The 56384-nt window shown below is 65.3% G+C and carries 54 protein-coding genes and 1 pseudogene (2 of these 55 running past the window's edge); 33 read left to right on the forward strand and 22 right to left on the reverse strand.

All coding sequences use genetic code 11. The features are described 5' to 3' along the window. The 13 genes and pseudogenes from nuoG to OU995_RS15960 all read left to right on the forward strand — a co-directional run. Positions 1–2307: the 3' portion of an NADH-quinone oxidoreductase subunit NuoG gene (gene nuoG, locus OU995_RS15900; protein WP_267830990.1), read on the forward strand. Its footprint begins 30 nt before the window's first position; 2307 of the gene's 2337 nt are visible here — the last part of the coding sequence; its start codon lies beyond the left edge, outside the window; the stop codon is at positions 2305–2307. A 13-nt stretch (positions 2308–2320) separates the two neighbouring features. Further along, positions 2321–3430, forward strand: coding sequence for an NADH-quinone oxidoreductase subunit NuoH (gene nuoH / locus OU995_RS15905; protein WP_267830991.1), 1110 nt, complete (start codon positions 2321–2323; stop codon positions 3428–3430). A gap of 48 nt (positions 3431–3478) precedes the next feature. Beyond that, positions 3479–3935 (forward strand): annotated as a pseudogene (gene nuoI, locus OU995_RS15910) (NADH-quinone oxidoreductase subunit NuoI). A 72-nt stretch (positions 3936–4007) separates the two neighbouring features. Then, positions 4008–4646: an NADH-quinone oxidoreductase subunit J gene (locus OU995_RS15915; protein ID WP_267830992.1), complete on the forward strand. Its 639-nt coding sequence runs from the start codon at positions 4008–4010 to the stop codon at positions 4644–4646. After that, positions 4646–4957 (forward strand): NADH-quinone oxidoreductase subunit NuoK, encoded by a 312-nt coding sequence (gene nuoK, locus OU995_RS15920; protein WP_058935569.1) that lies wholly within the window; start codon positions 4646–4648, stop codon positions 4955–4957. The genes OU995_RS15915 and nuoK overlap by 1 nt, the downstream gene beginning before the upstream one ends. Positions 4958–4982: 25 nt before the next feature. Next, positions 4983–7022, forward strand: a complete 2040-nt coding sequence (nuoL, locus tag OU995_RS15925) for an NADH-quinone oxidoreductase subunit L (RefSeq protein WP_267830993.1) — start codon at positions 4983–4985, stop codon at positions 7020–7022. Positions 7023–7038: 16 nt separating this feature from the next. After that, positions 7039–8508 (forward strand): NADH-quinone oxidoreductase subunit M, encoded by a 1470-nt coding sequence (locus tag OU995_RS15930; RefSeq protein ID WP_267830994.1) that lies wholly within the window; start codon positions 7039–7041, stop codon positions 8506–8508. Between the two features lie 12 nt (positions 8509–8520). Continuing rightward, on the forward strand, positions 8521–9999 hold the full coding sequence (gene nuoN / locus OU995_RS15935) for an NADH-quinone oxidoreductase subunit NuoN (protein ID WP_267830995.1): 1479 nt from the start codon (positions 8521–8523) through the stop codon (positions 9997–9999). A gap of 45 nt (positions 10000–10044) precedes the next feature. Then, entirely contained in the window at positions 10045–10377 is a 333-nt protein-coding gene (locus OU995_RS15940; protein ID WP_267830996.1) for a DUF2818 family protein, read from the forward strand. Next, a complete protein-coding gene (locus tag OU995_RS15945) occupies positions 10361–10984 on the forward strand; it encodes an NUDIX domain-containing protein (RefSeq protein WP_267830997.1) in 624 nt (207 codons plus the stop codon). Before OU995_RS15940 ends, OU995_RS15945 begins: the two co-directional genes overlap by 17 nt. 25 nt (positions 10985–11009) lie before the next feature. Continuing rightward, positions 11010–11555, forward strand: a complete 546-nt coding sequence (locus tag OU995_RS15950; RefSeq protein ID WP_267830998.1) for a DUF1178 family protein — start codon at positions 11010–11012, stop codon at positions 11553–11555. Positions 11556–11798: 243 nt separating this feature from the next. Beyond that, positions 11799–13097: an efflux RND transporter periplasmic adaptor subunit gene (locus OU995_RS15955; RefSeq protein ID WP_267830999.1), complete on the forward strand. Its 1299-nt coding sequence runs from the start codon at positions 11799–11801 to the stop codon at positions 13095–13097. A gap of 17 nt (positions 13098–13114) precedes the next feature. Continuing rightward, entirely contained in the window at positions 13115–16390 is a 3276-nt protein-coding gene (locus OU995_RS15960) for an efflux RND transporter permease subunit (protein ID WP_267831000.1), read from the forward strand. 97 nt (positions 16391–16487) lie between these two features. Here the strand turns inward: OU995_RS15960 and OU995_RS15965 are convergent, their stop codons facing one another. Then, a complete protein-coding gene (locus OU995_RS15965; protein ID WP_267831001.1) occupies positions 16488–17909 on the reverse strand; it encodes an FAD-binding oxidoreductase in 1422 nt (473 codons plus the stop codon). A 56-nt stretch (positions 17910–17965) separates the two neighbouring features. Next, on the reverse strand, positions 17966–18382 hold the full coding sequence (locus OU995_RS15970; protein ID WP_267831002.1) for a DUF2069 domain-containing protein: 417 nt from the start codon (positions 18380–18382) through the stop codon (positions 17966–17968). A gap of 19 nt (positions 18383–18401) precedes the next feature. Between OU995_RS15970 and OU995_RS15975 the strand changes: the two genes are divergently transcribed. Then, positions 18402–19640, forward strand: coding sequence for a YihY family inner membrane protein (locus OU995_RS15975; RefSeq protein WP_267831003.1), 1239 nt, complete (start codon positions 18402–18404; stop codon positions 19638–19640). A gap of 82 nt (positions 19641–19722) precedes the next feature. Here OU995_RS15975 and OU995_RS15980 read toward each other — a convergent pair whose 3' ends face one another. The 3 genes from OU995_RS15980 to OU995_RS15990 form a co-directional block, all read right to left on the reverse strand. Further along, on the reverse strand, positions 19723–20721 hold the full coding sequence (locus OU995_RS15980; protein WP_267831004.1) for a hypothetical protein: 999 nt from the start codon (positions 20719–20721) through the stop codon (positions 19723–19725). Between the two features lie 376 nt (positions 20722–21097). Then, complete coding sequence (locus OU995_RS15985; protein WP_267831005.1) at positions 21098–21406, reverse strand: hypothetical protein; 309 nt, start codon at positions 21404–21406, stop codon at positions 21098–21100. Positions 21407–21698: 292 nt separating this feature from the next. Further along, on the reverse strand, positions 21699–22277 hold the full coding sequence (locus OU995_RS15990; RefSeq protein WP_267831006.1) for a helix-turn-helix domain-containing protein: 579 nt from the start codon (positions 22275–22277) through the stop codon (positions 21699–21701). Between the two features lie 132 nt (positions 22278–22409). Here OU995_RS15990 and kbl point away from each other — a divergent pair, with 132 nt between their 5' ends. After that, positions 22410–23660 (forward strand): glycine C-acetyltransferase, encoded by a 1251-nt coding sequence (gene kbl, locus OU995_RS15995; protein WP_267831007.1) that lies wholly within the window; start codon positions 22410–22412, stop codon positions 23658–23660. Between the two features lie 75 nt (positions 23661–23735). Then, the gene (locus OU995_RS16000) at positions 23736–24677 is read left to right on the forward strand and encodes an NAD-dependent epimerase/dehydratase family protein (RefSeq protein WP_267831008.1); all 942 of its coding nucleotides are present in this window, start codon (positions 23736–23738) and stop codon (positions 24675–24677) included. A 163-nt stretch (positions 24678–24840) separates the two neighbouring features. Here OU995_RS16000 and OU995_RS16005 read toward each other — a convergent pair whose 3' ends face one another. Together OU995_RS16005 and OU995_RS16010 are read right to left on the reverse strand one after the other, a co-directional pair. Continuing rightward, a complete protein-coding gene (locus OU995_RS16005; protein ID WP_267831009.1) occupies positions 24841–25644 on the reverse strand; it encodes an alpha/beta fold hydrolase in 804 nt (267 codons plus the stop codon). Continuing rightward, positions 25641–26954: an O-acetylhomoserine aminocarboxypropyltransferase gene (locus OU995_RS16010; protein ID WP_267831010.1), complete on the reverse strand. Its 1314-nt coding sequence runs from the start codon at positions 26952–26954 to the stop codon at positions 25641–25643. The genes OU995_RS16005 and OU995_RS16010 overlap by 4 nt, the downstream gene beginning before the upstream one ends. A gap of 72 nt (positions 26955–27026) precedes the next feature. On the opposite strand from OU995_RS16010, the gene OU995_RS16015 reads away from it, so the two are divergent. The 4 genes from OU995_RS16015 (at position 27027) to OU995_RS16030 (ending at position 33437) form a co-directional block, all read left to right on the forward strand. Further along, a complete protein-coding gene (locus OU995_RS16015) occupies positions 27027–27488 on the forward strand; it encodes a CBS domain-containing protein (RefSeq protein WP_058935553.1) in 462 nt (153 codons plus the stop codon). 170 nt (positions 27489–27658) lie between these two features. After that, entirely contained in the window at positions 27659–28768 is a 1110-nt protein-coding gene (gene aroC / locus OU995_RS16020; protein ID WP_267831011.1) for a chorismate synthase, read from the forward strand. 180 nt (positions 28769–28948) lie between these two features. Next, entirely contained in the window at positions 28949–30100 is a 1152-nt protein-coding gene (locus tag OU995_RS16025; RefSeq protein WP_267831012.1) for an efflux RND transporter periplasmic adaptor subunit, read from the forward strand. Between the two features lie 55 nt (positions 30101–30155). Next, positions 30156–33437, forward strand: coding sequence for an efflux RND transporter permease subunit (locus OU995_RS16030; RefSeq protein WP_267831013.1), 3282 nt, complete (start codon positions 30156–30158; stop codon positions 33435–33437). A gap of 326 nt (positions 33438–33763) precedes the next feature. On the opposite strand, the gene OU995_RS16035 is transcribed toward OU995_RS16030, so the two are convergent. The 12 genes from OU995_RS16035 to OU995_RS16090 form a co-directional block, all read right to left on the reverse strand. Then, on the reverse strand, positions 33764–34582 hold the full coding sequence (locus OU995_RS16035) for a nucleotidyl transferase AbiEii/AbiGii toxin family protein (protein ID WP_267831014.1): 819 nt from the start codon (positions 34580–34582) through the stop codon (positions 33764–33766). Next, positions 34545–34970, reverse strand: coding sequence for a DUF6088 family protein (locus OU995_RS16040; protein ID WP_267831015.1), 426 nt, complete (start codon positions 34968–34970; stop codon positions 34545–34547). Before OU995_RS16040 ends, OU995_RS16035 begins: the two co-directional genes overlap by 38 nt. Before the next feature lie 265 nt (positions 34971–35235). Beyond that, the gene (locus OU995_RS16045; protein ID WP_267831016.1) at positions 35236–37236 is read right to left on the reverse strand and encodes a hypothetical protein; all 2001 of its coding nucleotides are present in this window, start codon (positions 37234–37236) and stop codon (positions 35236–35238) included. Positions 37237–37239: 3 nt separating this feature from the next. Continuing rightward, positions 37240–37806: a putative phage tail protein gene (locus tag OU995_RS16050; protein WP_267831017.1), complete on the reverse strand. Its 567-nt coding sequence runs from the start codon at positions 37804–37806 to the stop codon at positions 37240–37242. Positions 37807–37823: 17 nt separating this feature from the next. Beyond that, positions 37824–38879, reverse strand: a complete 1056-nt coding sequence (locus OU995_RS16055) for a baseplate J/gp47 family protein (RefSeq protein WP_267831018.1) — start codon at positions 38877–38879, stop codon at positions 37824–37826. After that, positions 38880–39251, reverse strand: coding sequence for a phage GP46 family protein (locus OU995_RS16060; protein WP_267831019.1), 372 nt, complete (start codon positions 39249–39251; stop codon positions 38880–38882). Positions 39252–39259: 8 nt separating this feature from the next. Then, positions 39260–39925, reverse strand: a complete 666-nt coding sequence (locus tag OU995_RS16065) for a phage baseplate assembly protein V (RefSeq protein ID WP_267831020.1) — start codon at positions 39923–39925, stop codon at positions 39260–39262. Then, positions 39922–41028, reverse strand: coding sequence for a phage baseplate assembly protein (locus OU995_RS16070; protein ID WP_267831021.1), 1107 nt, complete (start codon positions 41026–41028; stop codon positions 39922–39924). The genes OU995_RS16065 and OU995_RS16070 overlap by 4 nt, the downstream gene beginning before the upstream one ends. After that, entirely contained in the window at positions 41018–42310 is a 1293-nt protein-coding gene (locus OU995_RS16075) for a DNA circularization N-terminal domain-containing protein (protein ID WP_267831022.1), read from the reverse strand. Before OU995_RS16075 ends, OU995_RS16070 begins: the two co-directional genes overlap by 11 nt. A gap of 11 nt (positions 42311–42321) precedes the next feature. Beyond that, entirely contained in the window at positions 42322–44331 is a 2010-nt protein-coding gene (locus OU995_RS16080) for a phage tail tape measure protein (protein WP_267831023.1), read from the reverse strand. 17 nt (positions 44332–44348) lie between these two features. After that, on the reverse strand, positions 44349–44573 hold the full coding sequence (locus OU995_RS16085) for a DUF7681 family protein (protein WP_267831024.1): 225 nt from the start codon (positions 44571–44573) through the stop codon (positions 44349–44351). A 121-nt stretch (positions 44574–44694) separates the two neighbouring features. Continuing rightward, positions 44695–45075, reverse strand: a complete 381-nt coding sequence (locus tag OU995_RS16090; RefSeq protein WP_267831025.1) for a hypothetical protein — start codon at positions 45073–45075, stop codon at positions 44695–44697. 32 nt (positions 45076–45107) lie between these two features. Here OU995_RS16090 and OU995_RS16095 point away from each other — a divergent pair, with 32 nt between their 5' ends. The 6 genes from OU995_RS16095 (at position 45108) to OU995_RS16120 (ending at position 47815) form a co-directional block, all read left to right on the forward strand. Then, positions 45108–45794, forward strand: a complete 687-nt coding sequence (locus tag OU995_RS16095) for a winged helix-turn-helix domain-containing protein (protein ID WP_267831026.1) — start codon at positions 45108–45110, stop codon at positions 45792–45794. Further along, a complete protein-coding gene (locus OU995_RS16100) occupies positions 45794–46246 on the forward strand; it encodes a gp16 family protein (protein WP_267831027.1) in 453 nt (150 codons plus the stop codon). The genes OU995_RS16095 and OU995_RS16100 overlap by 1 nt, the downstream gene beginning before the upstream one ends. 1 nt (position 46247) lies before the next feature. Then, positions 46248–46676: a Mor transcription activator family protein gene (locus OU995_RS16105; protein WP_267831028.1), complete on the forward strand. Its 429-nt coding sequence runs from the start codon at positions 46248–46250 to the stop codon at positions 46674–46676. Continuing rightward, positions 46676–46999 (forward strand): hypothetical protein, encoded by a 324-nt coding sequence (locus tag OU995_RS16110; protein WP_267831029.1) that lies wholly within the window; start codon positions 46676–46678, stop codon positions 46997–46999. The genes OU995_RS16105 and OU995_RS16110 overlap by 1 nt, the downstream gene beginning before the upstream one ends. 53 nt (positions 47000–47052) lie before the next feature. Continuing rightward, on the forward strand, positions 47053–47226 hold the full coding sequence (locus OU995_RS16115) for a hypothetical protein (RefSeq protein ID WP_267831030.1): 174 nt from the start codon (positions 47053–47055) through the stop codon (positions 47224–47226). 235 nt (positions 47227–47461) lie between these two features. Continuing rightward, complete coding sequence (locus OU995_RS16120) at positions 47462–47815, forward strand: hypothetical protein (RefSeq protein WP_267831031.1); 354 nt, start codon at positions 47462–47464, stop codon at positions 47813–47815. On the opposite strand, the gene OU995_RS16125 is transcribed toward OU995_RS16120, so the two are convergent. Beyond that, entirely contained in the window at positions 47809–48006 is a 198-nt protein-coding gene (locus tag OU995_RS16125; RefSeq protein WP_267831032.1) for a hypothetical protein, read from the reverse strand. The genes OU995_RS16120 and OU995_RS16125 overlap by 7 nt on opposite strands. Positions 48007–48113: 107 nt before the next feature. Here OU995_RS16125 and OU995_RS16130 point away from each other — a divergent pair, with 107 nt between their 5' ends. Beyond that, positions 48114–48368: a Lar family restriction alleviation protein gene (locus tag OU995_RS16130; protein WP_267831033.1), complete on the forward strand. Its 255-nt coding sequence runs from the start codon at positions 48114–48116 to the stop codon at positions 48366–48368. A gap of 7 nt (positions 48369–48375) precedes the next feature. Continuing rightward, positions 48376–48681 (forward strand): hypothetical protein, encoded by a 306-nt coding sequence (locus OU995_RS16135; protein ID WP_267831034.1) that lies wholly within the window; start codon positions 48376–48378, stop codon positions 48679–48681. A 702-nt stretch (positions 48682–49383) separates the two neighbouring features. On the opposite strand, the gene OU995_RS16140 is transcribed toward OU995_RS16135, so the two are convergent. After that, entirely contained in the window at positions 49384–50409 is a 1026-nt protein-coding gene (locus OU995_RS16140) for a LacI family DNA-binding transcriptional regulator (RefSeq protein WP_267831035.1), read from the reverse strand. A gap of 230 nt (positions 50410–50639) precedes the next feature. Here OU995_RS16140 and OU995_RS16145 point away from each other — a divergent pair, with 230 nt between their 5' ends. The 5 genes from OU995_RS16145 (at position 50640) to OU995_RS16165 (ending at position 55405) form a co-directional block, all read left to right on the forward strand. Continuing rightward, on the forward strand, positions 50640–51269 hold the full coding sequence (locus OU995_RS16145; RefSeq protein ID WP_324288569.1) for a gluconokinase: 630 nt from the start codon (positions 50640–50642) through the stop codon (positions 51267–51269). Next, positions 51266–51826 carry a TRAP transporter small permease gene (locus tag OU995_RS16150; protein WP_420714734.1) on the forward strand — a complete coding sequence of 187 codons (561 nt, stop codon included), beginning with the start codon at positions 51266–51268 and terminating at the stop codon, positions 51824–51826. The genes OU995_RS16145 and OU995_RS16150 overlap by 4 nt, the downstream gene beginning before the upstream one ends. 8 nt (positions 51827–51834) lie before the next feature. Further along, positions 51835–53127 carry a TRAP transporter large permease gene (locus OU995_RS16155; RefSeq protein ID WP_267831036.1) on the forward strand — a complete coding sequence of 431 codons (1293 nt, stop codon included), beginning with the start codon at positions 51835–51837 and terminating at the stop codon, positions 53125–53127. A gap of 92 nt (positions 53128–53219) precedes the next feature. Further along, positions 53220–54245, forward strand: coding sequence for a TRAP transporter substrate-binding protein (locus OU995_RS16160; RefSeq protein ID WP_267831037.1), 1026 nt, complete (start codon positions 53220–53222; stop codon positions 54243–54245). A gap of 68 nt (positions 54246–54313) precedes the next feature. Then, positions 54314–55405, forward strand: coding sequence for a patatin-like phospholipase family protein (locus tag OU995_RS16165; RefSeq protein WP_267831038.1), 1092 nt, complete (start codon positions 54314–54316; stop codon positions 55403–55405). 76 nt (positions 55406–55481) lie between these two features. On the opposite strand, the gene OU995_RS16170 is transcribed toward OU995_RS16165, so the two are convergent. Beyond that, positions 55482–56384: the 3' portion of an L-serine ammonia-lyase gene (locus OU995_RS16170; protein ID WP_267831039.1), read on the reverse strand. It continues 564 nt past the right edge of the window; 903 of the gene's 1467 nt are visible here — the last part of the coding sequence; its start codon lies beyond the right edge, outside the window; it ends in the stop codon at positions 55482–55484.

Genomic DNA, 56384 nt, shown 5'->3' on the forward strand with positions numbered 1-56384 from the left:
GTCGAAGTGCCTGAAGGCAGCATGGTGATGCATGCCGCCGAAAAGGCCGGCACCTACATCCCGCACTTCTGCTATCACAAGAAGCTGTCCATCGCCGCCAACTGCCGCATGTGCCTGGTGGAGGTGGAGAAGGCACCCAAGCCGCTGCCCGCCTGCGCCACGCCGGTCACGCAGGGCATGATCGTGCGCACCAAGAGCGACAAAGCCATCAAGGCCCAGCAGGGCGTGATGGAGTTTCTGCTGATCAATCACCCGCTGGATTGCCCCATCTGCGACCAGGGCGGCGAATGCCAGCTGCAGGATCTGGCCGTCGGTTATGGCGCCGGCAAGTCGCGCTACTCCGAAGAGAAGCGGGTGGTGTTCCACAAGAACGTGGGCCCGCTGATCTCCATGGAGGAGATGAGCCGTTGCATCCACTGCACCCGCTGCGTGCGCTTCGGCCAGGAAATCGCTGGCCAGATGGAGCTGGGCATGGCCCACCGCGGCGAGCACAGCGAGATCCAGACCTTTGTCGGACGCACGGTGGATTCCGAGCTGTCGGGCAACATGATCGACATCTGCCCGGTCGGTGCGCTGACCAGCAAGCCCTTCCGCTACAGCGCCCGCACCTGGGAACTGTCGCGCCGCAAGAGCGTCAGCCCGCATGACTCCACCGGCGCCAACCTGGTCGTCCAGGTCAAGGGCAATGAAGTCCTGCGTGTTGTGCCGCTGGAAAACGAAGCCGTCAACGAATGCTGGATCGCCGACCGCGACCGCTTCTCGTATGAAGCGCTGAACAGCGACGAACGCCTGACCACCCCCATGCTCAAGCAGGGCGGTGAGTGGAAGTCGGTCGACTGGACCACTGCGCTGGAATACGTGGCCAACGGCCTCAAGCAGATCAAGTCGGAGAAGGGCGCTTCGTCCATCGCCGGACTCGGTTCCGAGCACAGCACCGTGGAAGAACTGCACCTGCTGGCGCAACTCGTCCGGGGCCTGGGCAGCGAAAACATCGACACCGCGCTGCGCGCCGCCGATCCGGCCTTCCGCGCCGAAGACGGCAAGGCCTTCTGGCTGGGCACCTCGATCGCATCGCTGTCGCAGCTGGACCGTGCCCTGGTGGTCGGCTCCTTCCTGCGCAAGGACCATCCGCTGTTTGCCCAGCGTCTGCGCCAGGCGGCCCGTCAGGGTGCCCAGGTGCTGGCCCTCGGCGCCGCTGAAGACAACTGGCTGATGCCGGTGGCTGCCCGCATCACCGCCGCGCCGAGCGCCTGGGTGCAGGAGCTGGCTGGCGTGGCTGCGGCCATCGCGAGCGTCAAGGGTGGGACCGCCCCGGTGGCCGGCGAATCGACCGAAGCCTCGCGCCGTCTGGCCGATGCACTGCTGTCGGGTGAACGCAAGGCCATCCTGCTGGGCAATGCCGCTGTGCAGCATCCCCAGGCCACGACCCTGCTGGCCCTGGCCAACTGGATCGGTGCCCAGACCGGCGCCAGCGTCGGTGTGATGGGTGCAGCCGCCAACACGGTGGGTGCCCAATTGGTGAAGGCCCGTCCGGGGCAGGGCGGACGTTCTGCCGCCCAGCTGCTGAACGACCAGCCGGCCAAGGCCCTGGTGCTGCTGAACACCGACCCGGTGCTGGACGGCGCCAACGCGGCTGCCGCCGCCAAGGCCGTGGCCGCTGCCGAGATGGTGGTGGTGCTGAGCCCGTTCAAGACCGGTCTGGCGTACGCCGACGTGCTGCTGCCCGCCGCCCCGTTCACCGAAACCTCGGGCAGCTTTGTGAACGCCGAAGGTCGTCTGCAGAGCTTCGTCGGGGTGGTCAAGGCCCGTGGCGAGACCCGTCCGGCCTGGAAGATCCTGCGCGTGCTGGGCAACCTGCTGGGCCTGTCGGGCTTCGACTTCGACAGCTCCGAGCAGGTTCGTAATGCCGCCCTGGGCGTGAGCACCGAACTGGGTGAGCGCCTGAGCAACGTGGTGTCCGCCGCCCCCGCAGCCTCCGCTTCGGTGGCCGCTGGCGGCCTGGAGCGTCTGACCGCCGTGCCGATCTACGCCACCGACGCCCTGGTGCGTCGTGCCAGCTCGCTGCAACTGACCCGTGACGGCCGTGACGCCGCCGTGGCCGGCCTGCCGCAAGCCCTCTGGACGCAACTGGGCCTGGAAGGCAAGGGCGCCCAGGTGCGCGTGGCCCAGGCCGGTGCCGGTGAGGCCGTGCTGGCTGCTCAACTGGACACCAGCCTGCCCGCCACCGTGGTGCGTGTGCCGGCCGGTGTGCCGGAAACCGCCGCGCTGGGTGCTCTGTTCGGCGCCATCAGCGTGACCAAGGCCTGAGGACGAGACGACGATGGACAATCTATACAACGCCGGCGCCTCGCTGTGGGATGGCGCTTTCTGGGCAGGCGCCTGGCTGGTGATCTGGAGCCTGCTCAAGATCATCGTGGTGGTGGCGCCGCTGATGATCTGCGTGGCCTACCTGACCCTGTGGGAACGCAAGGCCATTGGCTGGTCGCAGATCCGCCCGGGCCCCAACCGCGTGGGCCCGATGGGTCTGCTGACCCCGATCGCCGATGCGGTGAAGCTGATCTTCAAGGAGATCATCATCCCGTCGGCGGCCAACAAGAGCCTGTTCTTCCTCGGCCCGATCATGACCATCATGCCGGCGCTGGCCGCCTGGGCGGTGGTGCCGTTCGGCCCGGGTGTGGCCGTGGCCGACGTCAATGCGGGCCTGCTGTTCGTGATGGCCATCACCTCGCTGGAGGTCTACGGCGTGATCATCGCCGGCTGGGCTTCCAACTCGAAGTACGCCTTCCTCGGCGCGCTGCGCGCCTCGGCGCAGATGGTGTCGTATGAAATCGCCATGGGCTTCGCGCTGGTCATCGTGCTGATGGTCACCGGCTCGATGAACATGACCGACATCGTGGTGAGCCAGGACACCGGCAAGTTCGCCTCCATGGGCCTGAGCTTCCTGTCGTGGAACTGGCTGCCGCTGCTGCCTGTGTTTGTGGTGTATTTCATCTCCGGCCTGGCAGAAACCAACCGTCACCCGTTCGACGTGGTGGAAGGTGAATCGGAAATCGTGGCCGGCCACATGATCGAGTACTCGGGCATGTCGTTCGCGATGTTCTTCCTGGCCGAATACGCCAACATGATCCTCGTCTCGGCCCTGGCCGTGGTGATGTTCCTGGGCGGCTGGGCGGCACCGATCTCCTTCAGCGTGCTCGGTATGGACACGCCGTCCATCATCGAGAAGACCATGCCCTTCTGGAACTGGTTCTGGCTGTTCTTCAAGACCTTCGTGGTCGTGACCGGTTTCCTGTGGGTGCGTGCCACGTTCCCCCGGTTCCGCTATGACCAGATCATGCGTCTGGGCTGGAAGATCTTCATTCCGGTCACCCTGGTGTGGCTGGTGCTGGTGGGTCTGTGGATCCAGTCCCCATTCAATATCTGGAAGTAATCCGAGGTGTCCGCTGTGAGCTCCATCAAGGACCTACTCAAGAGCTTCATGCTCACCGAGCTGTTCAAGGGCATTGGCCCTGACCGGCCGGCATTTCCTCTCGCGCAACATCACGGTGCAGTTCCCGGAAGAAAAGACGCCGCTGTCGCCGCGTTTCCGCGGTCTGCATGCGCTGCGTCGTTACGAGAACGGTGAAGAGCGCTGCATCGCCTGCAAGCTGTGCGAGGCGGTGTGCCCGGCCATGGCCATCACCATCGAGTCCGACGTGCGTGCGGACGGCTCGCGCCGTACCACCCGCTACGACATCGACCTGACCAAGTGCATCTTCTGCGGCTTCTGCGAAGAAAGCTGCCCGGTGGACTCGATCGTCGAGACCGATATCTTCGAATACCACGGCGAAAAGCGTGGCGACCTCTACTTCACCAAGGAAATGCTCCTGGCTGTCGGGGACCGCTACGAGCCGCAAATCGCAGCCAGCAAGGAGGCCGACGCCAAGTACCGCTGACAGCGGCGCGGCGGCGCCCTTCGAGAGAAGGGCGGTGCGGCTGCGCGCTCCAGCCTGCTTGCAGGAAATCCCATGAACATCACCACCCTGCTGTTCTATTTCTTCTCGGTTGTCCTGTTGGGGTCGTCGGTCCTGGTGATCACGGCCCGCAGCACGGTCTATTCGGCCCTGTTCCTGATCCTGGCGTTCTTTAATGCCGCCTGCATCTGGATGATGCTGAAGGCTGAATTCCTGGCCATCACGCTGGTGCTGGTGTACATCGGCGCCGTCATGGTGCTGTTCCTGTTCGTCGTGATGATGCTGGATTTCGATTCAGACACGGTGCGCAAGGGCTTTTGGAAGCATGTACCCGCCGCCGGCCTGATCGGTGCCTTCATCGCGCTGGAAATGGCGCTGATCCTGATGCCGGGCTTCCGCGTCAGCGAAGCCCAGCCGGTGCCGGCTGACCTGGCCAAGCTGGGCAATACCAAGCTGCTGGGCATCAACATCTACACGCACTATCTGGCACCGCTGCAGATCGCTGCCGTGCTGCTGCTGGTGGCCATCATTGCGGCGATTGCACTGACCCTGCGCGGCCGCAAGGATTCGCGTCACCAAAACCCGGCCGAACAGGTCCGTGTCAAGAAGGGCGACCGTCTGCGCATCATCAAGGTCGCGGCCACGGTGGAACAGCCGGCCGCGCCGGTCGAGAAGAACGAAGGAGCCGCATGATGGGCGTTCTGACACTGGGACATTTCCTGACCCTGGGGGCGATTTTGTTTGCCCTGTCGGTGATCGGCATCTTCCTGAACCGCAAGAACCTGATCGTGCTGCTGATGGCCATCGAGCTGATGCTGCTGGCGGTCAACCTGAACTTCGTGGCCTTCTCCCACTATCTGGGCGACATGGCGGGCCAGGTGTTCGTGTTCTTCATCCTCACGGTCGCGGCGGCGGAATCCGCCATCGGCCTGGCCATCCTGGTGGTGCTGTTCCGCAATCGCAGCAGCATCAACGTGGAAGAGCTGGATGCCCTGAAGGGCTGACGGGCGGCAGGAAGCGAGAAAAACAATGTCTGCAACACTTTCACAGAACATGCTGCTGGCGGTGCCGCTGGCGCCGCTGGTCGGCGCCATCGTGGCCGGCCTGTTCGGCAAGCAGGTGGGCCGCCGTGGCGCCCACACCGTCACCATCCTGGGCGTGCTGATCTCCCTGATCATCTCGGCCCTGACCCTGCAGTCCGTCATCCAGGACGGCGCCCGCTTCAACCAGACCGTCTACGAATGGATGACGCTGGGCGGGCTGAAGATGGAAATCGGCTTCATGATCGACGGCCTGTCCGCGATGATGATGTGCGTGGTGACCTTCGTCTCGCTGATGGTGCACATCTACACCATCGGCTACATGGAGGAAGACCCCGGCTACCAGCGCTTCTTCAGCTACATCTCGCTGTTCACCTTCAGCATGCTGATGCTGGTGATGAGCAACAACATGCTGCAGCTGTTCTTCGGTTGGGAAGCCGTGGGTCTGGTGTCCTACCTGCTGATCGGCTTCTGGTACACCAAGCCGACGGCCATCTTCGCCAACATGAAGGCCTTCCTGGTCAACCGGGTGGGGGACTTCGGCTTCATCCTGGGCATCGGCCTGCTGGTGGCTTATGGTGGTTCGCTGAACTACACCGAGACCTTCGCCAAGGCCAACGACCTGGCCGCGATCAAGTTCCCGGGCCAGGACTGGATGATGCTGACCGTGGCCTGCATCTGCCTGTTCATCGGTGCGATGGGCAAGAGCGCGCAGTTCCCGCTGCATGTGTGGCTGCCTGATTCGATGGAAGGCCCGACCCCCATCTCCGCGCTGATTCACGCGGCCACGATGGTGACGGCCGGCATCTTCATGGTGTCGCGCTTCAGCCCGCTGTTCGAGCTGAGCGACACCGCGCTGAACTTCATCATGGTGATCGGTGCCATCACGGCGCTGTTCATGGGTTTCCTGGGCATCATCCAGAACGACATCAAGCGTGTGGTGGCCTATTCCACGCTGTCGCAGCTGGGGTATATGACGGTGGCCCTGGGCGCCTCGGCCTACTCGGTCGCGGTGTTCCACCTGATGACCCACGCCTTCTTCAAGGCCCTGCTGTTCCTGGGTGCGGGCTCGGTGATCATCGGCATGCACCATGACCAGGACATCCGCAACATGGGCGGCCTGCGCAAGTACATGCCCATCACCTGGATCACCTCGCTGCTGGGGTCGCTGGCGCTGATCGGCACGCCGCTGTTCTCGGGCTTCTACTCGAAGGACAGCATCATCGAAGCGGTGCATGCCAGCCACCTGCCGGCGGCTGGATTCGCTTCGTTCGCCGTGCTGGCCGGGGTGTTTGTCACCGCCTTCTACAGCTTCCGGATGTACTTCCTGGTCTTCCACGGCAAGGAACACTTCCATCACAAGCCGTTCCCGGGTGAGCACGACCATCACGACGACCATGGCCACGGCCACGATCACACGCCGCATGAATCCCCCTGGGTGGTCACGGCGCCGCTGATCCTGCTGGCGATTCCGTCGGTGGTCATCGGCTACCTGACGATCCAGCCGATGCTCTATGGCGAATTCTTCAAGGACGCCATCTTCGTGAACCACGACCTGCACCACGCCATGGGCGAGCTGGCCGAGGAATTCCACGGGGCCTTCGCCATGGCACAGCATTCGGTGAAGACGCTGCCCCTGTGGCTGGCCTTCGCCGGTGTGGTGACCGCCTATGTGTTCTACATGAAGGCGCCGCAGATCCCGGCCACGATCGCTCGTGTGTTCCGTCCGATCGTGACCCTCCTGGAGAACAAGTACTACATGGACTGGTTCAATGAGAACGTGCTGGCCCGTGGCGCACGCCTCCTCGGTACCGGCCTGTGGAAGGTGGGGGACCAGGGTCTGATCGACGGTGTGGTCATCAATGGCGGTGCGCGTACCGTCGGCGGCATCGCCGGCCTGGTGCGGCTGGTGCAAACCGGCCACCTCTACTGGTATGCGCTGGTCATGATCCTGGGCGTGGTGGGCCTGATGACCTGGCAGCTGTGGCCGCATATGGTCAGCCAGCTCATGAACCTGTTCGGGCGTTGATCGGCGGAGAATAAGAATGTTGCTAAGTCTTGCCATTTGGCTGCCGGTCGTTTTCGGCGGTCTGCTGCTGGTGCTGGGTCGCGACGACAAGGCGGGCGCAGTGCGCTGGCTCGCGTTGGCCGCCGCCGTCATCAGCTTCCTCGTCACGCTGCCCGTCATCTCGGGTTTTAATGACGCCACCGCGGCCATGCAGTTCGTCGAGAAGGCGAACTGGATCGAACGCTTCAACATCCACTACCACCTGGGCGTGGATGGCATCTCGATGTGGTTCGTGCCACTGACCGCCTTCATCACCATCATCGTGGTGCTGTCGGCCTGGGAAGTGATCGAAACCCGCGTCCACCAGTACTACGGTGCCTTCCTGATCCTGTCGGGTCTGATGGTCGGTGTGTTCACCGCCCTGGATGGCATGCTGTTCTACGTGTTCTTCGAGGCCACGCTGATCCCGATGTACATCATCATCGGGGTGTGGGGCGGTCCGCGCCGGGTCTATGCCGCGTTCAAGTTCTTCTTGTACACGCTGGCCGGCTCGCTGCTGATGCTGATCGCGCTGCTGTATCTGTACAACAAGTCGGGCAGCTTCGACATCCTGGCCTGGCATCAACTGCCGCTGCCGCTGTCGGCGCAGACCCTGCTGTTCTTCGCCTTCTTCGCCGCGTTTGCCGTGAAGGTGCCGATGTGGCCGGTGCACACCTGGCTGCCCGACGCCCACGTGGAAGCCCCGACCGCCGGTTCCGTGGTGCTGGCGGCGATCATGCTGAAGCTGGGGGCGTATGGATTCTTGCGCTTCTCGATGCCGATCGCTCCGGATGCGGCCCGTGAATACGCCTGGGTGATCGTGGCGCTGTCTCTGATCGCGGTGATCTACATCGGCCTGGTGGCGATGGTCCAGCGCGACATGAAGAAGCTGGTGGCCTATTCGTCGGTCGCCCACATGGGCTTCGTCACCCTCGGCTTCTTCCTGTTCAATGAGCTGGGCGTGTCCGGCGCCATCGTGCAGATGATTGCCCACGGCTTTGTGTCGGCGGCGATGTTCCTGTGCATCGGTGTGCTGTACGACCGCGTCCATTCGCGTGAAATCGCCGACTACGGCGGCGTGGTGAACACCATGCCCAAGTTCGCCGCCTTCGCGGTGCTGTTCGGCATGGCCAACTGCGGCCTGCCCGCCACTGCCGGTTTTGTCGGTGAGTGGATGGTGATCCTGGGTGCCGTCCAGTTCAACTTCTGGATCGGCCTGCTGGCCGCCACCGCGCTGATCTTCGGTGCCGCCTACACGCTGTGGATGATCAAGCGCGTCTATCTCGGACCGGTGGCCAACGACCACGTGAAGGCCCTGACCGACATCAACGCGCGTGAATTCCTGATGCTGGCCATCCTGGCGGTCGCCGTGCTGTGGATGGGCGTGTATCCCAAGCCTTTCACCGACGTGATGCACCAATCGGTCACCGAGCTGCTCAAGCACGTCGCGGTGTCCAAGATTCAATAAAGGCCCACCACAATGACTGAAATGAACTGGGTCGCTGCCTACCCTGAAATTGCGCTGCTGGTGATGGCCTGCGTGGTCGCGCTGGTGGACCTGTTCGTGACCGATCCGCGTCGCACCCCCACCTACTGGCTGACGCAGCTCAGCCTGGCGGTGGTGGCGGCCATGCATTTCGCGGCCATGGGCGATGCCCCGGCCGTGGCCATGCAGGGCATGATGATCGTGGACCCGATGAGCCATCTGCTCTCCGGGGTCTCGGCCATCGCGCTGATCGTCACGCTGGTCTATGCCCGTCCGTATGCGGAATCGCGCGACATGCTCAAGGGTGAGCTGTTCACGCTGAGCATGCTCTCGCTGCTGGGCGTGGGTGTGATGGTGGCCGCCAACAACTTCCTGATGATCTATCTGGGTCTGGAGTTGATGAGCCTGTCGCTGTATGCGCTGACCGCGCTGCGTCGCGACCACACCGTCTCCACCGAAGCCGCCATGAAGTACTTCGTGCTGGGCGCGCTGGCCTCGGGCTTCCTGCTCTACGGCCTGTCGATGATGTATGGGGCCACCGGCTCGCTGTCCATCCCGCGCGTGTTTGAAGTCGTTGCTTCCGGTGCGCCCAACAAGGCAGTGCTGGTGCTGGGCGTGGTGTTTGTGGTGGCCGGCCTGGGCTTCAAGCTGGGGGCGGCTCCCTTCCACATGTGGGTGCCGGACGTCTACCAAGGTGCGCCGACCGCTGCCACGCTGCTGATCGGTGGCGCCCCCAAGCTGGCCGCCTTTGGCATCACCCTGCGTCTGCTGGTGGATGGCATGCTGCCGCTGGCGGTGGACTGGCAGCAGATGCTGCTGGTGATGGCCGTTGCATCGCTGGTGGTGGGCAACCTCGCCGCCATTGCGCAGACCAACCTCAAGCGCATGCTGGCGTACTCCACCATTGCCCAGATGGGCTTTGTGGTGCTGGGTCTGGCGTCAGGGGTGGTCAACGGCTCCAGCGACTACGCGCTGAATGCCTACAGCTCGGCCATGTTCTATGCCATCACCTATGTGCTGACCACGCTGGGCAGCTTCGGCCTGGTGATGCTGCTGTCGCGCCAGGGCTTCGAGTCCGAGCAGATCAGCGATCTGGCGGGCCTGTACAAGCGCAGCCCCTGGTTCGCACTGGTCATGGCCATCTACATGTTCTCGCTGGCCGGCATTCCGCCGACGGCAGGCTTCTACGGCAAGCTGGCCGTGCTGCAGGCCATGGTCACCACCGGCTCCGAGCTCTACATCTGGCTGGCGGTGATTGCGGTGATGCTGTCGTTGATCGGCGCGTTCTACTACCTGCGTGTGGTGAAGGTCATGTTCTTTGATGAACCGACCGACCGCTCCAGCCTGACCGCGCCGACCGACGCCCGTCTGGTCATGTCGATCAACGGCATCGCCGTGCTGGTGCTGGGCATTGTGCCCGGCGGCCTGCTGACGCTGTGCAGCCAGGCGCTGACCCGCGCGCTGACGCACTGATATCGGCATCGGGTCTGCACAGGAAAAGGGCAGGGTCGCTTCCGCATGGAACAAAGCGCGTCGGTCTGGACCGTTCTGGTGGTGGCGCTGATTGCCGCCAATCTGCCCTACCTCAGCTCCCGGGTGCTGCTGGTCGGCCCCCGGCGAGAGCCCAAGGCCGCCGGCTGGCGCCTGCTGGAACTGTTCTTGCTGGCCCTTCTGACGCTGGCCATCGGCGTCGGGCTTGAGGCCCGGCTGGGTCAGCGTTACCCCCAGGGCTGGGAGTTTTATGCCGCCGCCCTGGCGCTCTTCATCACCCTGGGGTTCCCGGGCTTCGTGTGGCGTTACCTGCGCCGCTCCCGCACCCTCGTTCGAGAGTTCGATGACGACGACCGCTGACGATCCGTCCCCCGGCATCCCGCCCGCCGCAGATGCCGACCCCCATCTCGTTGAATTGCCGCTCGACTCCCAATGGGTGTTGCGCGGCAATTTTCTTCAGGTCAGCCGTGACCACGTCCGTTTGCCGAACGGGCGGCAAGCCACCCGCGAATACATCCGACACCCGGGCGCGGCGGTCATCGTCCCCATCCTGGAGGATGGCCGATTGCTGCTGGAGCGTCAGTATCGGTACCCGATGGGTCGGGTGATGCTGGAGTTTCCGGCCGGCAAGCTGGACCCGGACGAGCCGCCGCTGACCTGCGCCCAGCGGGAACTGCTGGAGGAAACCGGTTACCGGGCCACGGAATGGGCCTATGCCGGGGTGATGCACAACGCCATTGCCTATTCCACCGAGCGGATCGAGATCTTCTTTGCGCGCGGGCTGGTGGCGGGTGAACGCAAGCTGGACGACGGTGAATTCCTGGATGTGGTCGCCCATGACCAGGAGGAACTGGAGCAAATGGTGATCAAGGGCGAACTGACCGATGCGAAGTCGCTGACCTGCCTGCTCTGGCTGGCCCGCTGGCGCGCCGGCGCCTGGCCATTGACCTGGACTTCCGCAGGCTGAAGCCGGAACGGCTAGCATTCCAACCATGTTGGTATTGAACCTGGCATGTGAGGCGGGCCACGGCTTTGAGGGCTGGTTTGGTTCCGCCGCCGATTTTGAATCGCAGCAGCAGCGCGGCCTGCTGAGCTGCCCCATGTGCAACAGTTCGGATGTTCGCCGGATGCCGAGTGCCCCACGGCTCAATCTGTCGGCCGCTTCGGCGCCGTCGGCGTCGGCGTCCCAAACTGAGCGATCCGAGCGGTCCGAGCGGTCCGAACGCTCATCGCGTCCAGAACCGTCCGCCGCGCTGGTGAACACCTCGTCGTCGCCCGTGGAGGCCCCCGCCGACGGGCCCGTCACCCCCATCGCCTTGCAGCGGCAGGTGATGCAGGCGGTGCGCCAACTGATCGCCAACACCGAAGACGTGGGTGAACGGTTCGCCGAAGAGGCCCGCCGCATCCATTATGGAGAAACCGAAGCCCGCGGGATCCGCGGCCAGGCGACTCCCGACGAAGCCCAGGCGCTGGCCGAAGAGGGCATCGACGTCGTGGCGCTTGCCGTGCCGGACGCGCTCAAGGACCCCCTTCAGTAATCGCCGCCCCGGCACAGCGGCCCATTCACTCCCCACTGGGTCGGAGCACAAGCCCCTTCAAGTTTGGGAGTGCAGCCTCCGCGCGACTGTGACGATCATCACGGGCGCCTCCAGGCGTTAAGCTAGCGCGCCTTTCGCACGAATCCGGCAAAAAAGACCGAGAAGCGCACGCCGTGCTTGCAGGTGTGTCGTGGTGCGCAAAGCCCCACTGTGTTCTCGCCTGCTTATGTCGGAGCCTCCTTCATGCCGCCCCTGTTGCGTCTGTCCCTGATTGCCCTTGCGTCCCTGGCCAGCCTGGCCGTTCTGTCTGCCTGCACCCCCTCCGATCCCCAGGCTGCTCGCGAGAAGGGCTCCGACACGGCGGCAGTGGCCAAAAGCGCCGCGCCCAGTCTCATCCTGGCCCCGGAAGATCTCCAGACGCTGGGCGTCAGCGAATATGCCAGCGGGCCGGTCATCACCGGCTCCATCCAGCCGGAACGCCGGGCCGATCTGCGGGCAGAACTGCAAGCGGTGGTGCTGGCGGTCTACAAGGAAAATGGCGAGACGGTGAAGCGCGGCGACCTGCTGGCCCGGCTGGACGACACCGCCATCCGCGACAGCGTGCAATCGGCAGATGAAGCCGTCCGTGCGTCCGCCCAGAGCTTTGAGCAGGCCGAACGCCAATACCAGCGTCTGAAGACCTTGCAGGCCCAGGGCATGAGCTCCATCCAGGCCATGGAAGATGCCGAGGTCCGCCGCAACAATGCGCAGAGTGACCTGGTGGCCGCCAAGGCCCGGCAGGCCACCGCCCGCCAGCAGCAGCAACGCACCGAAATCCGTGCCCCCTTCGATGGCGTGGTGAGCGACCGCAAGGTGTCGGCGGGCGACTCGGCCCAGGTGGGCAAAGAGCTGATCAAGGTGATGGACCCCGGCAGCATGCGCTTTGAAGGGCTGGTGTCCGCCGATCGCATGTCCGAACTCAAGCTGGGCCAGACCGTCTACTTCAAGGTCAACGGTTATCCGCAGGTGGACTTCCAGGGCAAGGTCCGCCGGATTGCCCAGGCGGCCAATGCCAACACCCGGCAGGTGGAAGTGCTGGTCGATTTCATCGGCGCCCAGCAGCCTGGCGTGGCCGGCCTGTATGCCGAGGGGCGGGTGCAGACGACCCGTGTGTCCGCCCTGATGGTGGCGGACAGCGCGCTGGTGCGCGAGGGGGACCGCAGCTATGTCTGGCGCATTGACGGACGTGCCTTGCGCAAGGCGGAGATCAAGCTTGGCGCGCGTGATGAACGCCAGGGCCTTTATGTGGTGGACAGCGGCCTGAAGGGGGGCGATCGCATCCTGCGCCATCCCAACAGCAGCCTGCAGGACGGCCAGGCCCTGGACTTCACCCAGGCGCCATCGCCCGCTGCCGCCCCCTCATCCCCCAAGGTGTCCCCCAAGGCGTCCACCAAGGCGTCCACCATGACTTCCTCGGCTGAAGCCGACGGTGTGTTGGTGGCGGCGCCTTGCGCGCCTTCCGCGCTGGCCTGCGCCAGCCCCTTGCACCTGCGGGCTGTCTGATCCGGACGGAGACCGACATGTTCCTTTCCAATTTCTCGGTCAAGAAACCGGTCGCGATGATCGTGGTGATCATCATGCTGATGTGCACCGGTTTGCTGGCCCTGCACAAGCTGCGGGTCAACCAGATCCCGGATGTGCAGGAGCCGGTGATGGTGGTCAGCATCACCTATCCGGGCGCTTCCCCGGAAACGGTGGAGCGCGAGGTGATCAACCGCATCGAGAAGTCGATGCAGAGCATCCCGGGTGTGACCGAAGTGCGGGCCACTGCCAATGAGGGCACGGCCCAGTTCATCCTGATCTACGAGTTCAGCAAGAACATGGCCGAGGCGGCCGACGAGATCCGCAATTCGATTGGCGCGGTGCGTCACAAGCTGCCCACCGAAATGCGGGAGCCGGTGCTGCAGCGGTATGACCCGTCGTCCGAGCCGGTGATGCAGCTGGCGCTGTCGTCCAGCACCGAAAGCCATGCGGAAATTTCCCGCCTGGCGGAAGACCAGTTGGCGGACCGCTTCCGCTCCCTCTCCGGTGTGGCCACCGTCACGGTCAACGGCGCACTCAAGCGTGAGTTGTCGGTGCTGCTCAATGCGCAGAAGTTGCGTGAGTTCAATGTCTCGGTCACCGAGGTGGTGCAGGCCCTGCGCATGCAAAACACCTCCGCGCCGGTGGGCAAGGTGCGCGGCACGCTGGAGGACCAGAGCATTCGCCTGCTGGGCCGCATCGAGTCCCCGGAAGATTTCACCCAGATCGTGGTGAAGCGCTCCGGCAATGAACTGGTGCGGCTGGGCCAGGTCGCGACGGTCCAGGACGGTTTTGCCGAGCAGACTGGCCTGTCGGTGCGCAACGGCCATCCCAATGTGGGCTTGGCCGTCACCCGATCACGCGATGCCTCCACGGTCAGCGTGGCCGACGAGACCCGCAAGCTGGTGGACGAGATCAACAAGACGCTGAAGAAGGGCACCCAGCTGGAGGTGACCCAGGACGGCGGCAAGGACGCCCAGGACAGTCTCAACAACGTGATCCATGCGCTGGTGTTTGGTGCGGGTCTGACGGTGTTTGTGGTGTATGTCTTCCTCAACTCCTGGCGTTCGACGCTGATCACCGCACTGTCGTTGCCGACCTCGGTGATTGCCGCCTTCATCGCCGTCTGGCTGTGCGGCTTCACGCTGAACTTCATGAGCCTGCTGGGGCTGTCGCTGGCCATCGGGGTGCTGATCGACGATGCCATCGTGGTGCGGGAGAACATCGTGCGCCACATGGAGCGGGGCGCGGACCGCCGCACCGCCGCACTCAAGGGCACCGCTGAAATCGGCCTGGCGGTGGCTGCCACCACCTTCTCCATCGTTGCCGTGTTTGTGCCGGTGGCCTTCATGCCGGGTGTGTCCGGTGAATGGTTCCGGCCTTTTGGCCTGACCGTGGTGGCCTCGGTGCTGGTGTCGCTGTTCATCTCCTTCACGCTGGACCCGATGCTGTCGGCCTTCTGGGGCGATCCCCCCGGCTATCACGAGCAGCCCAAGACCGGCATTTCCCGTTGGCTGGAACGCTTCAACCATTGGTTCGACGGCCTGGCGGATGGCTATGGCCATGTGATCGCCTGGGCCTTGCATCACCGGCGCTGGATGGCCTTCTTCGCCATGCTCAGCTTTGTGCTGGCCATTGCCATCCAGGCCAAGTTCGGTGGCAGCAGCTTCCTGCCCAAGACCGACTCGGGCACCATCGCCATCGATGTCCGTACGCCGGCCAGCTCCAGCCTGGAGTATTCACGTCTGAAGCTGGCGGCTGCGTCGGCGTTGGCACGGGAGATCCCCGAAACCAAGGCCACGAATGAAACCGTGAATGTGAGTGGCGGCCGCATCTATGTGGGCCTGGGCAAAAGCACCCAGCGAAAGCGCAGCGCGGCGGAGATCGCCGCCGACCTGCGCACGCGTGTGTCGCGCCTGGTTGGTGCGGAATACGTGGTGCTGGATGACCTGAACAATGGCGCGCAGAAGCCGGTGCAGATTCGTTTCTCCGGCACCGACTCCCGCAAGCTGATGGAGTTGACCACCGAGTTCATGGAGAAGCTGCGCAAGGTCCAAGGCGCGGTGGATGTCGGCCTGTCCGAGCAGGATCCGCAGGACGAGCTGCAGATTGAGTTGAACCGCGGTCTGGCGAACTCGCTGGGGATTTCGGTGGGCGATGCAGCCAGCGCGCTGCGGGTGGCGTTTGCCGGTGTGGAAGTCGGCGACTGGGTGGACCCCAGCGGCGAAACCCGCGATGTGTCGGTGCGTCTGGCGCCACAGGACCGGGTGGATGCCTCCAACATCGAACGCCTGCCGATCTCGGTCACTGGCACCGGGGTGATGGTGCCGCTGGAGCAGATCGCCACCGTCACCATGGGCAAGGGCCCCGCCAAAATCCAGCATGCGGACAGCAAGCGGATGATTGCGGTGTCGGCCAATGCGCATGGGCGCTCGTCCGGCGAAGTCACGGCCGATGCGCTCAAACTGGCCAAGTCGATGAACTTCCCACCGGGCTATGGCATTGCGCTGGCCGGGGATGCCAAGAGCCAGCAAGAGGTTTTTGGCGCCATGATCGTGGCACTGGCCTCCGGCATCGGCCTGATGTATCTCATCCTGGTCATGCAGTTTGGCAGCTTTACCGCGCCGATGGGGGTGATGCTGTCCCTGCCACTGTCGCTGATCGGTGTGGTTCTGGCGCTGAAGGTCACCGATGGTGGCCTCAACCTGATGAGCCTGATTGGTGTGATCATGCTGGCCGGGTTGGTGGCCAAAAATGCCATCTTGCTGCTGGATGCGGCGCGACATGAGGAGTCGGAGGGTGTGTCGCGTGAAGAGGCGCTGATGCATGCCGGCCGCAAGCGCTTCCGGCCCATCCTGATGACCACCTTTGCACTGATTGCCGGCATGCTGCCGGTGGCCATCGGGGTGGGAGAGGGCGGTGAGTTCTATCGTCCGATGGCGGTGGCCATCATCGGCGGGACCATCACGTCCACCTTCCTCACGCTGCTGATGGTGCCGTGTTTCTACGACAGCATCGAGATCTTCTTCGAGCGCCAGCGGCAGCGTTCCGCGCGCTGGAGCCAGCGATGGCCGCTACCGGTGGCGGTGGTGGTCAATATCCTGCAGACGGTGCTGGTGTTCCTGGCGCTGATCAGCGGCCTGCTGTTCCTGTGGTGGGTGGTGAGCAACGATTGGAACGGTCATCGCGCAAAGGCAAAGGCAAAGGCTGATGCCGATACCGCCGTGATGCCGACGCCTCGGGTCGATCAACACGGCGCGCCGGGCGACGACTGACGCACAGGCCGCTGGGGCGGGGGGGCACTGCGGCCCAATCCAAAGAGCGATTGGGCCGCCAGATCAGAGGCCGATCAGAGGTCCGTCGGAGCCCGAATCAGATCATCCGATTCGGATTGAGCAAGCCCAGCGGATCCAGCGCCTGCTTGATCTGTCGCATCAGCGCCAGCGCAACCGGGCTTTTGCGCTGTGCCAGCTCCTCCCGCTTGAGCTGCCCGATGCCATGCTCCGCAGAAATCGAGCCGCCATGCGCCATCACCTGGTCATACACCAGCGCGTTGACCGCATGCTCATGGTTCTTCAAGAACACGGCCGGGGCCATGCCGTCTGGCGCCTGCAGGTTGTAGTGCAGGTTGCCGTCGCCCAGATGGCCGAAGTTCACCAGGCGTGAACCAGGGAATTGCCCGGCCAGCAGCGCGTCGCAGGCCGCCACGAAGTCCGGAATGCGCGACACCGGCAGGGCGATGTCGTGTTTGATGTTCAGGCCTTCTTCGCTTTGCGCCAGCGGAATCGATTCACGCAGATGCCACATCGCCTGGCTTTGCGCCAGACTTTCGGCCACCGCCGCATCCTCGATCACGCCGTCCTCCAGCGCCTGAGACAACACCCCTTCAAACTGCTCCCGTGCATGGGTTTCGCTTTCGTTGTCCGACAGCTCCAGCAGCACGGTCCACGGCCGGGCGCCCAGCGGCTGCGCCAACTGCGGGAAATGCCGCGCCACCAGCGCCAGCGACTGCGCATTCATCACCTCGAAGCCGGTCAGCGCCGCGCCGCAGCGCGACTGCGCCAGACCCAGCAAGCGTACGGTTGATGCCAGCGACGTGCAGGCGGCCAGCGCCGTCATGCGTGCACGCGGCTGCGGGAACAGCTTCAGCGTGGCAGCGGTAATGATGCCCAGCGTGCCTTCGGCCCCGATGAACAGGTCGCGCAGGTCGTAGCCGGTGTTGTCCTTGCGCAGCCCGGAGAGGCCGTCCCAGATTTCGCCTTCGGCGGTCACCACTTCCAGACCCAGGCACAGCTCCCGCGCATTCCCATACCGCAGCACCTGGGTGCCGCCGGCATTGGTCGACAGATTGCCGCCAATGGTGCAACTGCCTTCTGCCGCCAGGCTCAGCGGAAACAGCAGGCCGGCCTGTCGGGCGGTCTCCTGCACCTGTTGCAGCACGCACCCGGCATCCACGGTGAGGGTGAGGTTGTCCGTGTCGAGTTGCCGGACCTTCTGCATCCGCTGCAGGCTCAGCAGCAACTGGGTGCCGGAGTCGTCCGGCACACCGCCGCCGACCAGGCCGGTGTTGCCCCCCTGCGGCACCAGCGACACGCGGTGCTCACGCGCCAGCTTCACCACGGCGGCGACCTGCTCGGTCGTTTCTGGCCGCAACACGGCCAGGGCACGGCCGTGATAGCGCTTGCGCCAGTCCTGCTGATAGGCGGTGAGTGCTTGCTCGGGCATGGTGCCTGGCACCAGCACATGGGCGTCTCCCAGCAGGTGTTTCAAGGTGTTGATCAGGTCACGGGTCATGCTTGAATCCTTGGGGCTGCGACAGCGTCGGTATCGCCGAGGTCAGTGGTCAGCGGTCAGGGGGCGGCTGGCGTCGCCTTGGGCGCCGCCAGCCGCTGGCGCACATGCATCGCGCAGGCGGTGAAGATCACCACCGACAGCAGCACTTCCGCAGTGGCGAGCACGGCCCCCAGGCCCGGTTCCGAAGTGGCGCGCACCAGGCCTTCGAGGGCGTAAAGCCAGACGAACAGGCTGAGTGCGCGGAAGGTGTAGAGCCGGTACCGCCACAGGCCGACCAGCGGCAGCAGCAGCGGCAGCGCCTTGAGGGCCAGCGTGCCGTGTCCCACCGGTACCAGCCACCCTTCCCAGGCCACGCAAAGCAGAGCGAGGGCCACCGTGGCCAGCAAGGCCAGGTGCCGGCTGATGCGTTGCGGACGGGTGGGCAGGGGGCGAGGGGCCTCAGGCGCCAGGCCATGCGCTTGCAAACTTGACATGGCTGGCATCATAGCCAGCATGAACATCAGGATGCGTGTGTCGGAACAGGGCTGGCGTGAGGGGCTCCGGGAGCTGTGGCAGGGCTTGCGCCGTTGGCCGTGGCTGGACACATTCCGCGTGTTTGTTCAGCGCTACCGGGAGGAGCGGCTCGGCCTCACCGCCGGCAGCCTGACCTTCACCACGCTGATCTCGCTGGTGCCGCTGCTGACGGTGGCCCTGGCCTTGTTCACCGCCTTCCCGATGTTTTCGGCGTTTCAGGGGGCGTTGGAGAAATACTTCCTCAAGTCGCTGGTGCCGGACACCATCGCCCGGCCGGTGCTGGGGTCGCTGACGCAGTTTGCCGCCAAGGCCAATCGGCTGGGGGCGGTGGGCCTGGTGGTGCTGGCGGTCACTGCGCTGATGCTGATGTTGACCATCGACCGCACGCTCAATCAGATCTGGCGGGTGCAGCGGCCCCGGCCGATTGCACAACGGGTGTTGGTGTATTGGGCCGCGCTGACCCTGGGCCCCTTGCTGCTGGGCGGCAGCCTCACGCTCACCAGCTACCTCATCACCACCGGCAAGGACCTGGTCAACAACATGCCACGCAGCCTGGTGGTGCTGCTCTCCAGCGTGGATCTGGTGGTGCTCTGGGCGGCCATGGCTGCGTTGTTCCATTACGTTCCCAACACCGACGTCCGCTGGCGCCATGCGCTGGTGGGTGCGGGTTTTGTGGCGGTGGCCTTCCACCTGGCCAAACAGGCGCTGGCCTGGTACGTCAAACAGGTGCCGACCTATTCCACCCTGTATGGTGCCTTTGCGACGGTCCCGATCTTCTTGATCTGGATCTATGTGGGCTGGTCGATTGTGCTGCTGGGCGCCATCCTGGCGGCCAATGCGCCAGCCTTGGCCGGTGGGGTCAGTGTGCGTCGCGCCGCGCCGGGCATGCAGCTGGAACTGGCGCTGGACATCCTGCGGGAACTGGAATCGGCTCGAACCTCGGGGGGGACTGGCCTCACCTTGCTCGGCCTTTCCGAGAGCCTGTGCGTGGACCCGCTGCAACTGGAGCCGGTCATCGACCAGTTGATCGACCTGGACTGGGTGGGCCGGCTGGAGGAGGACGGGGCCCAGCGCCTGGTGCTGTTGTGTGATCCGGCTGCCACCCGCGCCGAACCCTTGATCCACGCCTTGCTGCTGCCGCGCAGCGACAGCCTGGGGGCCTTGTGGTCCGGTGCGAAGTGGGACCAATTGACGCTGCGGGCCGTGATGGTGAAGTGACGGCGCTGTGACGGTGTTGTGGCGGCGCTGTAGCGACGCTGTAGCGACCCTGTGGCGGTGTTGGGACGAGACGTGATCGGCCTCACCGCCGGAACGGCATTCCCGACAGCATCATCCTGCCCATCGTCAGCAGCGACGCCACGTCCTCAGGTCGACGGATCAGGTCATTGCTGATCTTGGCTCGACCTTTGCCGCAGGCTTGGGAGACAGCGTCGCACAGCTGGTCCTGCCAGCGCGGCTGGGTGCGGAGCATCTGGTAGAGCTCGCGGGCCACCGCAACCAGGCCCGCCTGCCGGCCGCCATCGGCACTCTGGAGGGCGACCATGCCGCCGTCCTGCTGCAACTCCTCGGCGCGGGCGCAGAGGGCCAGCAGTGTGCGCGGGGAGGGCGTCTGTCTGTCCAACATCGGCACCCGCAGCCAGGTCAGCTCCGCAGCGGCGGCGTCGCTGCCGTTGTTCCATGGTGACGGGGCCACGTCGTGGCGGCTGGAGACGGGGCTGCCATTCACCACGTGGCGCACGCCCACCTTGCGTTCCACGGAGGCGTGGTGCCCCAGCATGCCTTCGGTCTCCACCGCAAACCCTTGCGGCGTGGTGGGGCAACGGAACTCAACACGTGTGTTGCCCTTCACCCAGGGGGCATTGCTCTTCATGCAGCTCTTGTCCGTGGCATCCGGGCTGCTGACGTCGATCACCGTCCGGATGTCATGGTGGAGGCAGGCGGCCGCCCAGGCGCCGGTCTCCCGGTTGCCGGGGCGCGCCATGACCAGCGTCTGCGCGTCCAGCACATTGGCGTCCAGCGGCACACCCGATTCGCTGCCCAAACTCGGATCCACCGCCAACTGGGAGCTGCGGTGCTTGAGCAGGCTGACCTCGGTGTGGCTGCCCGGCGGCGTGTTGGGAGGGAAGGTGTCATTCAGCTCCTGAAGCAGTGCCACGGCGTCCGGCCACTGGGATTTCCAGAGGGTCAATTCCGCCGCATTCCCAATCGGCGGTTCCGACGGCTTGGTGGAGAGACGGGGCGCATGGCTCGATGGGGGAGACGGCAGGTTCGGGGCCGTGGCGATGGTATTCAGCTTCATCAGTCACCTCAGGACCAGGAGATGAAGCTTGGTGGGGGCATGGAGGTTTTCGGTTGCAAACCTTCTGCGCCAGGCTGCCAAAAATTGATCAATCCACCCCCATCAAACGGGGAGGTGGCGCCAACCGACCTACTTGGCTGGGCCTCTGCCGCTCCTGCCGCGGATGGCCTTTGACGCCTAGCAAACCCATCAGGATTGCCAACGCTCTGCCCCTCCCGCCGGGGACTGCCTTGTGAGGCTCAGCCTGAATGGACTGCGGTTCATTGCTGGGTCGGGCCTCATCGCCAGCAGCTCGTTGCCAGGGTCTCGTTGCTGGCACTTCGTTGCCAGCAGCTCATTGTGAGCCGGTCATTGTGAGCCGGTCATTGGGAGCCGGTCAGCGCCAGAGCTTGAGGGCCAGGGCACTGGCGAGCAGGAGCAGGCCCAGCAACCCGAACGCCCATCGGGCCCAGCGCCCGCGCGACGAACTGGCGTTGGGGGTGAACGCATGGCGGGCCGCCGAGGGCGTCGACGGGCCAGCATGCAGCGGCGCGCTCTCGGACGCACGCTGTACATGAATGTGGGGGGCCACCAGGCCGTCGCGCACGCGTTGCTCTGCCACACGCAGGCGCGCGAAGCCTTCCAGCATGGCCAGACGCTGGAGTTGATCGTCGGGGGCAGGCCTGATGCTGGTGGGCGACCCCACGACGTGGGTGGAATCAGTGGCGGAGCCAGCCGCAGAACCAGCCGCAGAACCGGCTGCAGAACCGGCTGCAGATCCAGCTGCAGATCCAGCTGCAGCGCCAGCCGCCGACCCCTCGGGCCCGAACCGCTGGGCGTGCGACGGATCCGGGACTGACTTCAGTGAGCGTTGTTGCATCAATTGAACTACCTGAAACGCTCCCTCTCTCTTGGTGACGATTCTGAAGGCAGGTCAGGGAGAAGTCGGTAACAGAGCGTTCGCTTCCTTTGATGCGTGTCGCGTTCGCTGGATGACCTCAGGCATGCAGCACCGCGAGCATCGCGGTCGCCGGCTTTTTGCCCAGGTTGCGGATGGCATGGGTGCCGTCCACGGCATACCGTGCGGTCTCGCCGGCCTTGACGATCTGACGGCTGCCGCCGGCACTGACTTCCAGTTCACCGTTCAGCACGCTCAAGTGTTCCCGAGAGCCCGGCTCATGCGCCTCGGACTCCAGCGCGCCGCCCGGCTGCACCGTCAGTTCATACCATTCGAACTGTCCCGCCAGCTCAATGGGGCCCAGGATGCGCAACCGGCACAGCCCATCCGGGCTGGACAGGCCCGGCGTGGCATGGGCGGCCACCACTTCGATCGGCGGGGCGGCCGGGCGCTCCCCGCCCAGCAGTTCGGACAATTCCACCCGCAGTGCATTGGCCAGCCGCCACACCACCGCCACTGTGGGATTGGCCTGGTTCCGTTCAATCTGAGAGAGCATCGACTTGGAGACTCCCGCGCGACGCGACAGTTCATCCAGCGACAGTCCCTGCGCCTGACGCAATGCCTGCAGCGTCGCGCCGACGCGCGGAGGTTCCAGTTTTTCAGACGGATGGACGGACATGGCTCACTGACAGAGGCAGAGCCTCGGTGGCTGCGCCACCTTGACCCGCTGGATTGATTCCTTGATACTGCACGGCCGTTCGATATAACGGACGTGTTCGATTTAACGGATTGTGCCGCAGGAGTTCCCCGCATGACCACCCAGGCCCCTCAAGACGTCGCCCCCCGTGCCGTCACCAGCACCGCCACCAGCGAAGATTTCTATCGCCATCTGCAAAATGAACTGCAGGGCATTCGCGAGGCGGGGCTCTACAAGAGCGAGCGCATCATCACCAGCCCGCAAGGCGCGGTGGTGACCACCACGCAGGGGCATGAGGTCATCAATCTGTGCGCCAACAACTACCTGGGCCTGTCGGCCCATCCGAAGGTGCTGGAAGCGGCCCATGAGGCGCTGCGTACCCATGGCTACGGCCTGTCGTCGGTGCGCTTCATCTGCGGCACGCAGGACATCCACAAAGAGTTGGAGCAGCGCCTGGCCCGCTTCCTGGGTACCGAAGACACCATCCTCTACGCTGCCGCCTTTGATGCCAATGGCGGGCTGTTCGAGCCGCTGCTGGGCGAGCAGGACGCCATCATCAGCGACGAGCTGAACCACGCGTCCATCATCGACGGCATCCGCCTGTGCAAGGCCAAGCGCTACCGCTACAAGCACAACGACATGGCCGACCTGGAGCGCCAGCTGGTGGACGCCCGCCAGGCCGGGGCGCGCCACGTGCTGGTCTTCACCGACGGTGTGTTCTCGATGGACGGCACCATTGCCCAACTGGACATCATCCGCGAGATCACCCACCGCCACGGCGCGCTGCTGGGCATCGACGAATGCCATGCCAGCGGCTTCATGGGCAAGACCGGGCGCGGCACGCATGAGCATCGTGGTGTGTTCGGCAAGGTGGACATCATCACCGGCACGCTGGGCAAGGCCCTGGGCGGTGCGTCCGGCGGTTTCACCACCGGCCGCAAGGAAGTGATCGAGCTGCTGCGTCAGCGCTCGCGCCCGTATCTCTTCTCCAACACCGTGGCCCCCAGCATCGTGGGCGCATCGCTGGCCGTGCTGGACCTGCTGGAAGCCAGCACCGCGCTGCGCGACAAGCTGGAAGCCAACACCCTCTATTTCCGCGAAGCCATCCAGCAGGCCGGTTTCCAGATCAAGCCCGGCACGCACCCGATCGTCCCGATCATGGTGTTTGATGCGGTCAAGGCGCAGCAACTGAGCGCGCGTCTGCTGGAGCTGGGCGTGTATGCGGTCGGCTTCTTCTATCCGGTGGTGCCGAAGGATCAGGCCCGGGTGCGGGTGCAGATTTCCGCCGTGCATGAACGGGCCCACCTGGAGCGGGCGGTGGCTGCGTTTGCGCAGGCCGGCCGTGAGCTGGGCCTGGTGAAGTAAGGCTGGGTGGCAGGTTGCGATTCAAGTCGTTGCGGGTCACGGTAGACCGGCATCACGTGCAGTAGAAGACAAGCAATGAGCAAGATTTTGTTGATTGGGGCCAACGGCCAGATCGGTTCCGAACTGGCGGTGGAGCTGGCCCAGCGCCACGGCAACGCCAACGTCATCACCAGCGATGTGGCGCCGCAGGGCCGGGTGCCCTTCCTGACGCATGAAATGCTGGACGTCACCGACGGCGCCGCGCTCGCGGCCGTGGTCAAGCGCCATGGCATCACGCAGATCTATCACCTGGCGGCGGCCCTTTCCGCCACCGGTGAAAAGCATCCGATGTGGGCGTGGGATCTGAACATGAAGGGGCTGCTGCATGTGCTGGAACTGGCCCGCACGGTCAAGCTGGAACGGGTGTTCTGGCCCAGCTCGATTGCGGCCTTTGGTCCGCAGACCCCCAAGGTGGGCACGCCCCAGACCACGGTGATGGACCCGACCACCGTCTACGGCGTGTCCAAGCTGGCTGGTGAGGGCTGGTGCCGCTGGTACCACGCCAACCACGGCGTGGATGTGCGCAGCCTGCGTTATCCGGGCCTGATCAGCTGGAAGACGCCGCCGGGCGGCGGCACCACCGATTACGCGGTGGAGATCTTCCATGAGGCACTCAAGCAGGGCCGCTATACCTGCTTCCTGCGGGAGGACCAGGCCCTGCCGATGATGTACATGCCGGACGCGCTGCGCGCCACGCTGGAGCTGATGGAAGCACCGGCGGATCGCATCACCGAATGGGGCAGCTACAACCTGGCGGGTGTGAGCTTCACGCCCGCGCAGATCGCGGCCTCCATCCGCCGGCACATGCCGGACTTCACCATCGACTACGTGCCGGACTTCCGCCAGCAGATCGCCGCCAGCTGGCCTCAGGCCATCGATGACACCGTGGCGCAGCGCGACTGGGGCTGGAAGCTCCAGTACGACCTGGACAAGATGGTGGACGAGATGCTGAGCGCCTTGAAGGCCACGCAGGGCTGATGGGTTGATGGGCTGATCGGGCACCCCGAGCCGGTCTGACCGTTCCAAGCGGCGCCACCGGGTCATTGGAGGTGCCGCCCGTCTTGCTCGACGTGGCCGATGCGGTCGGGGCACCCGATGCACGATGCACGATGCCCATAACGCCCCCTGGCGCTGCCTCCGCTCAGGCCAGCGCCACCTTCAGCGCTGCCAGCACCCCTTCCGGCGCTTCCGCCATCAGCGCGTGCCCGGCAGGCAGCGTCTGCACCTGGGCCTTGAGCATCTCCGTCAACTGACGCGCCGCCTTGGGCGGTGTCATGACGTCCTTGCTGCCCAGGATCAGATGGACCGGCGCCAGCACCCGCGCCGCCGCGTCCGGCGCACCGGCATATCGGTCACAGACCTGGAAGTCATGCAGGAACAGATTGCCGTGGTCTGCCCCGGTGGCCTGCATGCGTTCCATCAGCGCCAGACTGGCGCCGTGCAACCACACCCCCGGCCCAGGGCTGGACGGCTTGGCCGCCAGCGTCGCATGAGAGAACGCATTGACCATCGCCATGGCGGCCGCTGGCTGCTCCCGTGCGGTGTTCAGCATCGCTTCGCTGACCTTCATCGGCCAGGCGGTGCCCACCATCACCAGGCGTGAACAACGCTCCGGCGCCTGCGCGGCCGCTTCCAGGGCGATCAGCGAGCCCATGGAATGGCCCACCAGGGCGGCGGTCTGCACGCCCGCAGCCGTCAGCAGCGACAGCACCCAGCCCCCCAGCGACTCCACATCCGGCAGCGGCGGCCCCTTACTGCGTCCATGCCCCGGCAGGTCCACCGCCAGGGCCGATGCGCCATGGTGGGCCACATACCGGGCCAGCAGCGTCCACACACTGTGGTCGTTCAGGGCGCCATGCAGGAACACCACGCAGGGCAGGGCGGGATCGAAGGTCTTGCCACCGGTATAGGCATACGCGGTCTGGTTGTTGACGGTGATCTTCATTTGGCGGCCACCTTCAAGGCTGCGGTGAGGTCGGCCACCAGGTCGTCGGGATCTTCCAGGCCGATGGACAGCCGGAGGGTGCCTGGCCCGATGCCGGAGGCGGCCAGCGCGGCGTCATCCATGCGGAAATGGGTGGTGGACGCCGGGTGGATGACCAGCGACCGGGCATCTCCCACATTCGCCAGATGCGAAAACAGCCGCAGCGATTCAATGAACTTGCGCCCCTGATCCCGGCCCCCCTTCAGATCGAAGCTGAACACCGCGCCCGCGCCCTTGGGCAACAGCCGGGCCGCCCGTGCATGGTCTTTGTGGGCCGACAGGCCGGGATAGGCCACACGTTCCACCAGCGGATGGCGGGACAGGAACTCCGCCACCCGGCCCGCATTGGCCACATGCCGCTGCATCCGCAGCGGAAGGGTTTCAATGCCCTGCAGAATCAGCCAGGCCGTGTGCGGGCTCATGCAGGCGCCAAAGTCCCGCAGGCCCTCGCGCCGGGCGCGCAGCAGGAAGGCGCCCACGGTGCTCTCTTCAGTGAACACCATGCCATGAAAGCCGTCATAGGGTGCGCACAGCTCGGCAAAGCGGCGCTCCGGCCCGCTGGCCGCATGGGCCCGCTCCCAGTCGAAGCGGCCACCATCCACCAGCACGCCGCCCACCACCGTGCCATGGCCGCACAGGAACTTGGTGGCCGAGTGGTAGACCAGATCGGCGCCCAGCGCCAGCGGCTGCTGCAGATAGGGGGTCACGAAGGTGGCATCCACCAGCAGCGGCAGGCCGGCGTCATGCGCGATCTGCGCCACGGCAGGGATGTCCAGCACGTCCAGCCCGGGGTTGCCGAGGCTTTCTCCCAACAGCAGGCGCGTCTCCGGGCGAATGGCGTTGCGCCAGGCATCCAGGTCGCCGGGCGGGACAAACGTGGTGCTGATGCCGAATCGGCGCAGCGTGTAATGCAGCAGATTGTGGGAGCCCCCATACAAGGCGGCAGACGCCACGATGTGATGGCCGGCACCGGCCAGGGTGGTCACCGCCAGGTGCAGGGCCGCCTGACCGCTGGCGGTGGCAATGGCGCCCACGCCCCCGTCCAGGGCCGCCATGCGTTCCTCCAGCACTGCCGTGGTGGGGTTGGACAGCCGGGAATACACGTGCCCGCTGCGCTCCATGTTGAAGAGCCCGGCCGCCTGCTCGGTGCTCTCGAACACGAACGACGTGGACAGATGCAGCGGCACCGCTCGGGCGCCGGTGCTGGGGTCGGGGCTGGCGCCAGCATGCAGCGCCAGGGTGTCGAAGCCGGGGTCGGCAGGACCTGCCATGGGGTGTCTCCTGATGTCTGCGGCCGTGGTCCGGCCGTCATAAGGCGGGCATTGTGTGCTATGTTGGCAGGCATGAAAGTCTCCGACATCCTGCGCGTCAAGGGCAACACGCTCTTTACCGTCTCTCCCGACCAGCCATTGGCCGACGCCGTGGCCACCATGGCCGAGCGCGACATCGGCTCGCTGGTGGTGATCGAGTTCGACGATCTGGTGGGCATGCTCACCTTCCGCGAGGTCATCCAGGCCATCACCCGCAATGGCGGCAGTGTGGGCACCTCGCTGGTCCGCAGCGTCATGGACGACGCGCCGCTGACCTGCACCCCCGCCACGGAAATCGATGAAGTGCGCCGCATGATGCTGGGCCGTCATGCCCGTTACATGCCGGTGCTCAACGGCCGGCAACTGATGGGCGTCATCTCCTTTTATGACGTGGCGAAGACGGTGGTGGATTCGCAGGACTTTGAAAACCGCATGCTCAAGGCCTACATCCGTGACTGGCCTGCGGAAGAGGGCGGTCAGGCGCAGGCGTCCTGAGCGGGAGTTCAGACGAAGCCTGGGTTTCCGAGCTGCCATGCAAAATCCCCTGTCAACGGCCCCGGTGAGGGCCGTTTTTGCTGGCCGCTGAAGGGCCGCTGGCGGGTGTGTCGGGCAGCGGGCTCGTAGAATCGGACGTTCCTTGTTTCGGCCCAGTCAGGGTTTCCCAGATGTCCGGCAGCACCTTCGGCAGCTTGTTTCGCGTCACGAATTTCGGCGAAAGCCATGGGCCGGCCATCGGCTGCGTCATTGATGGCTGCCCGCCGGGGTTGGCGCTGTCGGTGGAAGACATCCAGCCGGAGCTGGACCGTCGCCGCCCGGGCACCTCGCGCCATGTCACCCAGCGGCAGGAGCCGGACCAGGTGGAGATCCTCTCCGGCGTGTATGAAGGCCAGACCACCGGTACGCCCATCTGCCTGCTCATCCGCAATGTGGACCAGCGCAGCAAGGACTACGGCAACATCCTGGACACCTTCCGCCCCGGCCATGCGGACTACACCTACTGGCGCAAATACGGCCTGCGCGACCCGCGGGGCGGCGGCCGTTCGTCGGCCCGGCTCACCGCCCCCATGGTGGCTGCCGGCGCGGTGGCCCGCAAGTGGCTCCAGCAGCAGCACGGCATCGGTTTCCGGGGCTGCATGACGGCGCTGGGCGAGATCGATCTTGCGTTTGAAGGCTGGCAGCATGTCGGCCACAACCCATTCTTTGCAGCCAATGCCAGCCAAATTGAGGCCCTGGAGGCCTACATGGACCAGCTCCGCAAGGACGGCGACTCCGTCGGCGCCCGGCTGCTGGTGGAAGCCACCGGCATTCCCGCCGGCCTGGGCCAGCCGCTGTTTGACAAGCTGGACGCCGACATCGCCTACGCCATGATGGGCATCAATGCGGTCAAGGGCGTGGAGATCGGCGCCGGTTTTGACAGTGTTCGCCAGAAGGGCAGCCAGCATGGGGATGAGCTGACGCCGCAGGGCTTCGCCAGCAACAACGCCGGTGGTGTGCTGGGCGGCATCTCCAGCGGTCAGGACCTGCGGGTGTCCATCGCCATCAAACCCACCAGTTCCATCCGGACACCCAAGGCATCGATCAATCGCGCCGGGGAGCCCACCACGGTCGAGACCTTCGGCCGCCATGACCCCTGTGTGGGCATCCGCGCCACCCCGATCGCTGAGGCCATGCTGGCCCTGGTGGTCATGGACCATGTGCTGCTGCACCGCGCGCAATGTGCGGATGTGGAATTGCCGATCGCCGCCATCGCGGCCAGCGTGCCTCCGCACGATTGAACCGCTCTGCCCCCGAGCGGAATGATTCGCCGGGAGGCAGTTCATGCTTCGCAATCTGCAATTCGTCGCAGTTGCCCCCCGGCCCCCTGAACCGGTTCCTACACTCCGCCGCATTCGAGCTTCGTTGTGGGGTCATGCCCCAACGGTCCGGCGAAGCGGTTCAAGGACATGGGGGAGAACATGCGCAAGAAGGTGTGGCTGGGTGGGCTGGCGGTGGTGGTCCTGGCGGGTGGGGCAGCAGTGTTTGCCACCAGTCGTCCGTCCGCGCCGGCACCCAAAAAGGACGACGCCAAACCGGCGCTGGAGTTCCAGGCCGCTGAGGTGGTGAAGCCGCAGCCGGCGAGCATGCCAGGGGTGATCGAGTTCTCCGGGCCGCTGGTGGCGCCCAACACGGTGGTGGTACGGGCCAAGGCGTCCGGCAGCCTGGTCAGTCTGGCGGTGGGGGAGGGCAGCCGGGTCAAGGCGGGCCAGAGCCTGGGCCAGCTGGATCTGGAAGAACTGCGCCACAAGGTGGCGGAGCGTGCAGCCGGTGTGGAATCGGCGCGTGCCCAATATGAGCAGTACGAGCGCCAGTACAAGGCCAACCAGGGCCTGGCCACGCAGAACTTCATCGCCCCCACGGCCCTGGACAACTCCCGTGCCGCGCTGGAAACCGCCCGTGGCCAACTGATGTCCGCCCAAGCTCAGTTGGGCACCAGTGAGGTCCTGCTGCGTCAGGCCGCGCTGCTGTCGCCCATCGACGGCATCGTCTACAAACGCCACGCGGTGCCTGGTGAGAAAGTGGCCGCCGAGCAGCAGGTGCTGACCATCGTGGACCTCTCCCGCCTCGAATTGGCGGGCCTGGTCGGCACCCATGAAGTGAGCCGGCTCAAGCCCGGCATGGTCGTCAACATGCAGGTGGAAGGGTTTGATGCGCCGGTGCAGGCCCGTATCGCCCGGATCGCCCCGGCGGCGGAACCCGGTACCCGCTCCATCGGCGTCACGCTCACGCTGGACAACCCCGGCGAGCGCTTCCGCGCCGGCCAGTATGCGGTGGCCCGGGTGGCGCTGCCGGACGACACGCAGCGTTTGACCATCCCGCTGACCGCCATCGGCAGTGTGTCCGGCCAGGAGCATGTGTGGGTGATCGACAAGGGCAACCTGGTGCGCCGCATCGTCACCACCGGCCGCCGGGACCCGCGGGAAGGGCGGGTGGAAGTGCTGGCCGGTCTGACGCCGGACGCCCAGGTGCTGGGTGCGCGCTTTGACAACCTGAAGGAAGGTGACAAGGCCACCGTGCTGGCGCCCAAGGCCAGCGTAGCCAGCGCCTCCGCAAGCGCCAGCACGCAGTAAGCACCGGGCGGCAGCGGCTGCCCCCTGACAAGACGACAACAAGAAGGGATTCCCCATGTGGATGACCCGTATCTCCATCCAGAACCCTGTGTTCGCCACCATGGTGATGGTGGCCCTGTGTGTGCTGGGTCTGTTTTCCTATTCCAGGCTGGGCGTCGAGCAGATGCCCGACATCTCCCTGCCCGGCGCCTGGATCGATGTGCGTTACCCCGGTGCCTCGCCCGAGGCGGTGGAACGTGAAATCGCCAAGCCGCTGGAGGAAGCGCTGAACACCGTGGCCGGTGTGGACCGCATCCAGTCCCGCAGCTTTGAGGGCCGGGTGCAGGCCAGCGTGGAATTCAGCCTCAATGTCGACATGAACCGGGCCATGCAGGAAGTGCGGGACCAGGTGGCACTGGCCCAGGCCAACTTCCCCAAGGAAGCCAAGCCGCCGACCGTGTCACGGTTCCAAGGCGACAACGCCCAGCCGGTGGTGGTGGCGGCCTTGCTCAGCAAGACCCGCACGCCGCGTGAAATCTCGATGATGGCCGACCTGGTCGTGTCCAAGCGCCTGTCGCGCGTGGAAGGCGTGGCCCGCGTGGATGTGGGCGGCCTGGCGCTGCGGGAGGTGCGCATCGACCTGGACCCGCAACGCCTGCGTGCCTACAGCGTGACCCCGGCGCAGATTGCGGCGGCGCTCAATGAGGCCAATACCGATTCGCCGGTGGGCCTGCTCTCGAATGCCGCCACCGACACCATGCTGCGGGTGGAAGGCAGGGTGAAGGACCCCAAGGAGTTCGTGAATGTGGTGGTGGCCCGCCGGGGCGACCTCAACCTCACCCTGGGCGACCTGGGCACGCTGGTGGAGCGTGAACGCGAGCGGGATTCGATTGCCCGCATCAATGGCCAGCCGGCGGTCAACTTCAACATCTTCAAGCAGCAGGACGCCAACATTGTTGCCACCGGCGAAGCCATCCAATCCGCGCTGGCGGAGCTGCGCAAGACGCTGCCCAAGGACATGGAGCTGCGCCTGATCTATGCCAACAGCGACTTCGTGAAGAACTCGCTCAAGGGCCTGCGCCACACGCTGGTGGAAGGCGCGTTGCTGACCGTCGCCATCGTTTTCCTGTTCCTGCACAGCTGGCGGTCCACCGTCATCACCGGCCTCACCTTGCCGATTTCAGTGATCTCCAGCTTCATCGCCGTTTATGCCTTCGGCTTCACCCTGAACTTCATGACGATGATGGCGCTGAGCCTGTGCATCGGGCTGCTGATCGACGATGCCATCGTGGTGCGGGAGAACATCGTGCGCCATGTGGGCATGGGCAAGGACCATCGACGCGCGGCGGAGGATGGCACCAATGAAATCGGCCTGGCGGTGATGGCCACCACCTTTGCCATTTGCGCGGTATTTGTGCCGGTGGCGTTCATGGGGGGCGTGATCGGGAAGTTCTTCTACCCGTTCGGCATCACCGTGGCGGTGGCGGTGCTGGTGTCGCTGTTTGTCAGCTTCACGCTGGACCCGATGATGTCGTCGGTCTGGCACGACCCGCCATCGGCCCGACTGAAGCGGTGGCCAGTGATCGGCCACCTGATCCGCGCCACCGATGCCGGCATGGATGTTCTGCACCGCTGGTATGAAAGCAGCATCCGCTGGATCTTCTCCGGCCGCCGCTACCGTCTGTTCGTGCCGCCGGTGCCGGTGTATGCGCGTCCGTTCGATGGCCATGGCGAGCGCCAGCGCCAGCTGCCGCGTCGTCTGCGCCTGGCCACCATCACGCCACGGGGCCTGGTCACCCTGGGCGGTGTGGCCAGCTTTGTGGGGGCGTTGATGCTGGTGCCCTTGGTGGGCGGTGAATTCGTGCCGCAGACCGACCAGGGCTTCACCCAGCTCAGCCTGCGCATGCCGGTGGCCACGAGCCTGGAGCGGGGCGACAACAAGGTGCGGCAGGTGGAGGAGATCGTCTCGCGCATGCCGGAGGTGAAGACGGTGTCCACCGTGGTGGGGGCCACGGGTGAAGGCATGTCCACCGGCCGCAACCAGGCCATGCTCAACATCGCCCTGGTGGACCGTCGTGAGCGCCAGCGCAGCCAGACGCAGGTGGAAGACGCCATCCGCGCGGAAATCTCCCGCATTCCCGGCGTGGAGGTCAGCGTGGGCTTCAATCGTCCGGTGTGGGTGACCATTCTGGGCAGCGACCCGGAGGTGCTGACCCAGGTGGCCAAGGACTTCGCCGCCAAGGTGAAGAAGATCAAGGGGGCGGTCGATGTGGACACCACCGTCAAACCGGGTGTGCCGACCTATGCGGTCCGTCTGAAGGACTCAGCGGTGCGTGAACTGGGCCTGAATGCGCCGATGGTGGCGTCTTCGCTGCATGCCTATGTGAACGGCGAGGTGGCCACCTACTGGACCACGCCGAACGGCGATCAGGTGGAGGTCCTGTTGCGCCTGCCCCAGGACCAGCGGCAGAACCTGGAACAGATGCGTCGCCTGCCGGTGGCCTTTGCCAAGGACGGTTCGCCCGTGTCGCTGGAGCAGGTGGCCACGCTGGAGGAGGTGTTCAACCCCGAGGTGATCCGCCGTCAGAACCTGCAGCGCCGTGAAGCGGTTTATGCCGGTGTGCAGGGGCGTCCGTCGGGCGATGTGAATGCGGACGTGCAGAAGCTCATCAAAGAGACCGAACTGCCCCCGGGCATCAGCTTCATGGTGGACGGGGACAGCAAGCAGCAGGCGGACTTCATGATCGGCCTGGTGGCGGCGATGGGGCTGGCGCTGATCTTCATCTACATCGTGCTGGCCAGCCAGTTCGCCAGCTTCCTGCAGCCGATTGCGATCATGGCGTCGCTGCCGCTGTCGCTCATCGGGGTGATGCTGGCCCTGCTGTTTTGGAAGACCACGCTGAATGTGTTCTCCATGATCGGCCTGGTGATGCTGATGGGCCTGGTGACCAAAAACGCGATTCTGCTGGTGGACTTTGCCAACCATGCGCGCAAGGAAGGGCTCTCCATTCCCGAGGCGCTGCTGCAGGCCGGGCTGGTGCGGATGCGGCCCATCATCATGACGACTGCCGCCATGGTGTTTGGCATGTTGCCGATGGCGATTGCGCTGAATGATGGTGGCGAGATCCAGGCACCGATGGGCCGGGCCATCATCGGCGGGGTGATCACCTCGACGCTGCTGACGCTGGTGGTGGTGCCGGTGATTTATTCCTACCTGGTGCGGGGTGCCAAGACCTTCCATGCGGCGGTGCAGGACGGGCAGGGCGGGGCAAGTGCTGCGACGTCTCAAGATGAGCGGCGTTCGGAGGCGTCTCTGGGCGATGTGGCTGCCACTCCCTCGGCTGGCATGGCGGACTGATGGAGGCGAGGGGGAGGAAAGCAGCCCGCGTCGTGGGGATCATTGCCCAGCTCTGGTTCGGGCGGAGCTTGCCGACCAGGGCGAGGTGCCTACATGGCGTCAGAACTAGAGCCGAGCGAGTAGTTCCTGAGCAGCAGCCTCGAACGAGGCAAACGCTGTAGAACACCCAACTTCAGCCCCCTCGAAAATGAGGGGAAGCAGCCTTTCGGAATACCGTGCTCGAAGCTCCTCGCTGACCTTTGCCGTTTTGAGGATCTTGGTCAAAGCCACGCGAGGATGCGATTCAAATTCGGGGTCTCTGTCCTTAAATTCAGCAGCGTCGCCTGCTACCAACTCCGCAAAGATGGAGCACGCCAGAGCAAGCTGCTCTCCGGCTGGGCCTCCATGATGCGGTGAACATCGTAAACGTGACGAACCAATGCAGGGTCCATCTCCGATTCTTGGAGTCCACTCCATTTCCAGTGGCAGCGTCGTAGGAGTGACAGCACCTTCTCGGCAAGCGTCTCGGCGACGTGGAAGCATGAAATCGTAACGGTCTTCGATCGTGGTAAGCCCGCCAAGGTTTCGTGCAGATAACCGAAGCTGACTGGCGTGGCCTTCAGCCTCGGATGTCTATGGATGACTTCTAGCTTCAATTCGGGCCGCAGCGTTCCAAGCAGCGGCGCCTTCGACTTGTACTGAGAGCCAACCACGTAGTAGCGATGTGCGTCGCGGACGTGAGGATTCCTCCGGCCGTCCACGACATCTGGCACTTTAAATTCTGCGGACGCCAAAACACTTTCGATGGCCGCATGGAGGGCCCTCAAGCGCGCCCGGCAGCTGATGTCCTTCTTAAGCTCAGCAGACGGGGGCGAGAGGACCACCTTGATGTCGATGTCTTCGGACATCCGGGAAATCAGCCGGTGCGCCTTGGAAAGGCAAGTTCCTCCGGCAAACACGAGCTGAATGCCGTCATCGACTTTTGGTGATTCCCCTCGACGCAGCCCCTTGAAGTGCTCATGCCGAATTTCCAGTCGGCTCAGCTCGTCGAGCAAGTCCGTAACGTGGATATCTTTCTCTGCCGTTTGATAGGGCAGGCCAGCAAGAAGCCCTTGCGCCGAAAGGTCTTCAAGCGCTTGCTGCTGCTCGACCGTAATTGTTCTCATAGGCGAGGCGGCGCCCGCCCACGACAATGTTTCGCTGAATCCGGCGTTTTCCCGTGTTGACCACCAGTTTGCCGGGCATCTGAGTGGTTCGACCCGCGTTGTACTCTGCCGCAGCGCTGCCCACGCTCACTTTCACGCCCATGCGGTTCAGAGCTTCCAGGGAAAGACTTTCCAATGTTCCTGCTGGAATGGTTGCCCCGGTGACAGAGCTAACTCTGGTTTTTGCGTAGATGCCGGTGCCAATTCGTACAAGCACCCCGCGTTGCTGCAGCAACTTTAGAGCTGCGGAAAGCTGGGAGGAGCTGCCGAGCGAGGCGATGTCCGAGCGCAGGACGACATTGCCCTTTCTCCGGGCAATGGACCGCAGTAGTCGTTCTTCCAGTTTCATGACCTTACCCTTCTTGAACCCGCAAGAGTCGCTGGCGATAGGAGGTTTGGCATCATTCGAAAAAGCCCGTAATTTCTTTATAAATCAAAGACTTGTGACTCCGCATCTTGCCGGAAAGTCGGCAAGATGCGGAGCCGAATCGTGTGCGTGCGTCCGAGATGGAAGCCCCGGGGCTCCTGTAAGCGGGCGCGCAAAAACGGAATTGGGAGCGCACAAAGGCGGAATTGAAGCCGCCTTCATGCACCCATGTGGATAACCGGGGAGCCTAGGCGACCGCACTGTAGGACACCCCGGACAGCGAAATCCAGTCGCTGCAGTTCGCGGTGGACCCGGTCGCCTCGTTCACCCGCACCGTGCCGTCCGAGCCAACCACCACCGGCACGGCGGTCTGGTTCCCCCCCGCCGAGCCCGTCGCCATGAAGCGCTTAGGCGTCAGCGGCCACGCCCAGGCGGGCAGCGTTGAGACGAGGTTGTTGCCGCCCGGTTTCACCAGGCCACGGACGTTCACCCGCCCGCCGAGCAGGTCCACACCAAAGGGATCGTTGCCATTTACCTGGCTCCAGGTGCCCGCCAACGCAGGCCGGAGGCCCCCGTTCAGGGTGCTGTAGACCTGGGGCACGTTCGTGGTCTTCTGAAGAGCGCCGAGGACGATGCTGGGCGTGCCGGTGATGTGGAAGACCGCGTCGGCGAGCACCTCGGCCACCAGAGTTCCGATGTCGACGTAGGCCGTGTTCCCCAAGTCCACCGCGTTGTCCGCGCCCACCACCAGCAGATGCCCCACGCTCGCGCGCTCTTGCAGCGTCGCGCCGACGTGGAACACCGCCTGGAGCCCTACCGTGGTGTTGCGGCACTCCAACTGCCCGATGTTGAAGCGCATCAGGCTGCCTTGGCCGACGCCGGCGTCCAGCAGTTGCACCCCTTGTCGTATTCCGCCCACGTCCTTCTGGTCGATAAAGGCACCCCCGATCTTCACGGAGGAGATCACGTAGTTCCCCCCGAAGGACGTTCCAATGCCCCTTTTCGCCCCCACGGACCGCAGCTGAGCGATCTGCACCGTGTCGATGTTGTTGCCCGAAGCGTGGAGCAGCAGACCGTACTCTTGAGCGCCAAGAGCCGTCGCCCAGGGGGTGGTACCCGGAGGGCCGTTGGCGTCGGTCACGATCCGGCCGATGTTGATGTCGGACGCAATGGCCGTGGCCTGCAGGTCGGACTTGATGATGACGGCCTCGGTGCCATTGCAGTACGACGTCAGCGCCTCGGCGCGCACCTTGCTGCACTTGATGACGATGCCGTGGATGCCGTAGCAGCCGAGGATCTCCCCGGTACAAAGCACGTCGGCGACCCCTTCGCCGATGATCGCCGAGTGGGTCGCTGAGCCCGGGCTGCTGCACAAGGTCGTGACGTTGTGCAGGCGAATGCCACGCTTCAGCGGTGAGGCGGCCTTGATCGCATTGGTGGGATAGGTGATGTTCAGCGCCTCAGTGACGCCGGGCGCCTCGACGTTGCCGTAGAAGGCCGCGACCACGTTTTTGCCGCAGTCGATTCCCAGGTCGCTCAGCTCGAAGCCGCTGGCGTAGGCGAGCAGCATCCCCTGGATGATCGAGCCGCCAGTCAACGATCGGCAGTCGTTCGCATAGGCGGGCATCTTCCGGCCGCGAATCTTGACGTTGTCCTTGCTGATGTAGCTACCCGGGCCATCAAATCCGTATGCGTAGCCGGAAGGCTTGTAGGTCGCAACCTCCAGCTGCACCACACCGCCGCCTGCGGGCAACGCGTTGATGGCTGCATCCAGCGCTCCGATGTTCCCGATCCCGAACCATTCGGGGCGCACGCTCATGCCGTTGTCGATGGTCACCTTCGCCGCCAAGTCGAAGATCTGTCGCGTGGTGTCGATGATAGGCACCGTGATCGTGACGGCTACGCCGACCAGGCAGGCACCGAAGATCTGCACCGGGCGGCCGCGCGCGTTGGCCGCCACGAACTCGGCGCGCTTGTCGGTGCCGTCGGCAATGATGACCGTCGGCAAAGAATTGTTGGCGGGGCCGGCGAGCAGCTTGATCGCGGCCAGCAACTGGCCGTTCGAGTTGGGATCGAGCGCGGCTCCAGAGCCTTCAATGGCGCTCGCGACTTCCTCCTGGATCGCGTTGAACCATTCCGCCTGCCCTTCGGTCGGTCGATTGGCCGTGCCAGGCACGCCGTTCTTCCAGCCGTGCTTGCCGGGGCCGAACGCGTCGGTGTCCTTGTTGAGCGTGTTGATGCGGCGCATGGATCAGACTCCGAAGTCAAAGAAACAGGTGGTGTGCGCCGGCTTCAGCCTGTTGACGACACACGTGATGGATTCAATCGAAGACCAGTTGGCCAAGGGCTCGATACAGGGGCTGCCCGCAGTGAAGTAGGTAACACGTTCCGACTGCGGCATCTGCATGACCCACACGAAGCGCCAGTCGGCCGAGGCAACCGGCTCTGCGCAGGTGTCGGTGCAGGTCCAGGGCGTGTACTCGTAGACCCTGGTGCCCGGATAGCCGAGTGCCTCGGCGAGCGCCTCGTAGTAGGCCGGCTGCTGCGATCCGCGAGCGGTGATGCGCGTGACCAACGCCAAGCGACGGTCGGCGATGGTCTGGCCGTCCACCTCGGCGCAGGCATCCGGGAGACCATAGGTTTGCTCGAACTCGTCGAGCAAGGCGTAGGTGCTGCGAGGGTCCAGCTCGCCATCCAGAACGCCGCCAAGGTCAAGACCATCGTCGAGCAGTGCCGCCATCGCGGCCAGCTCGGCAGCGAGCGCAGGGCCGCGCGAGTCGTAGGCCACCGGCGGTAGCAGCCGGGCAAGGATATCCATATGGGTCGAAGCCATCGTCACACCCCCAGCGTCAACGTGCCCATCTGGGCCAATTCCAGATGAAGCACATTCACCGATGTCTCCACATTGGCGACTGGTGCGGTGATGACGACGTTGACGACGCCAGGCACGTCCTGGATAGCAGCCGACAGGCGACTCAGGTACACCGTGTCTCCCGGCGCTAGCTGATCCACGTAGGCCGCAATGGCCGTCGCCGCCGACGCCTGGGCCGATGCGAGTGAGACGCCGGAGAGGATCACGGTAGCCGTGATGTTGATCTCGACCAGATCGGGCTGCAGCACGAGCACGTCACTCGTCACCGGGCGGTGCTCCTCGATGTGGTCTTCCACCGCTTCGATGAGCCCCGCGCTCGGCAGTCCATCGAGAGCCCTGATCGCAACGTCCACAGTGCCCAAGCCGCGACGACCGCCAAAGCACCAGGCGCGGCCGACGCCGGCCACCTCGGTGGCCCACCGCACGTAGTCGGCCGAGTTGCCGCCGGCGGGCGCGTTGCGCATGCGTTCCAGTAGACGCGCGCGCAGTGAAGCGTCGTCCTCCGACACGTCGCCGCCGTCCATCGTGGCCACGGCCGCCGCAGTGATGCCAGCCACCGGAACGACGATGGTCAGCGGATCGGTGGGCGACAGATTGCCAGCGGGCCCGGCCAGCAGCGCCCAGGCCGCCACGTTGACCGAGCCCGAGCCGCCGATGGCCGTGTTCTCGGTCACCTCGTACTGCTGTCCGTTCGCCGCCTGCAGCAGCAGCCCGGCGCTGACGGGAGTTGTCGCCTCTCCGGTCAGCGTCACCGTGCCTGAGGCAACGGCGGCCGCCTTGCGGGCGAGGCCGTAAAGGGACGCTTGACGTTCCAAGTAGTCCGGATCGGCTGTGTCCGGGAAGTGCTGGCGTGCCAGCCACCAGATGTGCTGATGCAGGCTCTCGACGGCGGCCGCGACGGCGCTGGCGCGCACGTAGTGGTCGCTGTCGCTGCCGGTGGCCGCCTGGGGCTGCTGGTTGGCCACCTGCTGCAGGTAGCGCGCGCGCAGCGTGTCGAAGTCGGGGATTTCAATGGCCATTCAACCGACCTTGATGAAGAAGTCGAAAGTTCGCTCGGCTTGACCCGCGTCGGTGATCGTCACCAGCAGGTTCAGCCGCCCGGACGCATGCTCGGCCTGCACATCGACTGCGAGCGCTCGGCCGTCGTCGACCAGCGGCTGCAGGCATTGCTGAACAAACTGCACCGCTAGGCGCTGCACGCGCGGCACGTCCTTCTCGCGCTGCAGCTCGTGCAGGCGGGAGCCCAGCGACGTGTCGGCCCACCAGCTGCCCAGCGGCGTCATCACGCGCAGGTACACGGCGTTGGCCAGACCGTCCGCTGGATCGCGGGCCAAGTCGCCGGCCGACTGCACATAGTCGGCAGAGATGGGGTCAATGTAGGTGTCGCTCATCGCTTGCCTCACATCGCCGCGCTCGGCGTGTTGGTGCTGCCGCCAGAGACGTTGTTCTCCGGGTGCTTGTGGCCGTTGTAGACGGCACGCATGCCGCTCATGGTCTTGGCACCGCCGGCGTCGGCCACCTCGCCATCGGCCGTGATATTGGCGCCGGCAGTGACGTTGTGCGAGGCGGCGACGGTTGGCGTGTTCAGCGCCACACCGCCACTCGCGTCAACCGTGAACTGCGGCGTCGTTATGGTCACGCTGCTGGCCGCGTTGATCTGCACCTTATCGGTCTCGATCAGCACCTTGGCCTGGCTGACCATGTGGATGGTGCGGTCGGCGCGGAGGTGGACGAAGTCGCCCCACTGGTTGTAGAGGCAGGCCTCGCCGGCCTGGTCGAGCTGGAAGCGGTAGGCGCCGTGCTCGGTGGCCACGATGACGGCCGCACTGCTGCGGCCGCCGAGCGGCAGCACGATGAGTTGCGTGCCCGCCGGCGGTGCGCTGGTGAAGCCGAACTGCTGCATCAGCTCGACGCGATCGAGCTGCTCGCCGGCCAGGCCTTCGCCGCTGGCGAGTTGAACCTTGGGTCTGAGCTGCAAACTCGTCAGCAGGCCTCGGAAGGCAAGCCGGGCGCCGGCGGCCGCGCGCTCCACTTGGCGCCGCATGGCTTCGACCATCCGCGTCATGGTGCCGCTCCGGTCGTCGCGTCGATGATCCGGCCCGGCACGCTGTTCTTGCCGCGGCGGTGCTTGCGCTTGCTCGGGTGGGCATACAAAGCCCAGGCGCCGTCTTCCTTCAGCGTCAGGTCCGTGACCTGGCCGCGCATGCGATCCCCCGAGATGCGCCGCGAGATGACGAAGTAGATGCCGTCGAGGCCATGCGGCTCGCTCACCACGCGCACACGCTGGCCAGCGGCCCACAGCTTGCCGTTGGGCGCGCGGTGGCCGGCCACGGTGGCGCGCAGGTCATAGGCACGCAGGCGACCGTCGCTGATGAGCTTGCTGCCGCGCGCTGCGGCGATCTCTTCGTTGGTCGCCTCGAAGTCGCAAAGGATCTTGGGACGATAGGCAGACACGCCGTCGTCACGCACAGTGCGCTTCACGTTGTGGCGGCCGCTGCGAATACCGATGGCGCCGCTCTGGCCCAACACGGTGATCTCGCTGTAGCGGTCGGCCTGGCTGCGCTTCTCCGCGAGCGACAAGACGTTGTTACCGATACCGTCGCGGCGCAGCGCTAGCGTTCCGACCGGGTCCGTGTCGTAGTGCGGACCGCCAACCACCAGGCTGCCATCGGGCTCGAACCAGGGCCACAGGCCATTGGCTTCAGCCGCGCGCTGCAGCATGTCCCAAGCCGTGTCACCGGGCTCGGTCATGACCCGGTCGCGCTGCAGCTGGCGTTCCGCGTCTACGCTGAAGCGGACGCTGGGCAGCAGCTTCTTCACGACCTTGTCGATGATCTGCAGCAGCGTCATCTGCTGCTGCGTGAAGATGGGCGCGCTGCAGTCCACCAGCACGCCGGCGTTGTCGCGGCCAGTCAGCTGCAGGCGATGCTCGCCACGTGCCACCTGGTGGTCGATGTCATCGATCAGGCCGACCAGCACTGTCTCTCCGCCCACACGAACCTTGACCTCGGCGCCAGGCTTAAGCGCGGCGGGCACAGCCAGCTCGTTGGCGCTCAGGCTCATGTTCCATGCGTCTGCCGCTAGCAGCAGGCTGGAGTCGATCTCATAGCGCTGCCAGCCTGCATGCGCGAGGCCACCGACGAGCAGCTCGACCTGATCAGCGGGCATAGGCCTTCACCTTCTCGCCGCGTTCCACCACCAGGCGACGACCCCAGGCGTTCAGGCGCAACAGCTCGGCGGCGCGCGTATGGTCGCCGTAGAGCCCGTGAGCCACCAGGCGCAGCGGCCCACTCAAGGGCGCTGCACGCAGTTGCACCGGCGGGCGAAGCTCAATCACCGCGCGAGCTGCTTGCTGCACCTGGAAGGCCACGGCGCGCAGACTCGCGCTGGCAGCCGCAACCGCTCCGGCTGACTCGGGGCCCGCCGCGGCACGCAGGTCCTCCAGGGCCGCCTGCAGCGCCGCTCGGGTGTTGCCTGCGATCTGCTCCACGTCGGTGGCGTCCAGCAGCTGCTCATCCAGCTCGCCCGTCAGCACGATGATGGCCGCTTCGGCCAGGCAGCAGCCTGCGTGCGTGCGGGCGTGGGCCTGCACCATCAGCGCGTCCGCGTTCGGCGCCAGCAGCGCGATCTGGGCTGGCGCGAGCGCGGCAGAAGCTCGGTCAAAGTCGGCCAGGCCGGATCGTGCAGCCGTGCCTGTCGACGAGTTGCTCACCGAGCTGCCACTAAAGAGGATATTGCGGCCGCCGAACGGCAGGCCCTGCAGCGCGCGGTCCAGCACGTTGCGGGCGTCAGCGACATAGGCCTGCGGGTAGAAGAGCGGATCTAGTTCGCTCAGGCGCTGCTTGAGCGCGGTGGTGTCCACCAGAGTGCGCAACTTCCCCAGCGCGGACTGCATCTGCGAGCGCAGGTTGAGCTGCAGCGGCACCGGGCCCTTCATGACTTTCTGGACGCGCACCGTCAGGGCGTCGTCCGCTGCGGAACGCGCCTGATCAGCCTGGGCGCTGACGGCTTCGCCGGCCAGGACGGGCGATGGGGTCTGGAAAATCCGGTCGGCCGTGCGGCTCTCGACGAACTCCAGGTTCAGCTTGCAGCCGTCACGGAAGTCCGCCTCGTGCTCAACGGTCCAGCTGGTGCAGACCGCACGGTCAATGTTGCCGAACACCGGATGCACTAGGCGGCCAGTGTCGGCACTGCGCAGCGCGGCCAGCAACGTGGCCAGGCGCGCCTCGTAGTCGTCCTGCGCGGCCTCGCTGCCACGCCGCGGCCGCGTGTTGAAAATGATGGCCGTGAAGCGGATGCGCTGAGGGCCGACGCCCAGATCCTCGACCTCGGCGCCATCGCGGTAGGGGTACTCGTTCGTGACCGCCGCACGCTGCACCGAGTCGCTGACCGACTCGATGTCGAATTCGATGCCCTTGAAGCTGGCTTGAAGGAGGGTTTCAGACCACATGCGTCACTCCCTTACTGCCGGCGGCTGTACCACTCGACCTGCTCGTCCACCACAGAGGTGATTTCGCGGCCGTTGATCATGACCTTGATGGGCGGGCGGTTGGCCATCGCGGCGGCTGCAGCCTCCAGCGCCTGCGCGGCCTCGGCCTGGCGGTTGGAGTTGAGCGCCTCCTGCGCCTCCTGATTGCCGAAGAATGTCATCACCTGTGCGATGGTCTCGCCGATGCCATCAGCCACCTTGGTGCCCTCGATGCCCTTGTAGGCGAGCGAACCGGCTCCGTAGCCTACAGCGCCGGCCGCCAGCACTCCGGCACCACCGACGGCAAGCGCTCCGGCACCGCCAGCGGCGGCCACCAGGCTGCCGCCGGCGCCGAGCGCGGCGCCAGCACCACGGGCGATCAGACCACCACCGCCTCCGGTCAGAAGATTCACCAGGCCGCTTGCCGCGACCGCTGCGGAGAAGGCAGTAACCGCCACCTTGGCGCCTTCCAGCGCCTCGCCGAAGCCCGGGTAGCGCTTGTAGAGATCGGTCTGCGCCTCGGCCAGCTTCGCGATGACGCTGTTGGAAGCGTTCATCGCCTGGGTCTGGGCCTGTTGCACCTCGAAGGCCCGCTGGTCGAACTTGTAGCCGGCACCCTCTTGGAATAGCGCCAGCGCCTCGCTGATCGTGCGCTCATCACCGGCTTCTGTGGTCTTTAGAACATCCCCAACGTAGGCACGGTTGTTCATCAGCCCGACCAGCGACATCAGCGCCTGGCGGTCTTGGATGACCTTCCCGATGGCCGATCCCTGCAGGATGTCCTGCTGGGCCGAGAACGATGCGCGGCGCTCATCGTTGCTGGCGCTTGATGCACCCTGACGAGCCTCCATGAAGCGTGGATCAGATGCCACGATCTTGTCCACCATGTTGACGAAGGCATTGAGTCCGTCCACGCCCTTGCCGCGCGCTGCGGCCAGCGTCCCTGGAAGGTCGATGCCGAGTTTCTTGAAGTCGTTGGCGGTATCGCTGCTATTGATCTTGGCCAATAGGTTGACCAGGTTGTTGCCGGCCTCGTCCTTGCTGCCGGCGGTGATCACGCTGGCTTGGTTCGCAGCGAGCAGTTGAGCGAGACCGGATGTTCCGCTTAGCCCCAAACTGCGTGCAGCCGCCATTTGTTGTGGCAGCCACTTGGCCATGTCCTTGAGCTCGAAGCCGCCTGCCTGCCCTGACGCCATCGCCATGCCGAGCACTCGGCCTGTCTGATCGCTTGGAATGCCGAATGTCTGCCTGGCGCGAATCGCGATGCGCGCCAGCTCGACCGGGCTTGCCCCGCTCGCGGTGCCCGCGCGCTGCAGCGTCGGCAGCATTGCAGTTGCCTCGGTGACGTTGGTGAAAACGCCGCTGGCCACTAGTTCGTTGAGGGTGCTCAGCGCCTGCTCACGCGTTCCGCCGCCCGCTCGCACAGCGCTGGTAATGGAGGCATCAAGTCCTCGCAGGCCGTCGCGGCGAGCATCGAGACTCTGTCCTGCGTAGGCGGTGTTGGCCAGGCTACGCAACTCTGTGTCGTAATCCGCAGCGCGTCGCGCGGGTGCGGCGATCACGGCCGAGGCCGCGGTGGCCCCGGCGACCACGCCAGCCGCAGCCCGAACGCGGTTGAACGCGTTGGTCTTGCGCTCGGCGTCCTTCGATGCGTCACCCACTTCTTTCGTGGCCCGCGCGAGGTTCCGCAGCCCTGCAGCTTCGCGGTTCAACTTCTGGAGGTTGTCCGCGACCTTGCTGCTGCGCTCTGCGAGCCCGCCCAGCTCCGATTGCATGCCGCGAAGGCCGCGCTCGGCCTCCTGGGCGGCCCTGCCGACGACGCTGGTGCGTGCCCCCACGAGAGCCAGTCCACGCGCGGCCTGGTCGCCGACTCCGGCGATCTTGTTCAGTCCGCTGACGACCTTGCCCAGCTCCGAACGCACCTCCCCCAAGGCACGCTTGAGCGGCCCCACCAGCCGGTCATTCAGGCTGAGGTCGAGTGATAGCTTGAGCGGGTCGGCCACAGCAGCGCGGACTCAGGTCAGAACGTGGTGGGCTGCGCGATCGCGCGCGTGGCCGCCATAAAGCCTTGCTGGCAATGCGTGCGGCCGACAGACAGCCAGCGCTGGTCGATGCCAGGCACGTCCTTCAGCTCGTCGAACAGCGCGCCGATCTGCTGGGCATGCGCCTTGATGCGGTTCATGCCATCGATCTCCGCCTGGCTCAGGTCGCGATAGCCGGTGATCTGCTTGTGCTGGTTGTCCATCAGGGCTTCTTCTTTCTCAGGCTGACGTAAGTGATAGAGCCGTCCTCACTGGACGGCCCACCGCGGCGGCGCTTTGGCGCGAGTGCTTCCAGCAGCGCCACCAGCTCGGGCATCTCCAGCCCTAAGGCGTGGTCCGGTGGGATTCCGTGGCGGGCGAGGGTTGCTCGGACGACGACCCACCATTCGAGTCCGCGCCGCCGAGCAGCAGTTTTTTTTGCAGCTCGAGCGCACGGCGGTCCAACTCGTCGAAGTCGGCGACGTGCATGCTGGCGACCAGGTTGTAGTCGATCTGCTTGGGCGTCAGCGTGCCGAGCTTGACCAGTTGGCGCGCGAAGACGGCTGCGTTCAGCGCCACCGAGTTCGCCGTGCCGACCTCGGTGATGGCGTCGATGTTGTCGGCCACGACGGCCGGGCGCAGCGTGAAGTCGCGATGCAGCACACCGTCGACCTCGACGCCGATGGGCAGCTTGCCGTCCTGGGTGATCTTGTGGGTATTGCTCACGCGATCACTCCTCGACCTTGCGCAGCGCATTCATGACAGCCCCCGATTTCAGCGAGGACGATCCCATGCTGATGCAAACCGTCATTCACACGCCCGCAGGAGCCGCCCCGGCGGAGAAGCCCGCGGGCGCGATGAACTCCGTCTTCGACACCAGCGCCGTGCCGTCAGCACCCGCTGCACCGAAGCCTGCCCAGAACGCCGCCCAAGAGCGCAATCGGCGGGTCTTGCTGGACGTTTTGAAACGGGGCGAGGGTTCGGGCGCAGCGCTGGCCAAGGTGGCGGGCATCGCCCAAGCTACGGCCAGCCGAGTCCTGCGCGAGCTGGTGGAGGAAGGCCTGGTCGAGTCCAACGGTAGGAAAGGGTCGCAGATCAAATTCCGCCTGAAGGCAAAGACGGCTATGGGCGGCTTTCACGCCTGGCTGAACAAGAAGGGCGAGGCCAGCGCAGAGGGTCGCCAGTCGGGCCGCAAGAACGTTCGACCGGCGCAGCCCTCGACACCCACGGCAGGCACCGGCCCCAAGGCCACGCGCACCCAGCGCACCGAAGTGCGCGGAGAGCCGACGCTCGCGCCGACCTGGTCGTGCGCCCTGGAGAGCAGCGGCCACCTGGTCATCCGTGCCAACGGCGAGACGGTGACGCTGGACGCTCAACAGGCACGCGGCGTCACGGCCTGGCTGCAACGCGTCGACGCGGCCCTGGCGGCCGCTCTGGAGGTTTGATGAACACCGTGCGACAACAGCACGGCCGTGCTCGCCCAGCACCGCCGCGCAACAACGACCTGGCGCAGATCCACATCGCCAAGAAGCAGCTGGGCATGGACGACGACACCTATCGCGACATGCTCTGGGCAGTCGCGCGCGTGCGCAGCGCCAAACAGCTCGATCACGCTGGGCGCGCCAAGGTGCTGGATCACCTCAAGCGCTGCGGCTTCACCGGCGTCAGTGCCAGCCGTCCGAAGCGTCCGACGCCGGCGCCCGAGGTCGCGGCCATGTGCCGCAAGGTCCGGGCCCAACTCATCGCGTTGGGCAAGCTGCCCGACACCTACGCCGATGGCATCGCGCAGCGCATGTATGGCGTGCAGTTCTACGAGTGGCTGCAGGCCGACCAGCTCCACGACCTGGTGGCGGCTCTGCAGGTCCAGCAACGTCGGGTCGCCGCATCTGGACGCTGATATGCAAGAGCAGCTGGATCTCTTCGACCCGACAGACCGCGCACGCGGCCGCGCCGTGCAGCAGGCCGCTGGCGAGCTGCCGCGCCTGGCGCTGGAGCTGATCGAGGTCATGGGAGAGGTGCCGGCCATGCAGCTCATCAATGCGATGGGCGGACTTTCATTCTGTGTGCCGGGCTGGCCTTTGAAGCGCGTTTCACAGCGCTTTGACCGCCTCGTGCAGATCGTCGGCGAAGCGGCCGCGATCAAGTACGCCGAGCGCTGGGGCGACGTCGAGATCCAGGTGCCCAAGTGCGCCGCGGCCATGCGGCTGGTCCGCAACCGCGACATCGCCCGCCGCTACGAGGCCGGCGAGCCCGTGCAAGACATCTGCCGCCGCTACGACGTGTCGGAGCGGCATTTCTGGAAACTGGTGAAGAAGGACCTTGCTTAATGGCAACGAACAAGAAACCGGCCATCGCGCAGAAGCCGATGGCTTACGTGGAGATCGGCCACGACGGCTACCTCGTCCCCCTTGCCGATGGTCAGCGCCTGGTGGGTATCCTCGCGTCTGCTGTCAAGGCGCGGCAGGACTACCGCGGCGGCCTGGAGATGGTCTATGAGGTGCAGCACGAAGCTGAGCCGGCGCGTGCCTCGCTCACCATCGTTCAGCCCAAGCAGGTGGTCGTTGCTCGCGAAGAGCCTGAGGCTTCTCACAAGCATCGCGCCAAGTCCATCGGCCATGAGCCGCTAAAGCTCACGGGGCCCGTGCGATGAGCGCCTGGCGGCACGGCTGCTGCACCGACAAAGCATGCACCGGCAGCACCTGCATGGAGCTGCCGGTCGGTGAAACCTGCAGCGATTGTGCGCACTTCAAGCACTGCAAGGTGTTCTATGGCCATGCGGCGACGGACACCTACTGCGATTTCTTCCCTCGTCGCTTCAGGCCGATGCCTGCGACGAAGGCGGACACACGCATCCAGATCGGCCCTCTCGACGTGTAACCCAACCTCTCCCTGATCAGGCGATGCCTGATTTCCCCGGCGCAGTACGGCCGGGGCTTTTTCAAGCCGCTGCGATGGCAGTTTGAAAAAGCCAAGAGGAGCCAGTCACAGCCCCTTTGATGCCTATCCGTTGTCCTCCCTGATCGGGTGTCACACCCGATTTCCCCGGTGCAGTTGGCCGGGGCTTTTTCAAGCCGCTGGCGACGGCGGTTTGAACAAGCAGCAAGGAGCGATTGTGATCACCAAGACCATCTTCAGCGTGCGCGACCGCAACGGCGCATATCAGACCCAGACGGTGCAGGGCCAGCGCGCCAGTTCCACCAGCAGCTACCGCGAAGCCGCGATGCGACTGGCCCAGAAGCTGAACCCCTTCCGCGCCTACGATCTGAAGCTGCTGGACAGCAGCCAGCACGGGGTGCAGGTCTTCGAGTTGGAAGTACTCCATGCCGGCTGCGCTTCTGCCCGCGATGCCACGGGCCAAGGCGAGCCGGCCGTGAACCTGCGCGCCTTGGTGGATGCGGTGCCTGATGAAGGTGGCGCCGTCGAGCTGCAGCCTGGCACTCGGTACGTCTGGCCGAGCGATCAGTGAAGCTCGGGGGGCGTCTCGATGTCGAAGGGAGTCAACGCGCCACACTTCGTGCAGACCAGGTCCGTGGTCCGCGAACCGTCTTCCTTGATCGGGCCAACTTTGAGCTGGTTGGCGTGCTTGAACTCTTGCCCCGCATCGCTGACCGTCACGAGCAACGCCTTGCACTTCACGCAGAGAATTTGTCGTTTCATGGGAACCCTCCTCGGGTTGGCAGTTGTGGTGACCGCCAGGGTAACCCGGGGAGGGGCCCACCCCCTTTCGGCGGTTGTCCCGCTGAGCTAATCGAGGAGAGCCGTCAATGAGCGAAGCTGTGGATCAACAGATCGAGCCGCGCCTCCTTCCATGCCCGTTCTGCGGCCACGCCGAGCCGGTGCTTGAAGACGCTCGCACGATCTGGATCGTGCGTTGCAAATGTGCCGCCTGCGTTCTCGGTGAACGTGCGCCTGAGCCAGATGGCAGCGAATCCGATGCCTACTGGGAGCGTATTCGCCAGACCGCTATCGACGCATGGAATCGGCGGTCTCCCATCCCAGCGCTGACTGACGTCAGGTGAGCTGACGATGCCCGTGTATCGCCAGCAGCCCGGTCGCCCCGGCTTCATGCACATCAAGCTCGGCGGCCGCGGCTCCAAGAACCCACCGGCCCCATGCGTCGCGCGCGCATGGATCGAGGGCAAGGACGAGCGCTGCGCCTGCATCAGCAGCTTCCTCTGCGATCACGAAATGAGCGACGGCCGGACCTGCGACGCGCCACTGTGTGACGCACACGCGCACCAGGTCGCCAAGAACCGGCACCTCTGCCCGGCTCACTTCGCGGCCTACCGCGAGCGTGAGCCCGACCTGTTCTCCGGCCCAGCCGAGACCTGATGGCCGCGTCGGCCTGGGCGATGGTGAAGCTCCACGTCTCGTGGGGTGAGGTGCCGCCATTCGGCGCCGTGCTGCAGATGCGCACGGGCCGCCGCTGCCAGGTCATCGGCGTCCGAGGCCACACCCTTGCGGGCCATCGTTCTGCCTCCCGACGCCCCTATCGATCCCGGCAGGCCAGTGCTTGCGTGGCAGTGAGCGTCCCGCGCCAGGAAGAAGGGCTGCAACGCACTTTGAACCTGTGGATAACCGGGTTTCAAGGGCGGTTTCATACTTCCACCTTTCCCCGAAGCCCCTCTTGCGCGCCGTAGCGCTAAGTTGTTGATGTTGCTGCTGATTACTAGAAAGGTGGAAGTGGCCCGAAAGCTGGAAGTTCACTTCCAGCTTCTCGCTCGAAGGTGGAAGCGCTCCATCAGCCCATTGCTGGCGCTTCGGCCCGTCTGGCCCTATGAAATGGTCCTGCGCGGGCCAGAACAGGCCCCATGACAGTTTCCGCTGTCGTCCGCCCCCGTGGGCCTCAGATCGTGCGCCCGCGCTTTCTGGCGGCGTTTGACCGGGCATGGGCTAAGTGCCTGTCCCGCCAAGGTTTTCGCCCGCCTTAACCCACCAAGGCCCGGCTCTTCCCAGTTCCGTTCCCCTGCGCCCCCTCACAGCTCCAGGCCACAGTCAGTCTGAAGTGGGGGCTGCAGCACACCCCCAGCATGATCAGCAACTGCCTCGCATCAGCAGCTCAAACCCCAGGTCCACACACGGCTGTTCCACCGCCTCGCCGCGCATCAGGGTGATCAGCATCTCTGCCGCCCTCAGGCCGATCTCGCCGCGAGGGGTGCGGACGGTGGAGAGCGGGGGCAGCATCTGCTCCCCCCCCGTCAGGTCATTGAAGCCCGCAATCGCCACCTGGCCCGGCACCTGGATGCCGCGGCGCAGGGCTTGGAGCAGCGCGCCCTGGGCCAGGTCGTCGTTGTTGAAAAAGATGGCGTCCACGTCCGGCGCTTCGGCCAGCACCCGATCAAACATCTGCGCGCCCAGCGCAAATGAGGAGGGCGCCGCATCCATGAACTCCAGCTGCGGGTCATGCAGCGCGCCCAACGCCGCCCGGTAGCCGGTGGCCCGTTGCAGCGTGCGCGGGTCCAGTTGCGCGGCCGCAAAGGCAATCCGGCGGTAGCCCCGGTCCCGCAGGGCCTGCGTCATCGCGCGGCCGGCTTCTTCCTGCGAAAACCCCACCGAATACAACCCGCTGCCTTGCCGGTTTTCCATCAGGTGTACACAAGGCACACCGCTGCCCATCAGCAAGCTGCGCGCCGCATCGGTGCGATCAAAGCCCGTCACCAGCAGCCCCGCAGGACGGTTCATCAGGTAGGTGCGCAGCAGTGCCTCCTCTTCCTCCGGCTGATAGTGCGTCACACCGATCATGCTCTGGTAGCCCGCCGACAGCAGTGTGCGCTGGGCCGCGTCCAGCAGGTCCACAAACAGTGCGTTGGACAACAAGGGAATCAGCAGCACCACCTGGTTGCTGCGCGCCGAAGCCAGTGCCCGGGCGGCCGGGTCCGGCACATACCCCAGCGCCCGCACCGCCACCTGCACCCGCTCCACCAGGTCCGCCGCCACCCCGCGTTCCCCACGCAAGGCCCGCGATGCGGTAATGGGGCTCACCCCCGCTGCCACCGCCACATCCTGCAATGTGACCCGGCCAGTCGCACGGCGTCGTTTCGGGGCAGGTGGCTGTGTCATGGTGCGTATTTTCCCTAGCATGGTGCGTGGCGCTCCGGCGTAGGATAGCGCTACCCACCCGGCGGCAGGAGCGGTAGATCCCCTGAGAGATCCACCACCGGCCGCAAGGGCGCGAGCTGCCTCAGGCAGCCGCAGCAGGAGACAACCGGACGGCGAAGGTTTCGCCGTCTCTTTTTTAATAATGGGACAGCGCTATCCAATGGATGGCGAACAAGGAAGGCCAGACGCCAATGGCTGAAGAAGAGACCTCCCTGGCCCCGGCGGCCTCCATCGTGGTGATGGGGGTGGCGGGCTGTGGCAAGACCAGTGTCGGTGCGGCGTTGGCGCGCAGTCTGCGCTGGCCCTTCATTGAGGGCGATGCCCATCATTCTCCGTCCTCGATTGCCAAGATGCAGGCGGGCCAAGCGCTCACCGATGAGGACCGTTGGGGCTGGCTCGACCGGCTCGGCGCCTTGTTGCAGGCGCCCGGGCCGGTGGTGCTCAGCTGCTCGGCCTTGAAGCGGGCGTATCGGGACCGCCTGCGCACGGCCCATCCCCCACTGCAGTTTGTTTACATCGACATCAGCCGGGACCTGGCCTTGGCCCGGGTGACCGCCCGTGCAGCCGGCCACATCTTCCCGGCGAGCCTGGTGGAAAGCCAGTTCGCCACGCTGGAATCGCCTGTGGGGGAGGCCGGTGTGATGACCGTTTCGGCGGAGCTTGCGCTCGAGGATCAACTGCAATCGATCCTGGCGCAACGTTTGGCGCAGCCCGTCCAGCGTCCTGACGCCGCCACAGGCGCAACAGATGCCGCAGCGGCAGCTGCGGCAGCATCGTCATCCGCGCTTCCTCATTCTTCCTCCCCGGAGACAGGTCCATGACACCCACCACCGCTCCTCCGCCGTCGTCCGTGCCGCCCGGGCTCCCATCCGTGCCTCCCGCCCAGGCGGAGCCACGTCCGCTCTGGCTGCGCCTGGCCGAAGGCGCCATGGCCCTGTGCCTGGGCGTGATGGCGCTGGCCGTGTTTGTGAATGTGGTGCTGCGTTATGGCTTCGGCAGTGGTGTGGCCGCCAGCGAGGAACTGGCGCGGCTGCTGTTTGTGTGGATGGTCTTCATCGGCGCCACGGCCGCTTATCCGCTGGGTGAGCACATGGCCTTCACCAGCCTGCTGCTTCCGCTGCGGCGCCGCAAGACGCTGATGATGGGTGTGGCTGCGCTGATCCGCATCGCCGTGGTGGCGGCTGCCGTCATGGTGGCCTGGGGCGCCTGGCAGCAGGTGGTCGTGGGCCTGGACAGTCGCTCGGTGGTGCTGGGCTATTCCAATGCGCTGCTGCCGCTGCCGGCGCTCCTCAGCAGTGCGCTGATCGGCCTCATGGCCTTGTGGCAGTTGGTGCGTGCCCGGCCGTTGGAGCTGGACCACGAGCTGGACGTGGAGTGACGCCGACCATGAGCAACGAAGCACTCTCCTTCATCGTTTTCGTCGTTGGCATGCTGGTGCTGATGGGCCTGGGCATCCCCATGGCTTTTGCACTGGTGCTCACCGGCGCCGGCATGGCCTGGGCCCTGGACTTCTGGGACACCCAACTGCTGGCGCAAAACCTGGTGGCCGGCATCGACAGCTTCCCGCTGCTGGCCGTGCCCTTTTTCATCCTGGCCGGTGAGCTGATGAATGCTGGCGGGATCAGCCGGCGCATCATCGAGATGGCCCAGGCCTGGGTGGGGCACATCCGGGGTGGGTTGGGATTCGTGGCCATCGGGGCCGCCGTGCTGATGGCCAGCATGAGTGGCTCCGCCCTGGCCGACACCGCAGCGCTGGCCACCATCCTGCTGCCAATGATGAAGCGTCATGGCTACCCCATGGCCACCTCCGCCGGCCTGATCGCCTCGGGCGGCATCATCGCCCCGATCATTCCGCCGTCCATGCCCTTCGTGATCTACGGGGTGACCACCAACACCTCGATCTCGGCCCTGTTTGTCTCCGGCATCGTGCCTGGTCTGGTGATGGGGCTGGGCCTGCTGCTGGCCTGGAAACTGCAGCTGCGCAAGATCGATCTGCCGGAAGGCGAAGCCCTTCCCTGGGGCGATCGGCTGCGTGCCACCTTCAAGGCCTTCTGGGCGCTGTTGATGCCGGTGATCATCATCGGCGGCATGAAGTCGGGGGTGTTCACGCCCACCGAGGCCGCCGTGGTGGCCGCCTTTTACGCGCTGATCATCAGCTTCCTGGTGCACCGTGAGATGAGCTTCGGCCAGTTGCATGGCGTGCTGGTGCGTGCAGCCAAGACCACCGCAGTGGTGATGTTCCTGTGTGCGGGCGCCCAGGTGGCCAGCTACATGATCACCCTGGCGGACCTGCCGGGGGTGCTCACCCAGTGGCTGGGCGGGTTGATCGAATCGCCGCGTCTGCTGATGGCGCTGATGATGGTGCTGCTGGTGCTTATCGGCACGGCGCTGGATCTCACCCCCACCATCCTGATCTTTGCACCGGTGATGCTGCCGATCGCGGTGAAGGCCGGTATCGACCCGGTGTACTTCGGCCTGATGTTCGTGCTCAATGGCGCCATTGGCCTGATCACCCCGCCGGTGGGCACGGTACTGAATGTGGTGGCGGGGGTGGGGCGCCTGTCCATGCACCAGGTCATCCGGGGCGTGAATCCGTTCCTCATCACCTATGCGCTGATCCTGGTGGCATTCACCTGCTTCCCATCGCTGGTCACGGTGCCGATGCACTGGTGGCGGTGACTGCACCGTCGATCCCACTGATCCAACAAGGTCCCAACCCCAACCCCAACCCCAAGCGCACAGCGTTGACAAGGTCCAACAAGGAGACTCCCATGAAGTGCTTGCCGATTCGTCGTCTGACCCTCGCCGCCGCTGCGGCTTCCCTGCTGCTGGCAGCCCTGCCGGCCGCTGCGCAGGAGATCAAGCCCCGCCTGATCCGCTTCGGGTACGGTCTGGCGGAAAACAGCAACCAGGGCCGGGCGGTCAAGGTGTTTGCGGACGAGGTGCTGAAGCTCTCCGGCGGCAAGATGAAGGTGCGTGCCATCGGCGGCGCGGCGCTGGGGCCGGACACCCAGATGCAACAGGCCTTGATTGGTGGCGCCCAGGAAATGATGGTGGGCTCCACCGCCACGCTGGTGGGCATTGCCAAGGAAATGGCGCTGTGGGATACGCCCTTTCTGATCAACAACACCCGTGAAGCCGATGCGTTGCTGGATGGCCCGGTGGGGGACAAGGTGCGCGCCAAGCTGGAAGAGAAGGGCATGGTGGGCCTGGTGTATTGGGAGAACGGTTTCCGCAATCTCACCAACAGCAAGCGGCCCGTGGCGAAGCTCGAAGACCTGGACGGCATCAAGCTGCGCGTCATGCAGAACAATGTCTTCCTGGACAGCTTCAAGCAGTTGGGCGCCAATGCCGTCCCCCTGCCGTATTCCGAGCTGTTCACGGCGCTGGAAACCAATGCGGTGGACGGGCAGGAGAATCCCTACAACACGATCCTGTCGGCCAAGTTCTACGAGGTTCAGAAGTACCTGACCATCACCAATCACGTCTACAGCCCGTGGATCGTGACGGTGAGCAAGAAGTTCTGGGACGGTCTGTCCAAGGACGAGAAGGCCGTGCTGCAAAAGGCCGCTGTGGCCAGCCGCGACTTTGAACGCAAGGACACTCGTGACGAGGCGGCCAAGGCCTTGGCTGCGCTCAAGGCCAAGGGCATGCAGGTCAATGAACTGACGCCCGCCGAAGCCGCTCGCATGCGCGACAAGCTGACCCGGGTGAATGCCGGTGTGGCCACGCAGGTGGGCATGGAGCTGTGGAACGAGACCCAGGCCCAGTTGGCGAAGCTGCGCGGCGGGAAGTGAGCCGGGTGCAGGGCCTGCGCAGCGGCTGACGCCCGGCTATATTCCGGGCGTCTTCCGGAGAGAACACCATGGCACCTGCCTCTCATTCCCGCTCGTCGGCTGCTGCCGGACGCCCCCTGGACCTGGCCCTGCAAGGCGGCGGCTCGCACGGTGCCTTCACCTGGGGCGTGCTGGATGCCTTGCTGGAGGATGGGTCGATGACGCTGGACGGGGTGTCCGGCACCAGCGCCGGGGCGATGAATGCGGCGGTGCTGGCCACCGGTTATGCCCAGGGCGGGGCCGCAGGTGCGCGCGAGGCGCTGCGGGCCTTCTGGCAGGCGGTTTCAGGTGTGCCGGCCTGCTTTGGCCTGGCGGGCGAGGCCACGCCTCATGCGGACACGGTCGCGCCGGCGTCTTTGCCGGCCTGGCTCTACAACCGCAGTGCGTGGCCCGGGGCGGTGGCCTGGGATGCCTGGCTGCGGCTGTGGAGTCCCTATCAACTCAATCCGTTCAACCTCGACCCGCTGCGCAACATCGTGCGCCAGCATGTGGACGAGCAGGCGCTGCGTGAAGGGCCGATCAAGGTGTTTGTCACGGCCACGTCGGTGCGTACCGGCCAGCCTCGGGTGTTCAGCGACGGCGATTTGAGCATTGAAGCGCTGATGGCTTCGGCCTGCCTGCCCCGCAGCGCGCAGACGGTGGTGATCGACGGCGAGCCATTCTGGGACGGCGGGTTTTCCGGCAACCCGGCGCTGTGGCCGCTGGTCTACGGCACACAGACCGATGATGTGCTGCTGGTGCAGATCAATCCGCGCGAGCACGCTGGCATCCCGAAGACGGCGGCCGAGATTGATGACCGCATCAACGAGATCACCTTCAATGCCAGCCTGGTGGCCGAACTGCGGGCCATTGCCTTTGTGCAGCGGCTGCTGCGTGACCGTCGGGTCGATCCGAGTCACTACAAGGCGATGCGGCTGCACCGCGTTGCGGATGAGGCGGGCCTGGCGCCGTTTGGTGCGTCGAGCAAGCTCAATACCGATTGGCGGCTGCTGACCACACTGTTTGATCTGGGCCGTGCCGCAGCGCTGAAGTGGCTGGGGCATTGCGCCAAGCATGTGGGCAAAGAGAGTACGCTGGATATTGGCGAGGTGTTCCTGGCCAATCGGGTGAACAAGGCGTGAACCTGGCGAGAACCTGGCGTGAGCAAGGCGAGAACCTTGCGTGAACCTGGCGTTAGGCCACGCCTCCCATCGTCCGTCAGCACTCGACGATGTTCACCGCCAGCCCGCCGCGGGCTGTTTCCTTGTATTTCGTCATCATGTCCGCGCCGGTTTCGCGCATGGTCTTGATGACCTTGTCCAGGCTCACATGGTGGGTGCCGTCGCCGCGCAGCGCCATGCGGGCGGCATTGATGGCCTTCACGGAGGCAATTGCATTGCGCTCGATGCACGGGATCTGCACCAGACCGCCCACCGGGTCGCAGGTCAGCCCCAGATGGTGCTCCATGCCGATTTCGGCGGCGTTTTCCACCTGGGCCGGGGTACCGCCCATCACCGCGCAGAGCGCAGCGGCGGCCATGGAACAGGCCACGCCCACTTCCCCCTGACAGCCCACTTCGGCGCCGGAGATGGAGGCGTTTTCCTTGTAGAGAATGCCAATTGCGGCGGCCGTCAGCAGGAAGTCGATGATGCCGTCTTCATGTGCCCCCAGGGCCGGATTGGTGCGCCCGCCAGGGCCGGCGCCAGATGCTTCGGCGCCACCCCGCGGGGCTGGCGGCGGCGGGTTCACAAAGCGGGCGTAGTAGTGCAGCACGGCCGGGATGATGCCGGCGGCGCCGTTGGTGGGGGCCGTCACCACCCGTCCCCCCGCCGCGTTCTCTTCATTCACCGCCAGCGCATACAGGTTGACCCAGTCCATCACCTGCAGCGGGTCGCGCAGAGCGGCCTCGGCATCACTGGTGAGTTCGCGGTGCAACTGAGCCGCGCGGCGGCGGACCTTGAAACCGCCCGGCAGAATGCCTTCGGTGCGGCAGCCCCGCTGCACACAGCTCTGCATCACCCGCCAGATGTTCAGCAAGCCGGCGCGGGTGTCTTCATCGCTGCGCCAATGGCCCTCATTGCGCCGCATGATCTCGGCGATCGAGCATTGCTCGCGCTCGGT

Source organism: Roseateles sp. SL47, from assembly GCF_026625885.1.
GTDB lineage: Bacteria > Pseudomonadota > Gammaproteobacteria > Burkholderiales > Burkholderiaceae_C > Roseateles.

Coding starts and splice junctions, on each gene's coding strand:
- OU995_RS15970 (WP_267831002.1), bottom strand. CDS start 18,382: ATGTCAAGTTTGCAAGCGCATGGCCTGGCGCCTGAGGCCCCTCGCCCC.
- OU995_RS16100 (WP_267831027.1), top strand. CDS start 45,794: ATGAACACCGTGCGACAACAGCACGGCCGTGCTCGCCCAGCACCGCCG.
- OU995_RS16165 (WP_267831038.1), top strand. CDS start 54,314: ATGGCACCTGCCTCTCATTCCCGCTCGTCGGCTGCTGCCGGACGCCCC.
- OU995_RS16010 (WP_267831010.1), bottom strand. CDS start 26,954: ATGGCAGGTCCTGCCGACCCCGGCTTCGACACCCTGGCGCTGCATGCT.
- OU995_RS16150 (WP_420714734.1), top strand. CDS start 51,266: ATGACACCCACCACCGCTCCTCCGCCGTCGTCCGTGCCGCCCGGGCTC.
- OU995_RS16065 (WP_267831020.1), bottom strand. CDS start 39,925: ATGACGCGGATGGTCGAAGCCATGCGGCGCCAAGTGGAGCGCGCGGCC.
- OU995_RS16005 (WP_267831009.1), bottom strand. CDS start 25,644: ATGAAGATCACCGTCAACAACCAGACCGCGTATGCCTATACCGGTGGC.
- OU995_RS15915 (WP_267830992.1), top strand. CDS start 4,008: ATGAACATCACCACCCTGCTGTTCTATTTCTTCTCGGTTGTCCTGTTG.
- OU995_RS16050 (WP_267831017.1), bottom strand. CDS start 37,806: ATGGATATCCTTGCCCGGCTGCTACCGCCGGTGGCCTACGACTCGCGC.
- kbl (WP_267831007.1), top strand. CDS start 22,410: ATGACCACCCAGGCCCCTCAAGACGTCGCCCCCCGTGCCGTCACCAGC.
- OU995_RS16015 (WP_058935553.1), top strand. CDS start 27,027: ATGAAAGTCTCCGACATCCTGCGCGTCAAGGGCAACACGCTCTTTACC.
- OU995_RS16125 (WP_267831032.1), bottom strand. CDS start 48,006: ATGAAACGACAAATTCTCTGCGTGAAGTGCAAGGCGTTGCTCGTGACG.
- OU995_RS16155 (WP_267831036.1), top strand. CDS start 51,835: ATGAGCAACGAAGCACTCTCCTTCATCGTTTTCGTCGTTGGCATGCTG.
- OU995_RS16135 (WP_267831034.1), top strand. CDS start 48,376: ATGCCCGTGTATCGCCAGCAGCCCGGTCGCCCCGGCTTCATGCACATC.
- OU995_RS16000 (WP_267831008.1), top strand. CDS start 23,736: ATGAGCAAGATTTTGTTGATTGGGGCCAACGGCCAGATCGGTTCCGAA.
- OU995_RS15940 (WP_267830996.1), top strand. CDS start 10,045: ATGGAACAAAGCGCGTCGGTCTGGACCGTTCTGGTGGTGGCGCTGATT.
- OU995_RS16075 (WP_267831022.1), bottom strand. CDS start 42,310: ATGTGGTCTGAAACCCTCCTTCAAGCCAGCTTCAAGGGCATCGAATTC.
- OU995_RS16045 (WP_267831016.1), bottom strand. CDS start 37,236: ATGCGCCGCATCAACACGCTCAACAAGGACACCGACGCGTTCGGCCCC.
- OU995_RS16145 (WP_324288569.1), top strand. CDS start 50,640: ATGGCTGAAGAAGAGACCTCCCTGGCCCCGGCGGCCTCCATCGTGGTG.
- OU995_RS16085 (WP_267831024.1), bottom strand. CDS start 44,573: ATGGACAACCAGCACAAGCAGATCACCGGCTATCGCGACCTGAGCCAG.
- nuoN (WP_267830995.1), top strand. CDS start 8,521: ATGACTGAAATGAACTGGGTCGCTGCCTACCCTGAAATTGCGCTGCTG.
- OU995_RS15975 (WP_267831003.1), top strand. CDS start 18,402: ATGAACATCAGGATGCGTGTGTCGGAACAGGGCTGGCGTGAGGGGCTC.
- OU995_RS16110 (WP_267831029.1), top strand. CDS start 46,676: ATGGCAACGAACAAGAAACCGGCCATCGCGCAGAAGCCGATGGCTTAC.
- OU995_RS16055 (WP_267831018.1), bottom strand. CDS start 38,879: ATGGCCATTGAAATCCCCGACTTCGACACGCTGCGCGCGCGCTACCTG.
- OU995_RS15990 (WP_267831006.1), bottom strand. CDS start 22,277: ATGTCCGTCCATCCGTCTGAAAAACTGGAACCTCCGCGCGTCGGCGCG.
- aroC (WP_267831011.1), top strand. CDS start 27,659: ATGTCCGGCAGCACCTTCGGCAGCTTGTTTCGCGTCACGAATTTCGGC.
- OU995_RS16160 (WP_267831037.1), top strand. CDS start 53,220: ATGAAGTGCTTGCCGATTCGTCGTCTGACCCTCGCCGCCGCTGCGGCT.
- OU995_RS15955 (WP_267830999.1), top strand. CDS start 11,799: ATGCCGCCCCTGTTGCGTCTGTCCCTGATTGCCCTTGCGTCCCTGGCC.
- nuoH (WP_267830991.1), top strand. CDS start 2,321: ATGGACAATCTATACAACGCCGGCGCCTCGCTGTGGGATGGCGCTTTC.
- OU995_RS16035 (WP_267831014.1), bottom strand. CDS start 34,582: ATGAGAACAATTACGGTCGAGCAGCAGCAAGCGCTTGAAGACCTTTCG.
- OU995_RS16040 (WP_267831015.1), bottom strand. CDS start 34,970: ATGAAACTGGAAGAACGACTACTGCGGTCCATTGCCCGGAGAAAGGGC.
- nuoL (WP_267830993.1), top strand. CDS start 4,983: ATGTCTGCAACACTTTCACAGAACATGCTGCTGGCGGTGCCGCTGGCG.
- OU995_RS16070 (WP_267831021.1), bottom strand. CDS start 41,028: ATGCCCGCTGATCAGGTCGAGCTGCTCGTCGGTGGCCTCGCGCATGCA.
- OU995_RS15965 (WP_267831001.1), bottom strand. CDS start 17,909: ATGACCCGTGACCTGATCAACACCTTGAAACACCTGCTGGGAGACGCC.
- OU995_RS16060 (WP_267831019.1), bottom strand. CDS start 39,251: ATGAGCGACACCTACATTGACCCCATCTCTGCCGACTATGTGCAGTCG.
- OU995_RS16030 (WP_267831013.1), top strand. CDS start 30,156: ATGTGGATGACCCGTATCTCCATCCAGAACCCTGTGTTCGCCACCATG.
- OU995_RS15950 (WP_267830998.1), top strand. CDS start 11,010: ATGTTGGTATTGAACCTGGCATGTGAGGCGGGCCACGGCTTTGAGGGC.
- OU995_RS16140 (WP_267831035.1), bottom strand. CDS start 50,409: ATGACACAGCCACCTGCCCCGAAACGACGCCGTGCGACTGGCCGGGTC.
- OU995_RS16130 (WP_267831033.1), top strand. CDS start 48,114: ATGAGCGAAGCTGTGGATCAACAGATCGAGCCGCGCCTCCTTCCATGC.
- OU995_RS16025 (WP_267831012.1), top strand. CDS start 28,949: ATGCGCAAGAAGGTGTGGCTGGGTGGGCTGGCGGTGGTGGTCCTGGCG.
- OU995_RS16095 (WP_267831026.1), top strand. CDS start 45,108: ATGACAGCCCCCGATTTCAGCGAGGACGATCCCATGCTGATGCAAACC.
- OU995_RS15960 (WP_267831000.1), top strand. CDS start 13,115: ATGTTCCTTTCCAATTTCTCGGTCAAGAAACCGGTCGCGATGATCGTG.
- nuoK (WP_058935569.1), top strand. CDS start 4,646: ATGGGCGTTCTGACACTGGGACATTTCCTGACCCTGGGGGCGATTTTG.
- OU995_RS15945 (WP_267830997.1), top strand. CDS start 10,361: ATGACGACGACCGCTGACGATCCGTCCCCCGGCATCCCGCCCGCCGCA.
- OU995_RS15930 (WP_267830994.1), top strand. CDS start 7,039: ATGTTGCTAAGTCTTGCCATTTGGCTGCCGGTCGTTTTCGGCGGTCTG.
- OU995_RS15980 (WP_267831004.1), bottom strand. CDS start 20,721: ATGAAGCTGAATACCATCGCCACGGCCCCGAACCTGCCGTCTCCCCCA.
- OU995_RS16105 (WP_267831028.1), top strand. CDS start 46,248: ATGCAAGAGCAGCTGGATCTCTTCGACCCGACAGACCGCGCACGCGGC.
- OU995_RS16115 (WP_267831030.1), top strand. CDS start 47,053: ATGGAGCTGCCGGTCGGTGAAACCTGCAGCGATTGTGCGCACTTCAAG.